Origin of the sequence: Pseudomonas kurunegalensis, assembly GCF_030291635.1 — a bacterium.
Classification (GTDB): Bacteria; Pseudomonadota; Gammaproteobacteria; order Pseudomonadales; family Pseudomonadaceae; genus Aquipseudomonas; species Aquipseudomonas monteilii.
Window position 1 is genome coordinate 575,001 of sequence record NZ_CP127871.1, and the last position, 56,617, is coordinate 631,617.

59 protein-coding genes, 4 tRNA genes and 2 rRNA genes (2 of these 65 only partly in view) are annotated in these 56,617 nt (G+C 58.7%); 63 read left to right on the forward strand and 2 right to left on the reverse strand.

All coding sequences use genetic code 11. The features are described 5' to 3' along the window. From QQ992_RS02465 to bfr, 52 genes are all read left to right on the forward strand, one after another. Positions 1–1,769, forward strand: a 23S ribosomal RNA gene (locus tag QQ992_RS02465) (it extends 1,123 nt beyond the left edge of the window). Positions 1,770–1,900: 131 nt separating this feature from the next. Further along, positions 1,901–2,016: ribosomal RNA gene (gene rrf / locus QQ992_RS02470) — 5S ribosomal RNA — on the forward strand. A 282-nt stretch (positions 2,017–2,298) separates the two neighbouring features. Continuing rightward, entirely contained in the window at positions 2,299–3,258 is a 960-nt protein-coding gene (gene birA, locus QQ992_RS02475) for a bifunctional biotin--[acetyl-CoA-carboxylase] ligase/biotin operon repressor BirA (RefSeq protein ID WP_286112139.1), read from the forward strand. Beyond that, positions 3,248–3,997: a pantothenate kinase gene (locus QQ992_RS02480; protein WP_274081807.1), complete on the forward strand. Its 750-nt coding sequence runs from the start codon at positions 3,248–3,250 to the stop codon at positions 3,995–3,997. The genes birA and QQ992_RS02480 overlap by 11 nt, the downstream gene beginning before the upstream one ends. 7 nt (positions 3,998–4,004) lie before the next feature. Further along, a complete protein-coding gene (locus tag QQ992_RS02485) occupies positions 4,005–4,430 on the forward strand; it encodes a hypothetical protein (RefSeq protein WP_286112140.1) in 426 nt (141 codons plus the stop codon). A 153-nt stretch (positions 4,431–4,583) separates the two neighbouring features. Beyond that, positions 4,584–4,667 (forward strand) — tRNA-Tyr (locus QQ992_RS02490). A gap of 24 nt (positions 4,668–4,691) precedes the next feature. Next, positions 4,692–4,765 (forward strand) — tRNA-Gly (locus QQ992_RS02495). Positions 4,766–4,794: 29 nt separating this feature from the next. Next, positions 4,795–4,870: transfer RNA gene (locus tag QQ992_RS02500), tRNA-Thr, on the forward strand. A gap of 78 nt (positions 4,871–4,948) precedes the next feature. Then, complete coding sequence (tuf, locus tag QQ992_RS02505; RefSeq protein ID WP_010951775.1) at positions 4,949–6,142, forward strand: elongation factor Tu; 1,194 nt, start codon at positions 4,949–4,951, stop codon at positions 6,140–6,142. A 54-nt stretch (positions 6,143–6,196) separates the two neighbouring features. Beyond that, positions 6,197–6,272 (forward strand) — tRNA-Trp (locus QQ992_RS02510). A gap of 44 nt (positions 6,273–6,316) precedes the next feature. Beyond that, the gene (secE, locus tag QQ992_RS02515; protein ID WP_003255502.1) at positions 6,317–6,685 is read left to right on the forward strand and encodes a preprotein translocase subunit SecE; all 369 of its coding nucleotides are present in this window, start codon (positions 6,317–6,319) and stop codon (positions 6,683–6,685) included. Between the two features lie 9 nt (positions 6,686–6,694). Next, the gene (gene nusG, locus QQ992_RS02520; RefSeq protein WP_003255501.1) at positions 6,695–7,228 is read left to right on the forward strand and encodes a transcription termination/antitermination protein NusG; all 534 of its coding nucleotides are present in this window, start codon (positions 6,695–6,697) and stop codon (positions 7,226–7,228) included. Between the two features lie 119 nt (positions 7,229–7,347). Next, complete coding sequence (rplK, locus tag QQ992_RS02525) at positions 7,348–7,779, forward strand: 50S ribosomal protein L11 (RefSeq protein WP_003255500.1); 432 nt, start codon at positions 7,348–7,350, stop codon at positions 7,777–7,779. Beyond that, positions 7,779–8,474: a 50S ribosomal protein L1 gene (gene rplA / locus QQ992_RS02530; RefSeq protein WP_060501592.1), complete on the forward strand. Its 696-nt coding sequence runs from the start codon at positions 7,779–7,781 to the stop codon at positions 8,472–8,474. The genes rplK and rplA overlap by 1 nt, the downstream gene beginning before the upstream one ends. 197 nt (positions 8,475–8,671) lie before the next feature. After that, positions 8,672–9,172, forward strand: coding sequence for a 50S ribosomal protein L10 (rplJ, locus tag QQ992_RS02535; RefSeq protein ID WP_286112141.1), 501 nt, complete (start codon positions 8,672–8,674; stop codon positions 9,170–9,172). 77 nt (positions 9,173–9,249) lie between these two features. Next, positions 9,250–9,615, forward strand: coding sequence for a 50S ribosomal protein L7/L12 (gene rplL, locus QQ992_RS02540; RefSeq protein WP_003255496.1), 366 nt, complete (start codon positions 9,250–9,252; stop codon positions 9,613–9,615). A gap of 220 nt (positions 9,616–9,835) precedes the next feature. Further along, on the forward strand, positions 9,836–13,909 hold the full coding sequence (rpoB, locus tag QQ992_RS02545; protein WP_016715871.1) for a DNA-directed RNA polymerase subunit beta: 4,074 nt from the start codon (positions 9,836–9,838) through the stop codon (positions 13,907–13,909). A 64-nt stretch (positions 13,910–13,973) separates the two neighbouring features. After that, positions 13,974–18,173 carry a DNA-directed RNA polymerase subunit beta' gene (gene rpoC, locus QQ992_RS02550; protein ID WP_016715870.1) on the forward strand — a complete coding sequence of 1,400 codons (4,200 nt, stop codon included), beginning with the start codon at positions 13,974–13,976 and terminating at the stop codon, positions 18,171–18,173. Positions 18,174–18,384: 211 nt separating this feature from the next. Next, the gene (gene rpsL, locus QQ992_RS02555) at positions 18,385–18,756 is read left to right on the forward strand and encodes a 30S ribosomal protein S12 (RefSeq protein ID WP_003255492.1); all 372 of its coding nucleotides are present in this window, start codon (positions 18,385–18,387) and stop codon (positions 18,754–18,756) included. Positions 18,757–18,862: 106 nt separating this feature from the next. Then, positions 18,863–19,333 carry a 30S ribosomal protein S7 gene (rpsG, locus tag QQ992_RS02560; protein WP_003246741.1) on the forward strand — a complete coding sequence of 157 codons (471 nt, stop codon included), beginning with the start codon at positions 18,863–18,865 and terminating at the stop codon, positions 19,331–19,333. A 30-nt stretch (positions 19,334–19,363) separates the two neighbouring features. Continuing rightward, on the forward strand, positions 19,364–21,511 hold the full coding sequence (gene fusA / locus QQ992_RS02565; RefSeq protein WP_105948215.1) for an elongation factor G: 2,148 nt from the start codon (positions 19,364–19,366) through the stop codon (positions 21,509–21,511). Positions 21,512–21,538: 27 nt separating this feature from the next. Further along, the gene (gene tuf / locus QQ992_RS02570; protein ID WP_013970626.1) at positions 21,539–22,732 is read left to right on the forward strand and encodes an elongation factor Tu; all 1,194 of its coding nucleotides are present in this window, start codon (positions 21,539–21,541) and stop codon (positions 22,730–22,732) included. A 142-nt stretch (positions 22,733–22,874) separates the two neighbouring features. Then, complete coding sequence (rpsJ, locus tag QQ992_RS02575) at positions 22,875–23,186, forward strand: 30S ribosomal protein S10 (RefSeq protein WP_003186070.1); 312 nt, start codon at positions 22,875–22,877, stop codon at positions 23,184–23,186. 80 nt (positions 23,187–23,266) lie between these two features. Further along, the gene (gene rplC, locus QQ992_RS02580; protein ID WP_003257089.1) at positions 23,267–23,902 is read left to right on the forward strand and encodes a 50S ribosomal protein L3; all 636 of its coding nucleotides are present in this window, start codon (positions 23,267–23,269) and stop codon (positions 23,900–23,902) included. A 12-nt stretch (positions 23,903–23,914) separates the two neighbouring features. Beyond that, positions 23,915–24,517: a 50S ribosomal protein L4 gene (gene rplD / locus QQ992_RS02585; protein WP_003255485.1), complete on the forward strand. Its 603-nt coding sequence runs from the start codon at positions 23,915–23,917 to the stop codon at positions 24,515–24,517. Next, positions 24,514–24,813 carry a 50S ribosomal protein L23 gene (gene rplW / locus QQ992_RS02590; protein ID WP_003255484.1) on the forward strand — a complete coding sequence of 100 codons (300 nt, stop codon included), beginning with the start codon at positions 24,514–24,516 and terminating at the stop codon, positions 24,811–24,813. The genes rplD and rplW overlap by 4 nt, the downstream gene beginning before the upstream one ends. Before the next feature lie 14 nt (positions 24,814–24,827). After that, positions 24,828–25,652, forward strand: a complete 825-nt coding sequence (rplB, locus tag QQ992_RS02595; RefSeq protein WP_003255483.1) for a 50S ribosomal protein L2 — start codon at positions 24,828–24,830, stop codon at positions 25,650–25,652. Positions 25,653–25,668: 16 nt separating this feature from the next. Next, on the forward strand, positions 25,669–25,944 hold the full coding sequence (rpsS, locus tag QQ992_RS02600; RefSeq protein WP_003255482.1) for a 30S ribosomal protein S19: 276 nt from the start codon (positions 25,669–25,671) through the stop codon (positions 25,942–25,944). A gap of 11 nt (positions 25,945–25,955) precedes the next feature. Then, complete coding sequence (gene rplV, locus QQ992_RS02605; protein ID WP_003103908.1) at positions 25,956–26,288, forward strand: 50S ribosomal protein L22; 333 nt, start codon at positions 25,956–25,958, stop codon at positions 26,286–26,288. A gap of 13 nt (positions 26,289–26,301) precedes the next feature. Next, positions 26,302–26,988 (forward strand): 30S ribosomal protein S3, encoded by a 687-nt coding sequence (rpsC, locus tag QQ992_RS02610; RefSeq protein WP_003255481.1) that lies wholly within the window; start codon positions 26,302–26,304, stop codon positions 26,986–26,988. Positions 26,989–27,000: 12 nt separating this feature from the next. Continuing rightward, positions 27,001–27,414, forward strand: a complete 414-nt coding sequence (gene rplP / locus QQ992_RS02615) for a 50S ribosomal protein L16 (RefSeq protein ID WP_003255479.1) — start codon at positions 27,001–27,003, stop codon at positions 27,412–27,414. Beyond that, the gene (gene rpmC / locus QQ992_RS02620; protein ID WP_002555481.1) at positions 27,414–27,605 is read left to right on the forward strand and encodes a 50S ribosomal protein L29; all 192 of its coding nucleotides are present in this window, start codon (positions 27,414–27,416) and stop codon (positions 27,603–27,605) included. The genes rplP and rpmC overlap by 1 nt, the downstream gene beginning before the upstream one ends. A 2-nt stretch (positions 27,606–27,607) precedes the next feature. Further along, positions 27,608–27,874, forward strand: a complete 267-nt coding sequence (gene rpsQ / locus QQ992_RS02625; protein WP_003255478.1) for a 30S ribosomal protein S17 — start codon at positions 27,608–27,610, stop codon at positions 27,872–27,874. A 23-nt stretch (positions 27,875–27,897) separates the two neighbouring features. Beyond that, positions 27,898–28,266: a 50S ribosomal protein L14 gene (rplN, locus tag QQ992_RS02630; protein WP_008089810.1), complete on the forward strand. Its 369-nt coding sequence runs from the start codon at positions 27,898–27,900 to the stop codon at positions 28,264–28,266. Between the two features lie 11 nt (positions 28,267–28,277). Beyond that, a complete protein-coding gene (gene rplX, locus QQ992_RS02635) occupies positions 28,278–28,592 on the forward strand; it encodes a 50S ribosomal protein L24 (protein WP_016715319.1) in 315 nt (104 codons plus the stop codon). A gap of 20 nt (positions 28,593–28,612) precedes the next feature. Further along, positions 28,613–29,152 carry a 50S ribosomal protein L5 gene (rplE, locus tag QQ992_RS02640; RefSeq protein ID WP_003255474.1) on the forward strand — a complete coding sequence of 180 codons (540 nt, stop codon included), beginning with the start codon at positions 28,613–28,615 and terminating at the stop codon, positions 29,150–29,152. Between the two features lie 13 nt (positions 29,153–29,165). Beyond that, complete coding sequence (rpsN, locus tag QQ992_RS02645) at positions 29,166–29,471, forward strand: 30S ribosomal protein S14 (RefSeq protein WP_009681970.1); 306 nt, start codon at positions 29,166–29,168, stop codon at positions 29,469–29,471. 209 nt (positions 29,472–29,680) lie between these two features. Beyond that, positions 29,681–30,073 (forward strand): 30S ribosomal protein S8, encoded by a 393-nt coding sequence (gene rpsH, locus QQ992_RS02650; protein WP_009681971.1) that lies wholly within the window; start codon positions 29,681–29,683, stop codon positions 30,071–30,073. 12 nt (positions 30,074–30,085) lie between these two features. Beyond that, a complete protein-coding gene (gene rplF / locus QQ992_RS02655) occupies positions 30,086–30,619 on the forward strand; it encodes a 50S ribosomal protein L6 (protein WP_009681972.1) in 534 nt (177 codons plus the stop codon). A gap of 10 nt (positions 30,620–30,629) precedes the next feature. Beyond that, positions 30,630–30,980, forward strand: a complete 351-nt coding sequence (rplR, locus tag QQ992_RS02660; RefSeq protein WP_009681973.1) for a 50S ribosomal protein L18 — start codon at positions 30,630–30,632, stop codon at positions 30,978–30,980. Between the two features lie 3 nt (positions 30,981–30,983). Continuing rightward, a complete protein-coding gene (gene rpsE, locus QQ992_RS02665; protein WP_003255465.1) occupies positions 30,984–31,484 on the forward strand; it encodes a 30S ribosomal protein S5 in 501 nt (166 codons plus the stop codon). Between the two features lie 2 nt (positions 31,485–31,486). Continuing rightward, positions 31,487–31,663: a 50S ribosomal protein L30 gene (gene rpmD / locus QQ992_RS02670; protein WP_003255463.1), complete on the forward strand. Its 177-nt coding sequence runs from the start codon at positions 31,487–31,489 to the stop codon at positions 31,661–31,663. A 3-nt stretch (positions 31,664–31,666) separates the two neighbouring features. After that, positions 31,667–32,101, forward strand: coding sequence for a 50S ribosomal protein L15 (gene rplO / locus QQ992_RS02675; RefSeq protein ID WP_003255461.1), 435 nt, complete (start codon positions 31,667–31,669; stop codon positions 32,099–32,101). Further along, a complete protein-coding gene (gene secY, locus QQ992_RS02680; RefSeq protein ID WP_003257108.1) occupies positions 32,102–33,433 on the forward strand; it encodes a preprotein translocase subunit SecY in 1,332 nt (443 codons plus the stop codon). 28 nt (positions 33,434–33,461) lie between these two features. Beyond that, positions 33,462–33,578 carry a 50S ribosomal protein L36 gene (gene rpmJ, locus QQ992_RS02685; RefSeq protein ID WP_002555468.1) on the forward strand — a complete coding sequence of 39 codons (117 nt, stop codon included), beginning with the start codon at positions 33,462–33,464 and terminating at the stop codon, positions 33,576–33,578. A 131-nt stretch (positions 33,579–33,709) separates the two neighbouring features. Continuing rightward, positions 33,710–34,066 (forward strand): 30S ribosomal protein S13, encoded by a 357-nt coding sequence (gene rpsM / locus QQ992_RS02690; protein ID WP_003255457.1) that lies wholly within the window; start codon positions 33,710–33,712, stop codon positions 34,064–34,066. 18 nt (positions 34,067–34,084) lie between these two features. After that, a complete protein-coding gene (gene rpsK, locus QQ992_RS02695) occupies positions 34,085–34,474 on the forward strand; it encodes a 30S ribosomal protein S11 (protein ID WP_003255454.1) in 390 nt (129 codons plus the stop codon). Between the two features lie 15 nt (positions 34,475–34,489). Next, positions 34,490–35,110 (forward strand): 30S ribosomal protein S4, encoded by a 621-nt coding sequence (gene rpsD, locus QQ992_RS02700; protein ID WP_009681977.1) that lies wholly within the window; start codon positions 34,490–34,492, stop codon positions 35,108–35,110. Positions 35,111–35,132: 22 nt separating this feature from the next. After that, complete coding sequence (locus tag QQ992_RS02705; protein ID WP_003255452.1) at positions 35,133–36,134, forward strand: DNA-directed RNA polymerase subunit alpha; 1,002 nt, start codon at positions 35,133–35,135, stop codon at positions 36,132–36,134. Between the two features lie 42 nt (positions 36,135–36,176). Further along, positions 36,177–36,563: a 50S ribosomal protein L17 gene (gene rplQ / locus QQ992_RS02710; protein WP_003255451.1), complete on the forward strand. Its 387-nt coding sequence runs from the start codon at positions 36,177–36,179 to the stop codon at positions 36,561–36,563. A 172-nt stretch (positions 36,564–36,735) separates the two neighbouring features. Beyond that, positions 36,736–38,175: a catalase gene (locus QQ992_RS02715; RefSeq protein ID WP_286112142.1), complete on the forward strand. Its 1,440-nt coding sequence runs from the start codon at positions 36,736–36,738 to the stop codon at positions 38,173–38,175. Positions 38,176–38,338: 163 nt separating this feature from the next. Next, positions 38,339–38,803, forward strand: coding sequence for a bacterioferritin (gene bfr / locus QQ992_RS02720; RefSeq protein ID WP_016715322.1), 465 nt, complete (start codon positions 38,339–38,341; stop codon positions 38,801–38,803). 72 nt (positions 38,804–38,875) lie between these two features. Here bfr and uvrA read toward each other — a convergent pair whose 3' ends face one another. Then, positions 38,876–41,710, reverse strand: a complete 2,835-nt coding sequence (gene uvrA / locus QQ992_RS02725; protein ID WP_286112143.1) for an excinuclease ABC subunit UvrA — start codon at positions 41,708–41,710, stop codon at positions 38,876–38,878. 129 nt (positions 41,711–41,839) lie between these two features. Between uvrA and QQ992_RS02730 the strand changes: the two genes are divergently transcribed. From QQ992_RS02730 to QQ992_RS02740, 3 genes are all read left to right on the forward strand, one after another. Then, complete coding sequence (locus QQ992_RS02730) at positions 41,840–43,234, forward strand: MFS transporter (protein ID WP_119368662.1); 1,395 nt, start codon at positions 41,840–41,842, stop codon at positions 43,232–43,234. Between the two features lie 9 nt (positions 43,235–43,243). After that, entirely contained in the window at positions 43,244–43,789 is a 546-nt protein-coding gene (locus QQ992_RS02735; protein WP_025754600.1) for a single-stranded DNA-binding protein, read from the forward strand. A gap of 210 nt (positions 43,790–43,999) precedes the next feature. Further along, positions 44,000–44,455, forward strand: coding sequence for a hypothetical protein (locus tag QQ992_RS02740; protein WP_286112144.1), 456 nt, complete (start codon positions 44,000–44,002; stop codon positions 44,453–44,455). Positions 44,456–44,675: 220 nt separating this feature from the next. Here the strand turns inward: QQ992_RS02740 and QQ992_RS02745 are convergent, their stop codons facing one another. Continuing rightward, positions 44,676–46,058: an aminotransferase-like domain-containing protein gene (locus QQ992_RS02745; RefSeq protein WP_286112145.1), complete on the reverse strand. Its 1,383-nt coding sequence runs from the start codon at positions 46,056–46,058 to the stop codon at positions 44,676–44,678. A 199-nt stretch (positions 46,059–46,257) separates the two neighbouring features. Between QQ992_RS02745 and QQ992_RS02750 the strand changes: the two genes are divergently transcribed. The 8 genes from QQ992_RS02750 to selB form a co-directional block, all read left to right on the forward strand. Next, on the forward strand, positions 46,258–47,043 hold the full coding sequence (locus tag QQ992_RS02750) for a sulfite exporter TauE/SafE family protein (protein ID WP_286112146.1): 786 nt from the start codon (positions 46,258–46,260) through the stop codon (positions 47,041–47,043). 21 nt (positions 47,044–47,064) lie between these two features. Further along, entirely contained in the window at positions 47,065–47,826 is a 762-nt protein-coding gene (locus QQ992_RS02755; protein ID WP_286112147.1) for an SDR family NAD(P)-dependent oxidoreductase, read from the forward strand. A 147-nt stretch (positions 47,827–47,973) separates the two neighbouring features. Next, positions 47,974–51,042, forward strand: coding sequence for a formate dehydrogenase-N subunit alpha (gene fdnG, locus QQ992_RS02760; protein WP_286112148.1), 3,069 nt, complete (start codon positions 47,974–47,976; stop codon positions 51,040–51,042). Next, positions 51,042–51,992, forward strand: a complete 951-nt coding sequence (gene fdxH, locus QQ992_RS02765; protein ID WP_286112149.1) for a formate dehydrogenase subunit beta — start codon at positions 51,042–51,044, stop codon at positions 51,990–51,992. Before fdnG ends, fdxH begins: the two co-directional genes overlap by 1 nt. Then, positions 51,989–52,645 (forward strand): formate dehydrogenase subunit gamma, encoded by a 657-nt coding sequence (locus QQ992_RS02770; protein WP_286112150.1) that lies wholly within the window; start codon positions 51,989–51,991, stop codon positions 52,643–52,645. Before fdxH ends, QQ992_RS02770 begins: the two co-directional genes overlap by 4 nt. A 4-nt stretch (positions 52,646–52,649) precedes the next feature. Continuing rightward, positions 52,650–53,570 carry a formate dehydrogenase accessory protein FdhE gene (fdhE, locus tag QQ992_RS02775; RefSeq protein ID WP_286112151.1) on the forward strand — a complete coding sequence of 307 codons (921 nt, stop codon included), beginning with the start codon at positions 52,650–52,652 and terminating at the stop codon, positions 53,568–53,570. Between the two features lie 159 nt (positions 53,571–53,729). After that, positions 53,730–55,157 (forward strand): L-seryl-tRNA(Sec) selenium transferase, encoded by a 1,428-nt coding sequence (gene selA / locus QQ992_RS02780; RefSeq protein WP_286112152.1) that lies wholly within the window; start codon positions 53,730–53,732, stop codon positions 55,155–55,157. After that, positions 55,154–56,617, forward strand: the 5' portion of a protein-coding gene (selB, locus tag QQ992_RS02785) for a selenocysteine-specific translation elongation factor (protein WP_286112153.1). Its footprint extends 459 nt past the window's final position; the window shows 1,464 of its 1,923 coding nt (coding positions 1–1,464); its start codon is at positions 55,154–55,156; its stop codon lies beyond the right edge, outside the window. The genes selA and selB overlap by 4 nt, the downstream gene beginning before the upstream one ends.

Sequence of the window (56,617 nt, forward strand, 5' to 3'; positions counted from 1 at the left end):
ACGGGGCTCAAACCATGCACCGAAGCTACGGGTATCATCTTATGATGATGCGGTAGAGGAGCGTTCTGTAAGCCTGTGAAGGTGAGTTGAGAAGCTTGCTGGAGGTATCAGAAGTGCGAATGCTGACATGAGTAACGACAATGCGAGTGAAAAACTCGCACGCCGAAAGACCAAGGTTTCCTGCGCAACGTTAATCGACGCAGGGTTAGTCGGTCCCTAAGGCGAGGCTGAAAAGCGTAGTCGATGGAAAACAGGTTAATATTCCTGTACTTCCAGTTATTGCGATGGAGGGACGGAGAAGGTTAGGCCAGCCTGGCGTTGGTTGTCCAGGTTTAAGGTGGTAGGCTGAAATCTTAGGCAAATCCGGGATTTCAAGGCCGAGAGCTGATGACGAGTTGCCTTTAGGCGACGAAGTGGTTGATACCATGCTTCCAAGAAAAGCTCCTAAGCTTCAGATAACTGGGAACCGTACCCCAAACCGACACAGGTGGTTAGGTAGAGAATACCAAGGCGCTTGAGAGAACTCGGGTGAAGGAACTAGGCAAAATGGCACCGTAACTTCGGGAGAAGGTGCGCCGGCGAGGGTGAAGGACTTGCTCCGTAAGCCCATGCCGGTCGAAGATACCAGGCCGCTGCGACTGTTTATTAAAAACACAGCACTCTGCAAACACGAAAGTGGACGTATAGGGTGTGACGCCTGCCCGGTGCCGGAAGGTTAATTGATGGGGTTAGCGCAAGCGAAGCTCTTGATCGAAGCCCCGGTAAACGGCGGCCGTAACTATAACGGTCCTAAGGTAGCGAAATTCCTTGTCGGGTAAGTTCCGACCTGCACGAATGGCGTAACGATGGCGGCGCTGTCTCCACCCGAGACTCAGTGAAATTGAAATCGCTGTGAAGATGCAGTGTATCCGCGGCTAGACGGAAAGACCCCGTGAACCTTTACTATAGCTTTGCACTGGACTTTGAATTTGCTTGTGTAGGATAGGTGGGAGGCTTTGAAGTGGGGACGCCAGTTCTCATGGAGCCATCCTTGAAATACCACCCTGGCAACTTTGAGGTTCTAACTCAGGTCCGTTATCCGGATCGAGGACAGTGTATGGTGGGTAGTTTGACTGGGGCGGTCTCCTCCCAAAGAGTAACGGAGGAGTACGAAGGTGCGCTCAGACCGGTCGGAAATCGGTCGTAGAGTATAAAGGCAAAAGCGCGCTTGACTGCGAGACAAACACGTCGAGCAGGTACGAAAGTAGGTCTTAGTGATCCGGTGGTTCTGTATGGAAGGGCCATCGCTCAACGGATAAAAGGTACTCCGGGGATAACAGGCTGATACCGCCCAAGAGTTCATATCGACGGCGGTGTTTGGCACCTCGATGTCGGCTCATCACATCCTGGGGCTGAAGCCGGTCCCAAGGGTATGGCTGTTCGCCATTTAAAGTGGTACGCGAGCTGGGTTTAGAACGTCGTGAGACAGTTCGGTCCCTATCTGCCGTGGACGTTTGAGATTTGAGAGGGGCTGCTCCTAGTACGAGAGGACCGGAGTGGACGAACCTCTGGTGTTCCGGTTGTCACGCCAGTGGCATTGCCGGGTAGCTATGTTCGGAAGAGATAACCGCTGAAAGCATCTAAGCGGGAAACTTGCCTCAAGATGAGATCTCACTGGGATCTTGAATCCCCTAAAGGGCCGTCGAAGACTACGACGTTGATAGGTTGGGTGTGTAAGCGCTGTGAGGCGTTGAGCTAACCAATACTAATTGCCCGTGAGGCTTGACCATATAACACCCAAGCAATTTGCGCGTAAGCCGAATTGTGGTGGTGAAGATGATACGAACCGAAAGTTCGCACCACAAATTCACATATCCGAATTCGCTAGAGCATCCATCTGGATCTTCTGGCAACAGAATTTCTTGACGACCATAGAGCATTGGAACCACCTGATCCCATCCCGAACTCAGCAGTGAAACGATGCATCGCCGATGGTAGTGTGGGGTTTCCCCATGTGAGAGTAGGTCATCGTCAAGATTCATTTCGCAAAACCCCTATCTGCACATGCAGGTAGGGGTTTTGTCTTTGTGGCCCGAAAAAGCCAAGCTCACGCAAGTCTCGGCCTTGCCCAGATCCCTGTAGGAGCGGCTTTAGCCGCGAACACCGGCAAAGCCGGTGCCATCCTCCGCGTCGCTTGCTTCGCGGCTAAAGCCGAACCCCACAGGGATCGCGACACAAGGCCGCACTTACAGGCCCTTTTCCTATGCAAGCCAACAGCCCATGGCTATCATGCCTGCCTTATTCCAAGTCGAGACTGGCATGCTGAAGTTGTTGAATCTCCTCAAGGATGGCCGGTTCCATTCCGGTGAAGCCCTGGGGGCAGCCCTCGGGGTGAGTCGCAGTGCCGTTTGGAAGCAGCTGCAGCACCTGGAGAGTGAACTGAACCTCACCATTCACAAGGTTCGTGGGCGCGGCTATCAGCTGGCGGCACCGCTCGCCTTGCTCGAATCACAGGCAATCGCCGGTTATGCCGAAGGCGAGCAGTGGCCAGTGTTCATCCACGAATCGATTGATTCGACCAATGCAGAAGGTCTGCGGCTTGCCGGCCAAGGGCAGGTAGCTCCGTTTATCGTACTGGCCGAGCGGCAGAGTGCCGGCCGCGGCCGGCGTGGCCGTCAATGGATCAGCCCATTCGCCGAGAACCTCTATTACAGCCTTGTATTGCGAGTGGATGGCGGCATGCGTCAGCTCGAAGGTTTGAGCCTGGTGGTGGGATTGGCCGTAATGCGCACCCTGCAGGCGTTCGGCGTAAAAGAGGTAGGACTCAAATGGCCCAACGATGTGCTGGTTCGCGGGCAGAAGATTACCGGCATTCTCCTGGAGCTGGTGGGCGACCCTGCTGATGTCTGCCATGTGGTGCTGGGTATCGGTATCAATGTGAACATGCAGGTGAACGATAAGGTCGACCAGCAGTGGACCTCGATGCGGCGTGAGGTGGGTGCGACAATTGATCGCAATCACTTGGTGGCATCGCTCAGTCAGCAGCTGCAGCATGAATTGGCACGGCATCGTCGCTACGGATTTGCAGCATTCCTGGAAGAATGGGAGCAGGCGCACCTTTGGCAGGGGCGCAATGTTTCGCTGGTTGCTGGCAGCACGCATATTGATGGTGTGGTTCTCGGCGTCGATGGGCAGGGTGGCTTGCGCCTTGAGGTGGACGGAGTGGAAAAGAGCTTCAGTGGTGGTGAGCTCAGTTTGAGGTTGCGTGATGATTCTTGAGCTCGATTGCGGTAACAGCTTCATCAAGTGGCGGGTAATCCATGCCGCTGATGCAGTCATTGAAGGTGGCGGGATCGTCGACTCCGATCAGGCGTTGCTCGCTGAAGTGGCTGCGTTGGCTTCGGTGCGTCTTACGGGCTGTCGCATTGTCAGTGTGCGCAGCGAGGAAGAAACCGATGCGCTGTGTTCATTGATTGCCCAGGCGTTTACCGTTCAGGCGCGTGTTGCGCATCCGGCGCAGGAAATGGCCGGCGTGCGCAATGGCTATGACGATTATCAGCGTCTGGGTATGGATCGTTGGCTGGCTGCGCTGGGTGCATTTCACCTGGCAAAGGGCGCGTGTCTGGTCATTGACCTGGGCACTGCTGCAAAAGCGGACTTCGTTGCAGCGGATGGTGAGCATCTGGGTGGTTACATCTGCCCGGGCATGCCTTTGATGCGTAGCCAGCTGCGCACCCATACCCGGCGTATCCGCTATGACGATGCCTCTGCCGAGCGCGCATTGACCAGTTTGTCGCCCGGGCGCTCAACCGTCGAAGCGGTCGAGCGCGGTTGTGTGTTGATGCTCCAGGGTTTTGCGCGCACCCAGCTTGATCAGGCGCGTGCGCTGTGGGGGGACACGTTCACGGTATTTCTCACTGGGGGTGATGCGCCACTGGTAAGGGAGGCTGTGCCCCAGGCGCGTGTTGTGCCAGACCTGGTTTTCGTTGGCCTGGCCATGGCCTGCCCATTGGATTGAGGTGCCTATGCGTTGGTTGTTTCTGCTGTTACTGGTGCTCAACCTCTTCTATTACGTGTGGCACCAGCAGGAAGCCCCGCTGAAGGTCAAGGAAGTCGCCCCGCTGTCTCTGTACAAGGGGAATCAGCAAGAAATCCGTCTGCTGCGTGAAACCGGCGTGTCGGCGCCGCCCAAGCGTCGTGATGAATGCTTGGTAGTGGGTGGGGTAATGGGGCAGGGGCAGCTGGATGCGCTGCGTCAGCGCCTCTTGAGCCTGGATATTGCGACGTTGCCAGTGCTGGGGCAGCTGCCGGGGGCAGATGGGCGCTGGCTCAAGGTTGCACCGGAAAGCGAGCGTTTGCTGGACCAAACGGTGCTCTCAGCTCTTTCCAATGATTTCAAAGACTTAAAACATAAAATTATTTTCTGCCAGGGTATTGCAACTGGCGAATAGCTTGATAGAATGGCGCCCGCTTCACAGGGAACACCACTCAGGTGGTAGAACTGGAAGCGGTGTCAAAGCAGCTAAGTTTCAGATTTGATTGAAAAAATTTGAAAAAAACGCTTGACACTAGGACGGCAGACAAATAGAATGCCGGCCACATCTGGAGGGATTCCCGAGCGGTCAAAGGGGACGGACTGTAAATCCGTTGCGAGAGCTTCGAAGGTTCGAATCCTTCTCCCTCCACCAGTTTTAGCGAGAGCCGCAAGCTCCGCGGGTATAGTTTAGTGGTAGAACCTCAGCCTTCCAAGCTGATGATGCGGGTTCGATTCCCGCTACCCGCTCCAAGTTTGCCGGATTTTGCGCAAAGTGTTTCGCTCTTGTAGCTCAGTTGGTAGAGCACACCCTTGGTAAGGGTGAGGTCAGCGGTTCAAATCCGCTCAAGAGCTCCATATAAACAAGGCAGATATGAAAATATCTGCCTTTGTTTTATCAGCGCAAGACTATTTCTTCTGCGGAGGATTGTATCGATGGCTAAGGAAAAGTTTGATCGTTCCCTTCCCCACGTTAACGTCGGCACTATCGGCCACGTTGACCACGGTAAGACCACTCTGACCGCAGCTCTGACTCGCGTCTGCTCCGAAGTTTTCGGTTCGGCAGTCGTTGAGTTCGACAAGATCGACTCGGCTCCGGAAGAAAAAGCGCGCGGTATCACCATCAACACCGCTCACGTCGAGTACAACTCGAACATTCGTCACTACGCTCACGTTGACTGCCCAGGTCACGCTGACTACGTGAAGAACATGATCACCGGTGCTGCCCAGATGGACGGCGCGATCCTGGTTTGCTCGGCCGCCGATGGTCCGATGCCACAAACCCGTGAGCACATCCTGCTGTCCCGTCAGGTAGGCGTTCCGTACATCGTGGTCTTCCTGAACAAGGCTGACCTGGTAGACGACGCTGAGCTGCTGGAACTGGTCGAGATGGAAGTTCGCGACCTGCTGTCCACCTACGACTTCCCAGGTGACGACACTCCGATCATCATCGGTTCCGCTCGTATGGCCCTGGAAGGCAAAGACGACAACGAAATGGGTACTACCGCTGTCAAGAAGCTGGTAGAGACTCTGGATGCCTACATCCCTGAGCCAGTTCGTGCCATCGACCAGCCGTTCCTGATGCCGATCGAAGACGTATTCTCGATCTCGGGTCGTGGTACCGTTGTTACCGGTCGTATCGAGCGTGGTATCGTTCGCGTTCAGGACCCACTGGAAATCGTTGGTCTGCGTGACACCACCACCACCACCTGCACCGGTGTTGAGATGTTCCGCAAGCTGCTGGACGAAGGTCGTGCTGGCGAGAACTGCGGCGTTCTGCTGCGTGGCACCAAGCGTGACGACGTTGAGCGTGGTCAGGTTCTGGTCAAGCCAGGTTCGGTCAAGCCGCACACCAAGTTCACCGCAGAAGTTTACGTTCTGTCGAAGGAAGAAGGCGGTCGTCACACTCCGTTCTTCAAAGGCTACCGTCCTCAGTTCTACTTCCGTACCACTGACGTGACCGGTAACTGCGAACTGCCGGAAGGCGTTGAAATGGTAATGCCAGGTGACAACATTCAGATGACTGTTACCCTGATCAAGACCATCGCAATGGAAGACGGTCTGCGCTTCGCTATCCGTGAAGGCGGTCGTACCGTCGGCGCCGGTGTCGTAGCAAAAATTATTGAATAAGTAGTTGATTTACTTGATCAGGCCGGTATAATGGCCGGCCTGATACAGCGTTACAGGTCAGTAGCTCAATTGGCAGAGCGACGGTCTCCAAAACCGTAGGTTGGGGGTTCGATTCCCTCCTGACCTGCCATTTCACTTCGGTGTGATGGCTTTCTTCTCACAGGATCCTCCTCGATGACTCCCAAAACTGAAGCCCAAGAATCGCGTTTTGATCTGTTCAAGTGGCTGGCTGTAGTGGCTTTGGTGGTTGTTGGTGTTGTGGGTAATCAATATTACTCCGCCTCTCCAATCCTGTATCGCGTTCTCGTACTTCTCGTCCTGGCTGCTGTCGCGGGCTTTGTAGCTCTGCAGACTGCGAAGGGCAAGTCGTTCTTTGCGCTGGCGAAGGAAGCTCGTACCGAGATTCGTAAAGTCGTGTGGCCGACCCGCCAGGAAACCACCCAGACCACGCTGATTGTCGTGGCTGTCGTGCTGGTTATGGCACTGCTGCTGTGGGGGCTCGATTCCCTGCTCGGCTGGGCGGTCTCCTTGATCGTTGGCTAAAGGTGTCCCGTGGCTAAGCGTTGGTATGTTGTGCATGCTTACTCGGGTTACGAGAAGCATGTAATGCGCTCCCTGATCGAGCGCGTCAAGCTGGCTGGCATGGAAGACGGTTTCGGCGAGATCCTGGTTCCGACCGAAGAAGTCGTCGAAATGCGCAACGGCCAGAAGCGCAAGAGTGAGCGTAAATTCTTCCCTGGCTATGTATTGGTCCAGATGGAGATGAACGAAGGGACTTGGCACTTGGTCAAGGATACCCCTCGTGTGATGGGCTTTATTGGTGGCACTGCAGACAAGCCTGCGCCGATCACCGATAAAGAAGCTGAGGCTATCCTGCGTCGCGTTGCCGACGGTAGCGACAAGCCGAAGCCGAAGACGCTGTTCGAGCCAGGTGAAGTGGTTCGAGTCATTGACGGTCCGTTCGCTGACTTCAATGGTAGTGTCGAAGAGGTTAACTACGAGAAGAGCCGTCTGCAGGTTGCAGTGCTCATTTTCGGTCGCTCTACCCCGGTAGAGCTCGAGTTCAGCCAGGTCGAAAAGGTCTAGGCGGACGAAGCATCCCATACCCCGCAGCCCTGTGTGCTGCGGGGTTTTGTCGTCACTGGGATAAAACGCAAGTCATCCGGGGAGCCAACAGGCGTTCGTACCCGATTTTGGAGTAGCTCATGGCTAAGAAGATTCAGGCTTACATCAAGCTGCAAGTTAAGGCCGGCCAGGCCAACCCAAGCCCACCCGTTGGTCCAGCACTGGGTCAACACGGTGTGAACATCATGGAATTCTGCAAGGCCTTCAACGCCCGTACCCAGGGTCAAGAAGCCGGCCTGCCGACTCCTGTGATCATCACTGTTTACAGCGACCGTAGCTTCACTTTCGAGACCAAGAGCACCCCTGCCTCGGTTCTGCTGAAGAAAGCTGCTGGCCTGACCAGTGGTTCGGCTCGCCCGAACACCGTTAAAGTCGGTACCGTGACCCGTGCTCAGCTGGAAGACATCGCGAAAGCCAAACAGGCTGACCTGACTGCCGCTGACCTGGACGCTGCTGTACGCACCATCGCTGGCTCTGCCCGCAGCATGGGCCTGAACGTGGAGGGTGTGTAATGGCTAAGCTGACCAAACGCCAAAAGGCAATCGCCGAGAAAATCGAAGCAGGCAAGGCCTACAACTTCGAAGAAGCGGCAACTCTGCTGGCCTCGCTGCCTGCTGCCAAGTTCGTAGAGTCCTACGACATCGCCGTTAACCTCGGTGTTGACCCGCGTAAATCCGACCAGGTCGTACGTAGCGCTACTGTGCTGCCACACGGCACTGGCAAGACCGTTCGCGTTGCTGTCTTCACCCAGGGTCCAGCTGCTGAAGCTGCTCTGGCTGCCGGCGCTGACCGCGTAGGTATGGACGACCTGGCTGCCGAAATGAAAGGCGGCGACCTGAACTATGACGTCGTCATCGCATCGCCTGATGCCATGCGCGTTGTAGGTCAGCTGGGTCAGGTTCTGGGTCCTCGCGGCCTGATGCCTAACCCGAAAGTCGGTACCGTAACTCCAGACGTAGCCACTGCCGTGAAAAACGCCAAGGCTGGTCAGGTTCGCTACCGTACCGACAAAAACGGTATCATCCACACCTCCGTTGGCAAGATCGGCTTTGAAGCTGGCAAGCTGAAGGAAAACGTTGAAGCCCTGATCGCTGACCTGAAGCGTATCAAGCCAGCTTCTTCGAAAGGTATCTACGTCAAGCGCGTTACCCTGAGCACCACCATGGGCCCAGGTCTGGTCATCGATCAGAGCTCGCTGAACGTGTAAGAACATGGTGGCGTGACCTGTCACGCCACCAGCAAAAATTGGGGTCCCTGCCTGGCGGGGGCTATCCAAGACCGTAGGCGGCGCAAGCCTTAAAACACCAGCCCACGCAGATGGTGCTCCCGATTCGTTACCGAATCAGACACCAAAACGACATCCGGCTTCGGCCAGATGAAACGGTAAAAACCAGGAGTAAACCCGTGGCAATTAAACTCGAAGACAAGAAGGCCATCGTCGCTGAAGTCAACGAGGCTGCCAAAGTCGCTCTGTCCGCTGTCGTGGCTGATGCCCGTGGTGTGACTGTAAGCGCAATGACCGGACTCCGTAAAGAGGCCCGCGAAGCTGGCGTCTACGTACGTGTTGTACGTAACACCCTGCTGAAGCGCGCTGTTGAAGGCACCGAATTTTCGATCCTCAACGACGCGTTCAAAGGCCCGACCCTGATTGCTTTCTCCAACGAACACCCGGGCGCTGCTGCTCGTCTGTTCAAAGAGTTCGCCAAGGGTCAGGACAAGTTCGAGATCAAGGCAGCTGCGTTTGACGGCAATTTCATTGCAGCGAACCAGATCGACGTGTTGGCTACCCTGCCGACCCGCGACGAAGCTATCGCAAAACTGATGAGCGTGATCCAAGGCGCCACCAGCAAGCTGGCTCGTACTCTGGCAGCCATTCGCGACCAGAAAGAAGCTACCGCCGTCTAAGGCGCGCGAACTCTTTCAAAATCATACGTTTAATTTGATGGCTGCGTAGGCTGTCACCCCAATACAGGATTTAAGTCATGTCTCTGACTAACGAACAAATCATCGAAGCAATCGGCCAGAAAACCGTTCTGGAAGTTGTTGAGCTGATCAAAGCAATGGAAGAAACCTTCGGCGTTACCGCTGCTGTTGCCGCTGCTGGCCCAGCTGCTGCTGCTGCCGTTGTTGAAGAGCAGACCGAGTTCAACGTTGTTCTGGTTGAAGCCGGCGACAAGAAAGTGAACGTGATCAAAGCCGTTCGCGAACTGACCGGTCTGGGCCTGAAAGAAGCCAAAGAGAAAGTCGATGGCGCTCCTCAGGTTGTAGCTGAAGGCGTTTCGAAAGAAGCCGCTGAAGACGCTAAGAAGAAGCTGGAAGAAGCAGGCGCTAAAGTCGAGCTGAAGTAATCTCGACCTTGCGATGCCAGCCTGAGCGTTAAGCGAAGGGCTGATGGCTGGTGGCTTACGCCACCGGCCTTTTTCCGTTATTGGTGGTCGGTTAGGCCGGCCCCGATAACAAGCTGCAAGACACCCATGTGGGTGGCGCAAACCAAGGGGTTTGCACGATTTTCTGGCTGCTCCCGCCGGGAGAAGCCAAACAAGCAGGTGACCAAGCTGGGGAACGCTGATGGCTTACTCATACACTGAGAAAAAACGTATCCGCAAGGACTTTAGCAAGTTGCCGGACGTCATGGATGTGCCTTACCTCCTGGCCATCCAGCTGGATTCGTATCGCGAATTCCTGCAAGCGGGAGCATCCAAGGATCAGTTCCGCGACGTCGGCCTGCACGCGGCCTTCAAATCGGTATTCCCGATCATCAGCTACTCCGGCAATGCTGCCCTGGAGTACGTAGGCTATCGCCTGGGCGAACCGGCCTTCGATGTGAAGGAATGTGTCCTGCGTGGCGTGACCTTCGCGGTCCCACTGCGGGTCAAGGTGCGCCTGATCATCTTCGACAAGGAATCGTCGAACAAAGCGATCAAGGACATCAAAGAGCAAGAAGTCTACATGGGTGAAATCCCCCTGATGACTGAGAACGGTACCTTCGTTATCAACGGTACCGAGCGTGTGATCGTTTCCCAGCTGCACCGTTCGCCTGGTGTGTTCTTCGACCACGACCGTGGCAAGACCCACAGCTCCGGCAAGCTGCTGTACTCCGCTCGCATCATCCCTTACCGCGGCTCCTGGCTGGACTTCGAGTTCGACCCGAAGGACTGCGTGTTCGTGCGTATCGACCGCCGCCGCAAACTGCCGGCTTCGGTGCTGCTGCGCGCCCTGGGCTACAGCACTGAAGAAGTGCTGAACACCTTCTACACCACCAACGTGTTCCACATTTCCGGCGAAAAACTCAGCCTGGAACTGGTGCCTCAACGTCTGCGTGGTGAAGTTGCAGTCATGGACATCCATGACGAAACCGGCAAAGTCATCGTCGAGCAAGGCCGCCGTATTACCGCGCGCCACATCAACCAGCTCGAAAAAGCCGGCGTCAAGCAGCTGGACGTTCCAATGGAATACGTCCTGGGCCGCACTACCGCCAAGGCCATTGTGCATCCGGCTACCGGCGAGATCCTGGCCGAATGCAACACCGAGATGACCACCGAACTGCTGATCAAGGTCGCCAAGGCACAGGTTGTCCGTATCGAGACCCTGTACACCAACGACATCGATTGCGGTCCGTTCATCTCCGACACCCTGAAGATCGACACCACCAGCAACCAGCTGGAAGCTCTGGTCGAGATCTACCGCATGATGCGTCCAGGCGAGCCGCCAACCAAGGATGCAGCCGAGACCCTGTTCAACAACCTGTTCTTCAGCGCCGAGCGTTACGACCTGTCCGCCGTTGGTCGCATGAAGTTCAACCGTCGTATCGGTCGTACCGAGATCGAAGGTTCGGGCGTGCTGAGCAAGGAAGACATCGTCGAGGTTCTGAAGACCCTGGTCGATATCCGTAACGGCAAAGGCATCGTCGACGACATCGACCACCTCGGTAACCGTCGCGTACGTTGCGTTGGTGAAATGGCCGAGAACCAGTTCCGCGTTGGCCTGGTGCGTGTAGAGCGCGCGGTCAAGGAACGCCTGTCGATGGCGGAAAGCGAAGGCCTGATGCCGCAAGACCTGATCAACGCCAAGCCGGTTGCGGCGGCGGTGAAAGAGTTCTTCGGTTCCAGCCAGCTGTCCCAGTTCATGGACCAGAACAACCCGCTCTCCGAGATCACCCACAAGCGCCGTGTCTCTGCACTCGGCCCTGGCGGTCTGACCCGTGAGCGTGCCGGCTTCGAAGTCCGAGACGTACACCCGACCCACTACGGCCGTGTGTGCCCGATCGAGACCCCTGAAGGTCCGAACATCGGTCTGATCAACTCCCTGGCAGCCTATGCCCGCACCAACCAGTACGGCTTCCTGGAAAGCCCGTACCGCGTGGTGAAGGAAGGCGTTGTCAGCGACGACATCGTGTTCCTGTCGGCCATCGAAGAAGCCGATCACGTCATCGCCCAGGCTTCGGCCGCGATGAACGAGAAGAAGCAACTGATCGATGAGCTGGTAGCGGTTCGTCACCTGAACGAATTCACCGTCAAGGCGCCGGAAGACGTCACCCTGATGGACGTTTCGCCGAAGCAGGTTGTTTCCGTTGCTGCGTCGCTGATTCCGTTCCTCGAGCACGACGACGCCAACCGTGCATTGATGGGTTCGAACATGCAGCGTCAGGCTGTACCAACCCTGCGTGCCGACAAGCCGCTGGTAGGTACTGGCATGGAGCGCAACGTTGCCCGTGACTCCGGTGTCTGCGTGGTTGCTCGCCGTGGTGGTGTGATCGACTCGGTCGACGCCAGCCGTATCGTTGTTCGCGTTGCCGACGACGAAGTGGAAACCGGCGAAGCAGGTGTGGATATCTACAACCTGACCAAGTACACCCGTTCGAACCAGAACACCTGCATCAACCAGCGTCCGCTGGTGAGCAAGGGCGACAAGGTTCAGCGTGGCGACATCATGGCCGACGGCCCGTCCACCGACATGGGTGAGCTGGCACTGGGTCAGAACATGCGCATCGCGTTCATGGCGTGGAACGGCTTCAACTTCGAAGACTCCATCTGCCTGTCCGAGCGTGTGGTTCAGGAAGACCGCTTCACCACCATCCACATCCAGGAACTGACCTGTGTGGCGCGTGACACCAAGCTTGGCCCAGAGGAAATCACTGCGGACATCCCGAACGTGGGTGAAGCTGCACTGAACAAACTGGACGAAGCCGGTATCGTCTACGTGGGTGCCGAAGTCGGCGCTGGTGACATCCTGGTTGGCAAGGTCACGCCAAAAGGCGAAACCCAGCTGACTCCGGAAGAAAAACTGCTGCGCGCAATCTTCGGTGAGAAGGCCAGCGACGTTAAGGACACCTCCCTGCGTGTGCCAACCGGCACCAAGGGTACCGTCATCGACGTACAGGTCTTCACCCGTGATGGCGTAGAGCGCGACAGCCGCGCCCTGGCCATCGAGAAGATGCAGCTGGACGAGATCCGCAAGGACCTCAACGAAGAGTTCCGCATCGTCGAAGGCGCAACCTTCGAGCGTCTGCGTTCTGCCCTGAACGGTCAGGTGGTCGACGGTGGCGCGGGCCTGAAGAAAGGCACCGTGATCACTGACGAAGTGCTGGACGGTCTGGAGCACGGCCAGTGGTTCAAACTGCGCATGGCTGAAGATGCACTGAACGAGCAGCTGGAAAAGGCTCAGCAGTACATCGTCGACCGTCGCCGTCTGCTGGACGACAAGTTCGAAGACAAGAAGCGCAAGCTGCAGCAGGGCGATGACCTGGCACCGGGCGTACTGAAGATCGTCAAGGTCTACCTGGCAATCCGCCGTCGCATCCAGCCGGGTGACAAGATGGCCGGTCGTCACGGTAACAAGGGTGTTGTCTCGGTCATCATGCCGGTCGAAGACATGCCGCACGATGCCAACGGTACTCCGGTCGACGTCGTACTGAACCCGCTGGGCGTACCTTCGCGTATGAACGTTGGTCAGATCCTCGAAACCCACCTGGGCCTGGCGGCCAAGGGGCTGGGCGAGAAGATCGACCGCATGCTCGAAGAGCAGCGCAAAGCAGCTGAACTGCGCGTGTTCCTGACCGAGGTCTACAACGAGATCGGTGGTCGTCAGGAAAACCTCGAAGAGTTCACCGACGCAGAGATCCTGGCTCTGGCCCACAACCTGAAGAAAGGCGTGCCGATGGCTACCCCGGTCTTCGACGGTGCCAAAGAGCGTGAGATCAAGGCCATGCTGAAACTGGCTGACCTGCCAGAAAGCGGCCAGATGGTGCTGTTCGATGGCCGTACCGGCAACAAGTTCGAGCGTCCTGTGACCGTTGGTTACATGTACATGCTCAAGCTGAACCACTTGGTGGACGACAAGATGCACGCGCGTTCCACTGGTTCCTACAGCCTGGTTACCCAGCAGCCGCTGGGTGGTAAGGCGCAGTTCGGTGGTCAGCGTTTCGGGGAGATGGAAGTGTGGGCGCTGGAAGCATACGGCGCGGCATACACCCTGCAAGAAATGCTCACAGTGAAGTCGGACGACGTGAACGGCCGTACCAAGATGTACAAAAACATCGTGGATGGCGATCACCGTATGGAGCCGGGCATGCCCGAGTCCTTCAACGTGTTGATCAAAGAGATCCGTTCGCTCGGTATCGATATCGATCTGGAAACCGAATAACACGTGACGCGAAGGGGAGTGGGGCAGGTAATGCCCGCTCCCTGCTCCGCCAGGAGGAAAGGCCTTGAAAGACCTACTGAATTTGCTGAAAAACCAGGGTCAAGTCGAAGAGTTCGACGCCATCCGCATCGGTCTGGCGTCGCCTGAAATGATCCGTTCGTGGTCGTTCGGTGAAGTTAAGAAGCCGGAAACCATCAACTACCGTACGTTCAAGCCTGAGCGTGACGGCCTGTTCTGCGCCAAGATCTTTGGCCCAGTCAAGGACTACGAGTGCCTGTGCGGCAAGTACAAGCGCCTCAAGCACCGCGGCGTAATCTGCGAGAAGTGCGGCGTTGAAGTTGCCCTGGCCAAGGTTCGTCGTGAGCGCATGGCGCACATCGAACTGGCCTCGCCAGTTGCCCACATCTGGTTCCTGAAGTCGCTGCCGTCCCGTATCGGCCTGCTGATGGACATGACCCTGCGTGACATCGAGCGCGTGCTCTACTTCGAGAGCTATGTCGTTATCGACCCGGGCATGACCACCCTGGAAAAGGGCCAGCTGCTGAACGACGAGCAGTACTTCGAAGCGCTGGAAGAGTTCGGTGACGACTTCGATGCCCGCATGGGTGCCGAGGCTGTCCGCGAGCTGCTGCACGCTATCGACCTGGAGCACGAGATCGGTCGCCTGCGCGAAGAGATTCCGCAGACCAACTCGGAAACCAAGATCAAGAAGCTGTCCAAGCGCCTGAAGCTGATGGAAGCTTTCCAGGGCTCGGGCAACCTGCCTGAGTGGATGGTCCTGACCGTCCTGCCAGTGCTGCCGCCGGACCTGCGTCCGCTGGTTCCGCTGGATGGTGGCCGCTTCGCGACCTCCGACCTGAACGACCTGTATCGTCGGGTGATCAACCGTAACAACCGTCTGAAGCGCCTGCTGGATCTGTCGGCGCCGGACATCATCGTGCGCAACGAAAAGCGCATGCTGCAGGAAGCGGTCGACGCCCTGCTGGACAACGGCCGTCGCGGTCGCGCCATCACTGGCTCGAACAAGCGTCCGCTGAAGTCCCTGGCCGACATGATCAAAGGTAAGCAAGGTCGCTTCCGTCAGAACTTGCTCGGTAAGCGTGTGGACTACTCCGGCCGTTCGGTAATTACCGTAGGCCCGACCCTGCGCCTGCACCAGTGCGGTCTGCCGAAGAAGATGGCCCTCGAGCTGTTCAAGCCGTTCATTTTCGGCAAGCTGGAAATGCGTGGTCTGGCGACCACCATCAAGGCCGCCAAGAAGATGGTCGAGCGCGAGCTGCCAGAGGTGTGGGACGTTCTCGCCGAAGTGATTCGCGAACACCCCGTACTGCTCAACCGTGCACCTACCCTGCACCGTCTGGGTATCCAGGCCTTTGAACCGGTTCTGATCGAAGGTAAGGCGATTCAGCTGCACCCGCTGGTCTGTGCTGCGTACAACGCCGACTTCGACGGTGACCAGATGGCCGTTCACGTGCCGCTGACGCTGGAAGCCCAGCTCGAAGCGCGCGCGCTGATGATGTCGACCAACAACATCCTTTCGCCAGCCAACGGTGAGCCAATCATCGTTCCGTCGCAGGACGTTGTACTGGGTCTGTACTACATGACCCGTGAAGCCATCAACGCCAAGGGCGAAGGTCGCGTGTTTGCCGACCTGCAGGAAGTCGACCGCGTATTCCGCGCCGGCGAAGCTGCCCTGCACGCGAAAATCAAGGTTCGTATCAACGAAACCGTGAAAGAGCGTGATGGTTCGGTGGTCAAGAACACCCGCATCGTCGACACCACCGTCGGCCGTGCGCTGCTGTTCCAGGTTGTACCGGCAGGTCTGCCGTACGACGTGGTCAACCAGCCGATGAAGAAAAAGGCGATCTCCAAGCTGATCAACCAGTGCTACCGCGTGGTTGGTCTGAAAGAGACCGTTATCTTCGCTGACCAACTGATGTACACCGGTTTCGCTTACTCGACCATTTCCGGCGTTTCCATCGGTGTTAACGACTTCGTTATCCCGGACGAGAAAGCCCGCATCATCGGTAACGCTACCGACGAAGTGAAGGAAATCGAGAGCCAGTACGCCTCCGGCCTGGTAACCCAGGGCGAGAAGTACAACAAGGTCATCGACTTGTGGTCGAAGGCGAACGACGAAGTGTCCAAGGCGATGATGGCCAACCTCTCGAAAGAGAAGGTCATCGACCGCGAAGGCAAAGAAGTCGAGCAAGAGTCCTTCAACTCGATGTACATGATGGCTGACTCGGGTGCGCGGGGTTCCGCAGCCCAGATCCGTCAGCTGGCCGGTATGCGTGGTCTGATGGCCAAGCCGGACGGCTCCATCATCGAGACGCCGATCACTGCGAACTTCCGTGAAGGTCTGAGCGTACTTCAGTACTTCATCTCGACTCACGGTGCTCGTAAGGGTCTGGCGGATACCGCCTTGAAGACTGCGAACTCCGGTTACCTGACTCGCCGTCTGGTAGACGTTGCCCAGGATCTGGTCGTTACCGAGATCGACTGCGGCACCGACCAAGGCCTGCTGATGACTCCGCACATCGAAGGCGGCGACGTTGTAGAGCCACTGGGTGAGCGTGTACTGGGTCGTGTCATCGCCCGTGACGTGTTCAAGCCTGGCACCGAGGACGTTATCGTTCCGGCCGGTACCCTGGTTGACGAGCAGTGGGTCGAGTTCATCGAGCTGAACAGCATCGACGAAGTGATCGTGCGTTCGCCGATCAACTGCGAAACCCGCTATGGCATCTGCGCCAAGTGCTACGGTCGCGACCTGGCTCGCGGTCACCAGGTGAACATCGGTGAAGCTGTCGGCGTTATCGCTGCACAGTCGATCGGTGAGCCGGGTACCCAGCTGACCATGCGTACGTTCCACATCGGTGGTGCTGCAAGCCGCACTTCGGCTGCCGACAGCGTCCAGGTGAAGAACGGCGGTATGGTGCGTCTGCACAACCTGAAGCAGGTTGAGCGTGCCGACGGTAACCTGGTTGCCGTATCGCGTTCGGGCGAGCTGGCCATTGCCGACGAATTCGGTCGTGAGCGTGAGCGCTACAAGCTGCCTTACGGTGCGGTGATTTCGGTCAAGGAAGGTGAGAAGGTCGAAGCTGGCGCCATCGTCGCCAAGTGGGACCCGCACACCCACCCGATCGTTACCGAGCTGAAAGGTACCGTGACCTTCGTGGGCATGGAAGAAAACATCACCATCAAGCGTCAGACCGACGAGCTGACCGGTCTGACCAACATTGAAGTACTGGACGTCAAGGATCGCCCTGCCGCAGGCAAGGAAATCCGTCCGGCAATCAAGATGGTCGATGCTGCTGGCAAGGACCTGTACCTGCCAGGTACCGACGTACCTGCCCAGTACTTCCTGCCGGCCAACGCCCTCGTTGGTGTGGCTGACGGTGCCCAGATCGGCGTTGGTGACGTTATCGCGCGTATCCCGCAAGAAACGTCGAAAACCCGTGACATCACCGGTGGTCTGCCACGCGTTGCCGACCTGTTCGAAGCGCGTCGCCCGAAAGAAGCCTCGATTCTGGCTGAAGTCAGCGGCACCATCGCATTCGGTAAAGAGACCAAGGGCAAGCGTCGCCTGGTCATCACTCCGACCGACGGTAGCGATCCGTACGAAGAGCTGATTCCGAAGTGGCGCCACCTGAACGTCTTCGAAGGTGAGCAGGTAAACCGTGGTGAAGTTATTTCCGACGGCCCGAGCGATCCGCACGACATCCTGCGTCTGCTGGGTGTGAGCGCGCTGGCGAAGTACATCGTCAACGAGATCCAGGACGTTTACCGTCTGCAAGGCGTGAAGATCAACGACAAGCACATCGAGACCATCCTGCGTCAGATGCTGCGCAAGGTCGAGATCTCCGAGTCGGGCGATTCCAGCTTCATCAAGGGCGACCAGATGGAACTGACCCAGGTACTGGTAGAGAACGAGCGTCTCGCCGGCGAGGACAAGTTCATCTCCAAGTTCACCCGCGTGCTGCTGGGTATCACCAAGGCGTCGCTGTCGACCGAGTCGTTCATCTCCGCGGCTTCCTTCCAGGAAACCACCCGCGTACTGACCGAAGCGGCGGTAACCGGCAAGCGCGACTACCTGCGCGGCCTGAAAGAGAACGTGGTCGTGGGTCGTCTGATCCCGGCCGGTACTGGTCTGGCGTACCACAGCGAGCGCAAGCGTCGCCGTGATGCCGACAAGCCGCTGCGTGTGAGCGCCAGTGAGGTGGAAGCCGCACTGACCGAAGCGCTGAACTCCAGCGGTAACTAAGTACAGGGCAGGGCCCCGGCAAGCCTCGAATGACCATCGGTGACATGAAATGTTGCCGATGATCGGGCGAGGAGGGCCGGGGCCTCGTCTTGACTGGGTGCAAGATCCTCTTTAGACTTTTGTACCCTTAAATTTGGTGAGGCTCCGTCTCGCCAATTTTTGGCTTTCTTGCAAGACAATAGAGTCGCAAGACAATCAGTGGAGCTAGTAGATGGCAACTATCAACCAGCTGGTACGTCAGCCGCGTAAGCGTTCGGTCGAGAAGTCCGACGTTCCTGCGCTGCAGAACTGCCCGCAACGTCGTGGCGTGTGCACCCGTGTGTACACCACCACGCCGAAAAAACCTAACTCGGCACTGCGTAAAGTATGCCGTGTGCGTCTGACCAACGGTTTCGAGGTTTCCTCGTACATCGGTGGTGAAGGCCACAACCTGCAAGAGCACAGCGTCGTCCTGATCCGTGGCGGCCGTGTAAAAGACTTGCCAGGTGTTCGTTACCACACCGTTCGCGGCTCTCTGGATACTTCGGGCGTTAAAGGCCGTAACCAGGGTCGTTCGAAATACGGTACCAAGCGTCCGAAGTAATCGGCCGTTTGCAGACATCCATTTTTTTGAGTCGATAAGAGTAAGGTCGGGCAGGGGTCGAAGACCCACGTCCCGGGCTAACCTGAAGACCGTTTGAGGGCTTATCATGCCAAGACGTCGTGTAGCAGCAAAACGTGAGATTCTGGACGATCCTAAATACGGATCCCAAATCCTCGCCAAGTTCATGAACCACGTGATGGAAAGCGGCAAGAAGGCCGTAGCCGAGCGCATCGTTTACGGTGCCCTGGATACCGTCAAAGCACGCAAGAACAGCGACCCCCTGGAAATCTTCGAGAAAGCTCTCGACGCCATCGCTCCGCTGGTCGAAGTTAAGTCCCGTCGTGTCGGCGGTGCCACTTACCAGGTTCCGGTTGAAGTTCGTCCATCCCGTCGTAACGCTCTGGCAATGCGCTGGCTCGTAGACTACGCCCGCAAGCGCGGCGAGAAGTCGATGGCTCTGCGCCTGGCCGGCGAACTGCTGGATGCTGCCGAAGGCAAGGGTGCTGCAGTCAAGAAGCGTGAAGACGTTCACCGTATGGCTGAAGCCAACAAAGCGTTCTCGCACTACCGCTTCTAATTCAAGCATCAATCATTTTGCGAGGGCTTTATGGCTCGTACTACAGCAATTAACCGCTACCGTAACATTGGTATCTGTGCCCACGTTGACGCGGGCAAGACCACCACTACCGAGCGGATCCTGTTCTACACTGGTCTGAGCCACAAGATGGGCGAGGTGCATGACGGCGCCGCGACCACCGACTGGATGGTGCAGGAGCAGGAGCGCGGTATCACCATTACCTCCGCTGCCGTTACCACCTTCTGGAAAGGTTCCCGTGGTCAGTACGACAACTACCGCGTAAACGTCATCGATACCCCCGGCCACGTTGACTTCACCATTGAAGTAGAGCGTTCGCTGCGTGTACTCGACGGCGCGGTCGTTGTGTTCTGCGGTACCTCCGGCGTTGAGCCGCAGTCCGAAACCGTATGGCGTCAGGCCAACAAGTACGGCGTTCCACGTGTTGTTTACGTGAACAAGATGGACCGTGCCGGTGCCAACTTCCTGCGCGTTATCGGCCAGATCAAGAACCGCCTGGGTCACACCCCGGTTCCGGTCCAGCTGGCTATCGGTGCAGAAGATGACTTCCAGGGTCAGGTTGACCTGATCAAGATGAAAGCCATCTACTGGAACGATGACGACAAGGGTACCACCTACCGCGAGGAAGAGATTCCTGCTGAGCTGGTGGACCTGGCCAACGAATGGCGCAACAACATGGTCGAGGCTGCTGCCGAGGCCAACGAAGAGCTGATGAACAAGTACCTTGAAGAAGGTGACCTGTCCGTCGAAGACATCAAGGCTGGTCTGCGCGCCCGTACCCTGGCGAGCGAGATCGTTCCTGCTGTCTGCGGTTCCTCGTTCAAGAACAAGGGTGTTCCCCTGGTTCTCGACGCCGTTATCGACTTCCTGCCTGCTCCGACCGAAATCCCGGCGATCAAGGGTATCCACCCTGACCTGATCGACACGCCGAAGGAAGAAGTCACCCCAGAGCAGTATGACGAGCGTCCTGCTGACGACGACGCGCCGTTCTCGGCCCTGGCGTTCAAGATTGCCACCGACCCGTTCGTGGGTACTCTGACCTTCGTCCGCGTCTACTCGGGCTTCCTGACCTCCGGTGACTCCGTCATCAACTCGGTCAAGGGCAAGAAAGAGCGCGTTGGTCGTATGGTGCAGATGCACGCCAACCAGCGTGAAGAAATCAAGGAAGTACGTGCAGGCGACATCGCTGCTCTGATCGGCATGAAGGACGTCACCACCGGTGATACCCTGTGCAACGCCGACAAGCCGATCATCCTCGAGCGTATGGACTTCCCTGAGCCGGTGATTTCGCTCTCCGTAGAGCCGAAGACCAAGGCTGACCAGGAGAAGATGGGTATCGCACTGGGCAAGCTGGCCCAGGAAGACCCGTCGTTCCGCGTCAAGACCGACGAAGAAACCGGCCAGACCATCATCTCCGGTATGGGTGAGCTGCACCTGGACATCCTCGTTGACCGCATGAAGCGCGAGTTCAACGTCGAGTGCAACGTCGGCAAGCCGCAGGTTTCGTACCGCGAGAAGATCACCAAGTCCGGCGTCGAGATCGAAGGCAAATTCGTTCGTCAGTCGGGTGGTCGTGGTCAGTTCGGTCACTGCTGGATCCGCTTCTCGGAGCCAGAGCAGGACGACAAAGGCAACATCACCGAAGGTCTGGTGTTCACCAACGAAGTCGTTGGTGGCGTGATTCCTAAGGAATTCATCGCTCCGATCCAGAAAGGTATCGAAGAGCAGATGAAGAACGGCGTTGTCGCCGGCTATCCGCTGATCGGCCTGAAGGCTACTGTATTCGACGGTTCGTACCACGACGTCGACTCCAACGAAATGGCGTTCAAAATCGCTGCTTCGATGGCAACCAAGCAGCTGGCCACCAAGGGCGGCGGCGTGGTTCTCGAGCCGATCATGAAGGTCGAAGTTGTAACCCCGGAAGACTACCTGGGTGACGTGATGGGTGACCTGAGCCGTCGTCGCGGGATGATCCAGGGTAATGAAGACTCGGTGTCCGGCAAGGTAATCACTGCTGAGGTGCCGCTCGGAGAAATGTTCGGTTACGCAACCGACGTTCGTTCCATGTCTCAGGGTCGCGCAAGCTACTCCATGGAATTCTCCAAATACGCCGAAGCTCCGTCGAACATCGTCGAAGCACTCGTTAAAAAACAAGGCTAATCCCCTTTAGGCAAGAGGTTCACTGTCGTGGCTAAAGAAAAATTTGATCGTTCCCTTCCCCACGTTAACGTCGGCACTATCGGCCACGTTGACCACGGTAAGACCACTCTGACCGCAGCTCTGACTCGCGTCTGCTCCGAAGTTTTCGGTTCGGCAGTCGTTGAGTTCGACAAGATCGACTCGGCTCCGGAAGAAAAAGCGCGCGGTATCACCATCAACACCGCTCACGTCGAGTACAACTCGAACATTCGTCACTACGCTCACGTTGACTGCCCAGGTCACGCTGACTACGTGAAGAACATGATCACCGGTGCTGCCCAGATGGACGGCGCGATCCTGGTTTGCTCGGCCGCCGATGGTCCGATGCCGCAAACCCGTGAGCACATCCTGCTGTCCCGTCAGGTAGGCGTTCCGTACATCGTGGTCTTCCTGAACAAGGCTGACCTGGTAGACGACGCTGAGCTGCTGGAACTGGTCGAGATGGAAGTTCGCGACCTGCTGTCCACCTACGACTTCCCAGGTGACGACACTCCGATCATCATCGGTTCCGCTCGTATGGCCCTGGAAGGCAAAGACGACAACGAAATGGGTACTACCGCTGTCAAGAAGCTGGTAGAAACTCTGGATGCCTACATCCCTGAGCCAGTTCGTGCCGTTGATCAGCCGTTCCTGATGCCGATCGAAGACGTATTCTCGATCTCGGGTCGTGGTACCGTTGTTACCGGTCGTATCGAGCGTGGTATCGTTCGCGTTCAGGACCCACTGGAAATCGTTGGTCTGCGTGACACCACCACCACCACCTGCACCGGTGTTGAGATGTTCCGCAAGCTGCTGGACGAAGGCCGTGCTGGCGAGAACTGCGGCGTTCTGCTGCGTGGCACCAAGCGTGACGACGTTGAGCGTGGTCAGGTTCTGGTCAAGCCAGGTTCGGTCAAGCCGCACACCAAGTTCACCGCAGAAGTTTACGTTCTGTCGAAGGAAGAAGGCGGCCGTCACACTCCGTTCTTCAAAGGCTACCGTCCTCAGTTCTACTTCCGTACCACTGACGTGACCGGTAACTGCGAACTGCCGGAAGGCGTTGAAATGGTAATGCCAGGTGACAACATTCAGATGACTGTTACCCTGATCAAGACCATCGCAATGGAAGACGGTCTGCGCTTCGCTATCCGTGAAGGCGGTCGTACCGTCGGCGCCGGCGTCGTAGCCAAAATCATCGAGTAATCACTCGACCGATTGAAAAAAACCCCCGCTCAGCGGGGGTTTTTTTTATTGGGTTGACACTAAATGGGGGCGTCTATAGAATCACGCCTCCTTTTAGCGGGCGTAGTGCGTCCGTTGGGAACAGCCTGGAGTCTGAAATCCAATGCAAAATCAGCAAATCCGTATCAGGTTGAAGGCTTTCGACCATCGCCTGATCGACCAATCCACCCAGGAAATCGTGGAAACCGCGAAACGTACTGGTGCACAAGTGCGTGGTCCAATTCCACTGCCTACCCGCAAAGAGCGTTTCACCGTTCTGGTCTCCCCGCACGTCAACAAAGACGCGCGTGATCAGTACGAGATTCGCACTCATAAGCGTGTTCTGGACATCGTCCAGCCAACGGATAAAACCGTTGACGCGCTGATGAAGCTTGATCTGGCGGCAGGTGTGGAAGTACAGATCAGCCTCGGCTAAGACTTCGGTCTAGTCGTGTAACGCTCTGAAATGGGCGGCCATAGCGGGTGAAAGCCCCGTACACTCATGAGGTTTACAACATGACTATTGGTGTAATCGGTCGCAAGTGCGGTATGACCCGCATTTTCACCGAAGAAGGTGTCTCCATTCCGGTCACGGTCATTGAGATCGAGCCGAATCGTGTCACCCAGTTCAAAACTGAAGAAACCGATGGCTACCGTGCAGTGCAAGTCACTGTCGGCGAGCGTCGTGCTTCGCGTGTGACTGCCGCTCAGGCAGGTCACTTCGCCAAGGCTAACGTTGCCGCTGGTCGCGGTGTCTGGGAGTTCCGTCTTGAAGAAGGCGATTTCCAGGCTGGCGATCTGATCAAAGCTGAACTCTTCACTGCAGGCCAGCTGGTAGACGTTACTGGTCAGTCCAAAGGTAAAGGCTTCGCCGGTACCATCAAGCGCTGGAACTTCCGTGGTCAGGACAACACCCACGGTAACTCCGTGTCGCACCGTGTTCCTGGTTCCATCGGCCAGTGCCAGACTCCTGGTCGTGTGTTCAAGGGCAAGAAAATGTCCGGTCACATGGGCGCCGAGCGCGTGACTGTTCAGTCCCTGGAAGTAGTTCGCGTAGACGCTGAACGCAACCTGCTGCTGGTCAAGGGTGCCGTTCCTGGCGCTACTGGCGGCGACGTGGTTGTACGTCCAGCTGTCAAGGCTCGCGGTTAAGGGGAAACTGACATGCAACTCAATGTAAATGACGCTCAGGCGATCGAAGTTTCCGAACTGACTTTCGGTGGCGAATTCAACGAGACGCTGGTACACCAAGCAGTCGTGGCCTACATGGCCGGCGGCCGTCAGGGCACCAAGCAGCAAAAGACCCGTTCCGACGTGGCTGGTGGCGGTAAGCGCCCATGGCGTCAGAAGGGTACTGGCCGTGCTCGTGCTGGTACCACTCGTGGTCCGATCTGGCGTGGCGGTGGTGTAACCTTCGCAGCTCGCCCTCAAGATCACTCGCAGAAGCTCAACAAGAAGATGTACCGCGCAGCCCTGCGCTCCATCCTCGCTGAGCTGGTGCGTAGCGACCGTCTGGTCGTGGTTCAGGACTTCGCTGTCGAAGCACCGAAAACCAAAGATCTGCTGAACAAGCTGAACGGCATGGGTCTGAGCGATGTATTGATCGTTTCCGACGCTGTTGATCAGAACCTGTACCTGGCTGCTCGCAACCTGCCGCACGTCGATGTACGTGACGTACAAGGTTCCGACCCGGTCAGTCTGATCGCATACGAGAAAGTGTTGATCACTGTCTCGGCCGTGAAGAAATTCGAGGAGCTGCTGGGATGAACCAGGAACGCGTATTCAAAGTCCTCCTTGGCCCGCACGTTTCCGAGAAGGCTACCGTTCTGGCTGAGAAAAAAGGCCAGTTCGTATTCAAGGTTGCTACCGATGCAACCAAGCTGGAAATCAAGAAAGCTGTCGAAGGCCTGTTCAACGTAAAAGTTGAAAACGTGTCGACTGTTAACGTTCTGGGTAAAACCAAGCGTACCGCACGTGGTCTGGGCAAGCGTAATGACTGGAAGAAGGCGATCGTCTCCCTTCAGCCAGGCCAAGATCTCGATTTCAGCAGCAGTGCTGAGTAAGGAAGGGGTGCATCATGGCAATCGTTAAATGCAAACCGACTTCCCCTGGCCGCCGTTTCGTGGTCAAGGTGGTCAACAAGGAGCTGCACAAAGGCGCTCCTCACGCACCGCTGATCGAGAAAAAATCGAAGTCTGGTGGTCGTAACAACAATGGCCGCATTACCACTCGTCACGTTGGTGGTGGTCATAAGCAGCATTACCGTCTGGTCGACTTCCGTCGCAACGACAAAGATGGCATCCCAGCCACTGTCGAGCGTATCGAATACGACCCGAACCGTACTGCTCACATCGCCCTGCTGTGCTACGCAGACGGTGAGCGTCGCTACATCATCGCCCCTAAAGGCGTGAGCGCTGGCGACCAGCTGATCGCAGGTGCCCTGGCCCCAATCAAGGCCGGTAACTCCCTGCAGCTGCGCAACATTCCAGTGGGTTCCACCATTCACGGCATCGAACTGAAGCCGGGTAAAGGTGCTCAGATCGCTCGTTCCGCTGGTGCTTCGGCTCAGCTGATCGCTCGCGAAGGTGTCTACGTGACCCTGCGTCTGCGCTCTGGTGAAATGCGTAAAGTCCTGGCTGAGTGCCGTGCGACCCTGGGCGAAGTCTCGAACTCCGAGCACAGCCTGCGTTCGCTGGGTAAAGCTGGTGCCAAACGCTGGCGCGGCGTTCGCCCAACCGTTCGTGGTGTTGCCATGAACCCGGTTGACCACCCACACGGTGGTGGTGAAGGTCGTACCTCCGGTGGTCGTCATCCGGTATCGCCATGGGGCTTCCCAACCAAGGGTGCTAAAACCCGTGGTAATAAGCGTACCGACAACATGATCGTCCGTCGTCGCAAGTAACTAGAGGGATACGACAGTGCCACGTTCTCTGAAAAAAGGTCCTTTTATCGATCTTCACCTGCTGAAGAAGGTCGAAGTGGCGGTGGAGAAGAACGATCGCAAGCCAGTTAAAACCTGGTCGCGCCGTTCGATGATCCTGCCACAAATGGTCGGTCTGACCATCGCGGTACACAACGGTCGTCAACATGTCCCAGTTCTCGTGAACGAAGACATGGTCGGCCACAAACTGGGCGAGTTCGCCGGTACCCGCACCTACCGCGGGCACGTGGCTGACAAGAAAGCCAAGCGTTAAGGGGTAAGGAAATGGAAGTAGCCGCTAAGTTGTCGGGCGCTCGCATCTCCGCCCAGAAAGCCCGCTTGGTCGCCGACCAGATCCGCGGGAAGAAGGTGGGCGAAGCGCTCAACCTGTTGGCCTTCAGCAGCAAAAAAGCCGCTGAAATCATGAAGAAAGTCCTCGAGTCGGCCGTAGCCAACGCCGAACACAACGAAGGCGCAGACGTTGATGACCTGAAGGTCTCCACCGTCTTCGTCAACGAAGGGCGTTCGCTGAAGCGCATCATGCCACGTGCCAAAGGCCGTGCTGATCGCATCGTCAAGCGGTCTTGCCATATCACTGTCAAGGTTGCGGACAAGTAACGGAGTCGATCAGATGGGTCAGAAAGTACATCCCACTGGCATTCGCCTGGGAATCGTCAAGGAGCACACCTCCGTCTGGTACGCAGACGGTGCTACTTACGCAGATTACCTGTTGAAGGATCTGAAAACGCGTGAGTACCTCCAAGACAAACTAAAAAGCGCGTCCGTAAGCCGTATCGATATTCATCGCCCGGCTCAAACTGCACGCATCACCATCCACACCGCTCGTCCAGGTATCGTTATCGGGAAGAAAGGTGAAGATGTCGAGAAGCTGCGTCAGGACCTGACCAAGCAGATGGGTGTGCCTGTGCACATCAACATCGAAGAGATCCGCAAGCCGGAACTCGACGCTATGCTGGTTGCGCAGAGCGTAGCTCAGCAGCTGGAACGCCGCGTAATGTTCCGTCGCGCCATGAAGCGCGCCGTACAGAACGCCATGCGTATTGGTGCCAAGGGCATCAAGATCCAGGTGAGCGGTCGTCTCGGCGGTGCTGAGATTGCTCGTACCGAGTGGTATCGCGAAGGTCGTGTGCCGCTGCACACCCTGCGTGCCGATATCGACTACAACACCTACGAAGCTCACACCACTTACGGTGTGATCGGTGTGAAGGTTTGGATCTTCAAAGGCGAAGTTATTGGTGGTCGCCAAGAAGAACTGAAACCACAAGCACCAGCGCCTCGTAAAAAAGCTGCTAAGTAAGGGGTACGCCAAATGTTGCAACCAAAGCGTACAAAATTCCGCAAGCAGATGACTGGCCACAACCGTGGTCTGGCACTGCGCGGTAGCAAAGTCAGCTTCGGCGAGTTCGCCCTGAAAGCTGTTGCTCGCGGTCGCCTCACCGCTCGCCAGATCGAGTCCGCACGTCGTGCGCTGACCCGTCACGTTAAACGTGGCGGTAAGATCTGGATCCGTGTGTTCCCGGACAAGCCGATCTCCAAGAAACCTCTCGAGGTTCGTATGGGTAAAGGTAAGGGTTCCGTGGAGTACTGGGTTGCCCAGATCCAGCCAGGTAAAGTCCTGTACGAGATCGAGGGTGTTTCTGAAGAGCTGGCGCGCGAAGCATTCGCCCTGGCTGCTGCAAAGCTGCCTCTCGCCACCTCCTTTGTTAAGCGGACGGTGATGTGATGAAAGCGAATGAACTTCGTGAAAAATCGGCACAGCAACTGAACGAGCAACTGCTCGGCTTGCTGCGCGACCAGTTCAATCTGCGTATGCAGAAAGCAACTGGCCAGTTGGGGCAGTCGCACCTGCTCTCGCAAGTTAAGCGTGACATCGCTCGCGTGAAAACTGTGCTCAACCAGCAGGCAGGTAAGTGATCATGGCTGAAGCTGAAAAAACCGTCCGTACGCTGACTGGCCGTGTCGTCAGCGACAAAATGGACAAGACCATCACCGTTCTGATCGAGCGTCGCGTAAAGCACCCGATCTACGGTAAATACGTTAAGCGTTCGACTAAGCTGCACGCGCACGACGAAGCCAACCAGTGCAAGATCGGCGACAAGGTTTCCATCCGTGAAACCCGTCCGCTGGCCAAGACCAAGTCCTGGGCACTGGTTGAAGTCCTCGAACGCGCTGTTGAAGTCTAAGGGCTAGGGGTCGGAGAAATTTTATGATTCAGACTCAATCCATGCTCGATGTGGCCGATAACAGCGGCGCTCGTCGCGTCATGTGCATCAAGGTGCTCGGCGGTTCGCACCGCCGTTACGCCGGCATCGGTGACATCATCAAGGTTACCGTCAAGGAAGCAATTCCGCGCGGTAAGGTCAAAAAAGGCCAAGTGATGACTGCTGTTGTCGTGCGCACCCGTCACGGTGTTCGTCGCGCTGACGGTTCCATCATTCGTTTCGACGGCAACGCTGCTGTTCTGCTGAACACCAAGCAAGAGCCGATCGGCACTCGCATCTTCGGGCCAGTGACCCGTGAACTTCGTACTGAGAAGTTCATGAAGATCGTCTCGCTCGCCCCTGAAGTGCTGTAAGGAGATCCGACATGCAAAAGATTCGTCGTGACGACGAGATCATCGTGATCGCCGGCAAAGACAAAGGTAAGCGCGGTAAGGTGCTGAAGGTTCTGGCTGACGACCGTCTGGTCGTTGGTGGTGTGAACCTGGTCAAGCGTCATACCAAGCCTAACCCGATGGCGGGCGTACAGGGCGGTATCGTCGAGAAAGAAGCGCCTCTGCACGCTTCCAACGTTGCCATCTTCAACGGCGAAACCAACAAGGCTGACCGCGTTGGTTTCAAAGTAGAAGACGGTAAAAAAATTCGTGTCTTCAAGTCGACCCAAAAAGCGGTTGATGCTTGAACACTGCTAGGTAGAAGACCATGGCACGACTGAAAGAGATTTACCGGAACGAAATCGCTCCTAAGCTTAAGGAAGAACTTAAGCTGTCGAACGTGATGGAAGTTCCGCGCGTTACCAAAATCACCCTGAACATGGGTCTGGGCGAAGCGATCGGCGACAAGAAAGTCATCGAGCACGCTGTTGCCGACCTGGAAAAGATCACCGGTCAAAAGCCGGTTGTGACTTTCGCTCGCAAATCCATCGCTGGCTTCAAAGTCCGCGAAGGCTGGCCGATCGGCGTCAAGGTGACCCTGCGTAGCGACAAGATGTACGAATTCCTGGACCGCCTGCTGGCGATCTCCCTGCCTCGGGTTCGCGACTTCCGCGGCCTGAATGCCAAGTCCTTCGATGGCCGTGGCAACTACAGCATGGGCGTGAAAGAGCAGATCATCTTCCCGGAAATCGACTACGACAAGATCGATGCTCTGCGCGGTTTGGACATCACCCTGACCACCACTGCTCGTTCGGACGACGAAGGCCGCGCTCTGCTGCGTGCTTTCAAGTTCCCGTTCCGCAACTGATTGGAGTAGGAAAATGGCCAAGAAGAGCATGAAAAACCGCGAGCTGAAGCGTCAGCTCACGGTAGCCAAGTTCGCTAAGAAGCGTGCTGAGCTGAAAGCGACCATCGTCAACGTTAACGCCTCTCCAGAAGAGCGTTTCGCTGCCGTTGTCGCTCTGCAGAAGCAGCCACGTGATGCTAGCGCCTCGCGCCTGCGCAACCGTTGCCGCCTGACCGGTCGTCCTCACGGTGTATACCGTAAGTTCGGCCTGGGCCGTAACATGCTGCGTCAAGCTGCAATGCGCGGCGACGTACCAGGTCTGGTCAAGGCCTCCTGGTAATCGCTGCTGGCTGGATCCCGGCGCAAGGGGAGCAATCTTCCGACCGCCGGTGACCTTGCCAACAAACAAGCCCCTATATGGGGCTTGTTTCGTTTCTGCCTTGTGTCTAGAATGACCGGCTCACCTGAGCCTGGGTTTTTTACCCTGCCTGCTTGGGTGGTTGTGATAGCCGCAAGGCTAATAATTCTTGTATCAGGAGCATCTAGCCCATGAGTATGCAGGACCCGTTAGCGGACATGCTAACTCGCATCCGTAATGCCCAGATGGCTGAAAAGTCCGTCGTAAGCATGCCTTCCTCCACCCTGAAGGTCGCGGTTGCCAAAGTTCTGAAAGACGAAGGTTACATCGCTGGCTACCAGGTTACTGGTGAGGCCAAGCCTTCCCTGTCGATCGAGCTGAAGTACTTCGAAGGCCGTCCGGTCATCGAGGAACTGAAGCGTTCCAGCCGTCCTGGCCTGCGCCAGTACAAGTCCGTCGCAGAACTGCCGAAAGTACGTGGCGGCCTGGGCGTGTCTATCGTCTCCACCAACAAAGGTGTGATGACTGATCGCGCTGCGCGCGCTGCCGGTGTCGGCGGCGAAGTTCTGTGCACAGTGTTCTAAGGGGAGATAGGCATGTCTCGCGTCGCTAAGAACCCCGTTAAGCTGCCAGCAGGCGTCGAAGTCAAATTCGCCGGCCAGCAGCTTTCGGTGAAGGGTGCCAAAGGCACTCTCGAACTGAACGTTCACTCGTCTGTTGAAGTTACCGAAGAGTCTGGCGAGCTGCGTTTCGTCGCTCGCAACGGTGACCAGCAAGCTCGCGCCATGGCCGGTACCACCCGCGCTCTGGTGAACAACATGGTCCAAGGCGTAAGCCAAGGCTTCGAGCGTAAGCTCCAGCTGGTCGGTGTTGGTTACAAGGCACAGGCTAAAGGCACCGTCCTGAACCTGGCTCTGGGCTTCTCGCACCCAGTGGACTACGAACTGCCAGCCGGTATCACCGCTGAAACCCCAAGCCAGACCGACATCCTGATCAAGGGTATCGACAAGCAGCTGGTGGGTCAGGTGGCCGCTGAAATCCGCGACTTCCGTCCGCCAGAGCCTTACAAAGGCAAGGGTGTGCGTTACGCGGACGAAGTAGTCCGTCGTAAAGAAGCCAAGAAGAAGTAGGGCCTAGCAAATGACCGACAAAAAAGTTATCCGACTGCGTCGCGCTCGCAAAGCACGTCTCAAGATGCACGAACTCGAAGTCGTGCGCCTGTGCGTGTTCCGCTCCTCGCAGCACATCTACGCCCAGGTCATTTCGGCCGACGGCAGCAAGGTTTTGGCAAGCGCCTCGACCTTGGACAAAGAACTGCGTGATGGCGCCACTGGCAACATCGACGCGGCCACTAAGGTTGGCAAGCTGGTAGCTGAGCGTGCGAAAGCCGCCGGTGTATCTCAAGTTGCCTTTGACCGTTCCGGCTTCAAGTACCATGGCCGCGTCAAAGCGCTGGCTGATGCTGCTCGTGAAGGCGGGCTGGAGTTCTAAGTTATGGCAAATAACGATCAAAAGCGCGACGAAGGCTACATCGAGAAGCTGGTTCAAGTTAACCGCGTTGCCAAAACCGTAAAAGGCGGCCGTATCTTCACCTTCACCGCGCTGACCGTGGTAGGTGATGGTAAAGGTCGTGTTGGCTTCGGCCGTGGCAAATCGCGCGAAGTACCAGCCGCGATCCAGAAAGCCATGGAAGCTGCTCGCCGCAACATGATCCAGGTTGACCTGAAGGGCACCACCCTGCAGTACGCCACCAAGGCTGCCCACGGCGCCTCGAAGGTTTACATGCAGCCTGCCTCGGAAGGTACCGGTATCATCGCCGGTGGCGCAATGCGTGCTGTCCTGGAAGTTGCTGGTGTTCAGAACGTTCTGGCCAAGTGCTACGGTTCGACCAACCCAGTGAACGTGGTTTACGCCACCTTCAAGGGTCTGAAAGCCATGCAATCTCCTGAATCCATTGCTGCCAAGCGCGGCAAGAGCGTCGAGGAGATCTTCTGATCATGGCAACCGTAAAAGTAACGCTGATCAAGAGCGTCTCGGGCCGTCTGCCTAACCACAAACTGTGCGTTAAAGGCCTGGGTCTGCGTCGCATCGGTCACACTGTAGAAGTCCAGGATACTCCCGAGAACCGCGGGATGATCAACAAGGCTTACTACATGCTGAAGGTCGAGGGTTAATCGATGAAACTCAATGATCTGAGTCCAGCGCCGGGTTCCCGTCGCGAGAAGCATCGTCCAGGTCGTGGTATCGGTAGCGGTCTGGGTAAGACCGGCGGCCGTGGCCACAAAGGTCAGACTTCCCGTTCGGGTGGTTCGATCGCTCCTGGCTTCGAAGGCGGTCAACAGCCGCTGCACCGTCGTCTGCCGAAGTTCGGCTTCGTTTCCCTGAAAGCCATGGACCGCGCCGAAGTGCGTCTGTCCGAGCTGGCCAAAGTGGAAGGCGACGTGATCTCCGTGCAATCCCTGAAGGATGCCAACGTGATCAACCAGCACATTCAGCGTGTGAAAATCATGCTGTCTGGCGAAGTTACTCGCGCAGTCACCATCAAGGGCATCGCAGCCACCAAGGGTGCGCGTGCGGCTATCGAAGCAGCTGGCGGCAAATTCGAGGAATAAATGGCTAAGCAAGGTGCTCTCTCTTCGCTCGGTAAGGGCGGGATGTCGGAACTCTGGGCTCGTCTGCGCTTTCTGTTCATGGCGATCATCGTCTATCGGATAGGTGCGCATATCCCGGTTCCCGGCATCAATCCGGACCGTCTGGCGGATCTGTTTCGGCAGAATGAGGGGACCATTCTTAGCTTGTTCAACATGTTTTCCGGTGGCGCGCTTGAGCGCATGAGCATCTTTGCACTGGGGATCATGCCGTACATCTCGGCATCGATCATCATGCAGCTGATGACGGCGGTCAGCCCGCAACTGGAGCAGTTGAAGAAGGAAGGTGAAGCTGGCCGTCGCAAGATCAGCCAGTACACCCGCTACGGCACCGTTATCCTGGCACTGGTTCAAGCCATTGGCATGTCCATTGGCCTGGCCAACCAGGGCGTGGCGTTTTCTGTAGGCCTGGGCTTCCATGTCGTTGCCGTCTCCACCTTCGTGGCGGGCGCGATGTTCATGATGTGGCTGGGCGAACAGATCACCGAGCGCGGTGTGGGCAACGGTATCTCGATGTTGATCTTCGCAGGTATCGTTGCCGGTCTTCCGAGAGCAATCGGGCAGTCTTTCGAGTCTGCACGCACAGGCGATATCAACATTTTCGCCCTGGTCGCTATCGGTTTGCTGGCAGTAGCGATTATCGGTTTCGTGGTGTTCATTGAGCGTGGTCAGCGTCGTATCGCCGTTCACTACGCCAAGCGTCAGCAGGGCCGCAAGGTCTTCGCTGCGCAGACCAGCCACTTGCCGTTGAAAGTGAACATGGCGGGGGTTATCCCGGCCATTTTCGCGAGCAGCATTTTGCTGTTCCCGGCTTCGCTGGGTGCCTGGTTCGGTCAGTCCGAAGGTATGGGCTGGCTGCAGGACATCTCGCAGTCGATCGCTCCTGGTCAGCCGTTGAACATTTTGCTGTTTAGTGCAGGGATCATTTTCTTCTGCTTCTTCTACACAGCGTTGATGTTCAACCCGAAAGACGTAGCGGAAAACCTGAAGAAGTCCGGTGCCTTTATTCCGGGTATCCGTCCTGGTGAGCAGTCGGCACGCTACATTGATGGCGTTCTGACTCGTCTGACCATGTTCGGTGCTCTTTACATGATGGCCGTCTGCCTTCTGCCCCAGTTCCTGGTGGTGGCAGCAAATGTGCCGTTCTACCTTGGCGGGACCTCGTTGCTGATTGTGGTAGTGGTTGTGATGGACTTCATGTCCCAAGTACAATCGCACCTCGTTTCGCACCAGTACGAATCCCTGATGAAGAAAGCCAACCTGAAAGGCTACGGTGGCAGCGGTCTGCTGCGCTGATACGCCCCTAAGGTTCGAGGAGTCGGTAATGAAAGTTCGTGCATCGGTGAAAAAGCTGTGCCGTAACTGCAAGATCATCCGTCGCGAAGGCGTCGTACGAGTGATCTGCAGCGCGGAACCGCGTCACAAACAGCGCCAAGGCTGAGTGTGATCTGCGCTTCAAACCCAGCAGCTAGTGTGCTGCTGGGTTGATTATTCGTTTCTACAGCGATATTATCTCGCGCCCTATTTCTTGGCTTCCGGGGCGTAGGTAGCTGTCAATTGGAGTCCCACTGAATGGCCCGTATTGCAGGCGTCAACATTCCAGATAACAAGCATACTGTTATCTCGCTGACCTACATCTATGGTGTCGGTCGCACAACTGCACAGAAGATCTGTGCAGACGCTGGTGTAAATCCAGCCGCTAAGATCAAGGATCTGAGCGACGAGCAAATCGAAACCCTGCGTGGCGAAGTCGCGAAGTTCACCACCGAAGGTGACCTGCGTCGTGACATCAACATGAAGATCAAGCGCTTGATGGACCTGGGTTGCTACCGCGGCCTGCGTCATCGTAAAGGTCTGCCGGTTCGCGGTCAGCGCACCAAGACCAACGCACGCACCCGTAAGGGCCCGCGTAAGCCGATCCGCAAGTAATCGCCCAGGAATATAGACATGGCAAAACCTGCTGCTCGTCCTCGTAAGAAAGTCAAAAAGACAGTGGTTGATGGCATCGCCCACATCCATGCCTCTTTCAACAACACCATCGTGACCATCACCGACCGTCAGGGCAATGCTTTGTCCTGGGCGACCTCCGGTGGTTCGGGTTTCCGTGGTTCGCGCAAATCCACCCCGTTCGCAGCTCAGATCGCTGCTGAGCGTGCTGGTCAAGCTGCGCTGGAATACGGTCTGAAGAACCTCGACGTTAACGTCAAGGGTCCAGGTCCAGGTCGTGAGTCCGCCGTTCGTGCATTGAACAGCTGCGGCTACAAGATCGCCAGCATCACCGACGTGACGCCAATCCCGCACAACGGGTGCCGTCCGCCGAAGAAGCGTCGCGTGTAATCAGGAGACAGAAGAATGGCACGTTACATTGGTCCAAAATGCAAACTGTCTCGTCGTGAAGGCACTGACCTGTTCCTGAAGAGCGGCGTTCGCGCTCTGGAATCGAAGTGCAACATCGAAGCAGCCCCAGGTATCCACGGCCAGCGCCGTGGCCGTCAGTCTGACTACGGCACCCAGCTGCGTGAGAAACAAAAAGTCCGTCGTATCTACGGTGTTCTGGAGCGTCAGTTCCGCGGTTACTACCAAGCTGCTGCCTCGAAAAAAGGCGCAACCGGTGAGAACCTGCTGCAACTGCTCGAGTGCCGTCTGGATAACGTCGTTTACCGTATGGGCTTCGGCTCGACTCGTTCCGAGTCGCGTCAGCTGGTTTCGCACAAAGCGATCAGCGTCAACGGTAAGACTGTAAACATTCCATCCTACCAAGTTCGTCCGGGTGACGTGGTCGCGGTTCGCGAGAAATCGCTGAGCCAGCTGCGCATTGTTCAAGCCCTTGAACTGTGCGCCCAGCGTGGCCGCGTTGAGTGGGTTGACGTGGATGCTGCTAAAAAGTCGGGCGTTTTCAAGAACGTTCCTGCTCGCAGCGACCTGTCTGCCGACATCAACGAGAACCTGATTGTCGAGCTCTACTCCAAGTAAGGGCTAGAAAATAGGTGCATCCATGCAGATTTCGGTAAATGAGTTCCTGACTCCCCGCCACATTGATGTGCAGGTAGTCAGTCCGACCCGCGCCAAGATCACGCTCGAGCCTCTCGAGCGTGGTTTCGGCCATACCCTGGGCAACGCGCTGCGCCGCATCCTGTTGTCCTCCATGCCTGGCTGTGCAGTAGTCGAGGCCGAGATCGATGGCGTACTCCACGAGTACTCCGCGATCGAAGGTGTTCAGGAAGACGTCATTGAAATCCTGTTGAACCTGAAAGGCCTGGCTATCAAACTGCACGGTCGTGACGAAGTTACGCTGACCTTGTCGAAAAAGGGTTCGGGGGTGGTTACCGCTGCCGATATTCAGCTGGATCACGATGTCGAGATCGTCAACCCCGATCACGTAATCGCGAACCTGGCGTCGAACGGCGCCCTGAACATGAAGCTCACTGTAGCTCGTGGTCGTGGTTACGAGCCGGCCGACTCCCGTCAAACCGACGAAGACGAAAGCCGTAGCATTGGCCGTCTGCAGTTGGACGCTTCGTTCAGCCCGGTGCGTCGTATCGCCTATGTGGTCGAAAACGCCCGTGTTGAGCAGCGTACCAACCTGGACAAACTGGTCATTGATCTGGAAACCAACGGCACCCTGGACCCTGAAGAGGCAATCCGCCGCGCTGCGACCATCCTGCAACAGCAGTTGGCCGCGTTCGTCGACCTCAAAGGTGACAGCGAGCCTGTCGTAGTCGAGCAGGAAGACGAGATCGATCCGATCCTGCTGCGTCCGGTTGACGACCTGGAACTGACTGTACGTTCGGCCAACTGCCTCAAGGCGGAGAACATCTACTACATCGGCGACCTGATTCAGCGTACCGAAGTAGAGCTGTTGAAGACTCCTAACCTGGGCAAGAAGTCCCTGACTGAAATCAAGGACGTCCTGGCCTCTCGTGGTCTGTCTCTCGGCATGCGCCTCGACAACTGGCCGCCTGCAAGTCTTAAGAAAGACGACAAGGCGACCGCCTGATCGTCGTAATCACCGAACGTAGTGTTTGGTAAGGAATGAATCATGCGTCATCGTAAAAGTGGACGTCACCTGAGCCGTACCAGCTCTCACCGCAAGGCTATGTTCCAGAACATGGCAGTGTCGCTGATCGAGCACGAGCTGATCAAAACCACCCTGCCGAAAGCCAAGGAACTGCGCCGCGTTGCCGAGCCGCTGATCACCCTGGCCAAGGAAGACAGCGTTGCTAACCGTCGTCTGGCCTTCGACCGTACCCGTTCGAAGTCCGCTGTTGGCAAACTGTTCAACGACCTGGGCAAGCGTTACGCCACCCGTCAGGGCGGCTACCTGCGCATCCTGAAGTGCGGTTTCCGCGCTGGCGACAACGCGCCTATGGCGTACGTCGAGCTGGTTGATCGTCCGGTCGGCGGTGCTGTAGAAGCTGCTGAGTAAGACGTTCTGTCTGCTACAAAGAACCGGGCCTAGTGCCCGGTTTTTTGTTTCTGTTGGTATTGTTAATTTCTATTGATGTAAGTCAGTTAATGAATTTGTCCCTGTAACCTTGCTCGTCAATACTCTCTCCATAGCCGATTAGCCGGCGCTTCAAGACCGATAAGGAGAGCCCATGAGCAAGATTCTCACCACCGCCAGCGGTGCACCTGTAGCCGACAACCAGAACTCCCGCTCCGCCGGCCCACGCGGCCCGCTGCTGCTCGACGACTTCCACCTGATCGAGAAGCTCGCCCATTTCAACCGTGAGAACATTCCAGAGCGTCGTGTGCATGCCAAGGGCTCGGGTGCTTATGGCACCTTTACCGTCACCCGCGATATCACTGATTACACCAGCGCCAAGCTGTTCGAACAGATAGGCAAGCAGACCGAGACTTTCCTGCGCTTCTCTACCGTCGGTGGCGAGCGTGGCTCAGCAGACACTGAGCGTGACCCACGCGGCTTCGCGGTCAAGTTTTACACCGAAGAGGGCAACTGGGACATCGTGGGTAACAACACGCCAGTGTTCTTCATTCGGGATCCGCTCAAGTTCCCGGACTTTATCCACACCCAGAAACGTCACCCGCAGTCCAACCTGAAGAACGCCCAGATGATGTGGGATTTCTGGTCGCACTCGCCCGAGGCGCTGCACCAGGTCACCATCCTGTTCTCCGACCGTGGCATTCCGGACGGCTACCGCCACATGCACGGCTTTGGCAGCCACACCTACAGCCTGATCAATGCCCAGGGCGAGCGCACCTGGGTCAAATGGCACTTCAAGACCCAGCAAGGCATCAAGAACCTCGCCCCTGCAGATGCCGCACGCTTGGCAGGTACTGACCCGGACTACGCACAGCGCGACCTTTTCGAAGCTATTGAGCGTGGCGATTACCCACGCTGGACTGTCTGCATCCAGGTGATGAGCGAAGCCGAGGCCGCGAGCCGCGACGAGAACCCGTTCGACGTGACCAAGACCTGGTCGCAGAAGGACTACCCGTTGATCGAAGTGGGCGTGCTCGAGCTTAACCGTAACCCGCTCAACTACTTCGCCGAAGTCGAGCAGGCTGCCTTCGGGCCAAGCAACATGGTGCCGGGCGTCGGCCTGTCGCCGGACCGCATGCTGCAGGGCCGTGTATTCGCCTACGCGGACGCACACCGCTACCGTGTGGGTACTAACCACCAACAGTTGCCGGTGAACGCGCCACGCTGCCCGGTCAACAGCTACCAGCGCGACGGCTCCATGGCCACTGGCAGCTATGGCAGTGCACCGAACTACGAACCCAACAGCTACGCCGCGGCACCGAAGCAGTCGCCACGTCACGCAGAGCCCGCATTGGCCCTGAATGGTTCGGCCGACCGTTACGATCACCGCGAGGACACTGACTACTACAGCCACGCCGGCGCGCTGTTCCGCCTGATGAGTGATGAGCAGAAGGCCCTGCTGATCAGCAACATCGCTGGAACTATGGCGGGTGTCAGCGAAGACGTCATCCAGCGCCAGTTGCAGTACTTCTTCAAGGCCGACCCGGCCTATGGAGAAGGGATCGCCAAGGCCCTGGGCCTCACTCTCGCCTAAGTCGAAGTGATAAGAAGAACCGCCCTCATTTGGGCGGTTTTTCAATGAATATCACTACTGTTTAACCGATTTTTTGCTTCTTATTGCGCGTTTTTCAGTGACCGCAGGCAAAAGCTGGTTCACACTATATGGCATAGACGTTTTCATATGGAGAAGCAGGGCGATGCAAGGCCACCCGGACGTAATCAACTACCTCGTCACGTTGCTGAAGGGCGAACTGGCGGCACGCGACCAGTACTTCATTCATTCGCGCATGTATGAAGACTGGGGCCTGACCAAGCTCTACGAGCGTATCAACCACGAGATGGAAGAAGAGACGCAGCACGCGGATGCCCTGATGCGTCGCATCCTGATGCTCGAAGGCACCCCTGACATGCGTGCAGACGACCTGGAAGTCGGCAGCACCGTGCCGGAAATGATCGAGGCCGACCTCAAGCTTGAGTACAAGGTGCGCGGTGCGCTGTGCAAAGGCATCGAGCTGTGCGAGCTGCACAAGGACTACATCAGCCGTGACATCCTGCGTGCGCAGTTGGCGGATACCGAAGAAGATCACACCTACTGGCTGGAGAAGCAGCAGGGGCTGATCAAGGCCATTGGCCTGGAGAACTACCTGCAGTCGCAGATGTAAGTTATCCACAGTCTCAAGAAAAAGCCCCTGACACCAATGGTGCCAGGGGCTTTTTCATTCCATCGGCAACACTCAGGCTCGATCCCGCTCCAGCAACGGTTTCAGGTAGTGCCCGGTATACGACTGTTTCATCTCGCTCAGCTCTTCCGGCGTACCGCAGGCAATGATCTGCCCACCTTTGGACCCACCTTCCGGCCCTAGGTCCACCAGCCAGTCAGCGGTCTTGATCACATCCAGGTTGTGCTCGATCACCACCACGGTGTTGCCGTGGTCGCGCAGGCGATGCAGCACGTCCAGCAACTGCTGGATATCGGCAAAGTGCAGGCCCGTGGTGGGCTCATCCAGGATATACAGGGTTTTGCCGGTATCGCGCTTGGACAACTCGCGGGACAGCTTCACCCGCTGTGCCTCGCCGCCAGACAAGGTGGTCGCCGACTGGCCCAGCTTGATGTACGACAGGCCCACATCCATCAACGTTTGCAGCTTGCGCGCCAACGCTGGCACCGCATCGAAGAACTCGCGGGCATCCTCGATGGTCATCTCCAGCACCTCGTGGATGTTCTTGCCCTTGTACTTGATCTCCAGCGTTTCACGGTTGTAGCGCTTGCTCTTGCACACGTCGCACGGCACGTAGATGTCTGGGAGGAAGTGCATCTCGACCTTGATCAGGCCATCGCCTTGGCAGGCCTCGCAACGGCCACCCTTGACGTTGAACGAGAAACGCCCCGGGCCATAGCCGCGTGAGCGTGACTCCGGCACCCCGGAGAACAGCTCGCGGATAGGGGTGAAAATACCGGTATACGTTGCCGGGTTCGAGCGCGGGGTGCGGCCGATCGGGCTCTGGTCGATATCCACCACCTTGTCCAGGTGCTGCAGGCCATCCATGCTGCTGTGCGGTGCGGCTTCCAGGCTGCTTGCGCCATTGAGGGCCGTAGCGGCCAAGGGGAACAGGGTGTTGTTGATCAGCGTCGATTTGCCCGAGCCGGATACCCCGGTCACGCAGGTCAGCAGGCCGATGGGGACTTCCAGGTCGACGTTCTGCAGGTTGTTGCCACGCGCCCCCTTGAGCTTGAGTTGCAGCTTCTTGTTGCGCGGTGTGCGCTTGGCTGGCACGACGATTTTCTTGCGCCCGGACAAGTACTTGCCGGTTAACGAGTCAGGGTGGTCCATGACCTCCTGCGGCGAGCCCTCGGCGACGATTTGGCCACCATGCACACCGGCCCCTGGGCCGATATCGACCACGTAGTCGGCCAAGCGAATGGCGTCCTCGTCGTGCTCCACCACGATGACCGTGTTGCCCAAATCGCGCAGGTGGTTGAGGGTGGCCAGCAGGCGGTCGTTGTCGCGCTGATGAAGGCCGATGGACGGTTCATCGAGGATGTACATCACCCCGACCAGGCCGGCGCCAATCTGGCTGGCCAGGCGGATACGCTGCGCTTCACCACCGGACAGGGTGTCGGCGCTACGGTCGAGGGTGAGGTAGTCGAGGCCGACGTTGACCAGGAACTGCAAGCGCTCGCAGATTTCCTTGAGAATCTTGGCGGCAATCTCGCCACGGCGGCCAGTCAGGGTCAGTTCGCCGAAGTAGTTGCTGGCTTCGCCGATCGGCAGGTTGGTGACCGCCGGCAGCGTTTTTTCGCCCACCCACACATGGCGTGCTTCGCGGCGCAGGCGAGTGCCGCGGCAATCCGGGCAGGGCTGGGTGCCGAGGAACTTGGCCAGCTCTTCGCGCACAGTGGCCGACTCGGTCTCGCGGTAGCGACGTTCCAGGTTCGGCACGATGCCTTCGAACGGGTGCGAGCGCTTGACGATATCGCCACGGTCGTTCAAGTACTTGAAGTCGATGCTTTGCTTGCCACTGCCCAGCAGGATCACCTTCTGGTGTTCTGCCGAGAGCTCGCCGAAGGGTTCTTCCAGGCTGAAGCCATAATGTGCGGCCAACGAGCCGAGCATCTGGAAGTAGTACACGTTGCGTCGGTCCCAGCCACGGATCGCGCCTTCGGCCAAGGTGAGTTCGGTATTGACCAGGCGCTTGGTGTCGAAGAACTGCTTCACCCCCAAGCCATCGCAGGTCGGGCAGGCGCCAGCCGGGTTGTTGAAGGAAAACAGCTTGGGCTCCAACTCGCTGATGGCGTGGCCGCACACCGGGCAGGCGAAGCGGGCGGAGAAGATCATCTCTTCGCCTGGCTCGTCGTCCATCGGTGCTACCAGAGCGATCCCGTCGGCCAGCTTCAGTGCGGTCTCGAACGACTCAGCGAGGCGTTGCTGCAGGTCGGCGCGCACCTTGAAGCGGTCTACCACCACATCGATGCTGTGCTTTTTCTGTTTGTCCAGTTTGGGCAGTTCGTCCAGCTCGTAGAGCTTGCCGTTGACCCGGGCGCGTACGAACCCCTGGGCGCGCAGCTCGTCAAACACGGCGAGGTGCTCACCCTTGCGTTCGCGCACCACCGGCGCCAGCAGCATCAGCTTGCTGCCTTCCGGGCGCTCCAGCACCAGGTCGACCATCTGGCTGATCGTTTGCGCCTCCAGCGGGATATCGTGGTCCGGGCAGCGTGGCGTACCCACGCGGGCATACAACAGGCGCAGGTAGTCGTAGATTTCAGTGATGGTGCCGACCGTGGAGCGTGGGTTGTGCGAGGTCGACTTCTGCTCGATGGAAATGGCCGGTGAGAGGCCTTCGATGGTATCGACGTCGGGCTTTTCCATCATCGACAGGAACTGCCGGGCGTAGGCCGACAGCGATTCCACGTAGCGGCGCTGGCCTTCGGCGTAGAGGGTGTCGAACGCCAGGGACGACTTGCCGGAACCGGACAGGCCGGTGATCACGATCAGCTTGTCCCGGGGCAGGGTCAGGTCGATGTTCTTCAGGTTGTGGGTACGTGCCCCACGAATCAGGATCTTGTCCACTGCGGCCTCGCTTGGCGGGCATAAACAAGGAAGTATACGGCGCGCCAGTATGACGCGGCAAAGCGTCGCGTAGATGCCGTCACGCTGTCGGACTGGTAGAATCGCCGCCGGTTCACACGAGGTTAATCCATGCACGACACCCACAACGAGCGCATGAGTGGCGGCGAAACCCGCGCCGCTGGCGGCCTTGCCCTGGTCTTTGCCTTTCGTATGCTGGGCATGTTCATGGTCTTGCCGGTACTGGCCACCTACGGCATGGATCTGGCCGGTGCCACCCCTGCGCTGATCGGCCTGGCCATTGGCGCCTATGGCCTGACCCAGGCGGTATTGCAGATCCCGTTCGGGATGATTTCCGACCGCATCGGCCGCCGGCCGGTGATTTACCTGGGGCTGGTGATTTTCGCCCTGGGCAGTGTGCTGGCGGCCCAGGCCGATTCCATCTGGGGCGTGATCGCCGGGCGTGTTTTGCAGGGCGCCGGTGCGATTTCTGCCGCCGTCATGGCGCTGCTGTCCGACCTCACCCGCGAGCAACACCGGACCAAGGCCATGGCCATGATTGGCATGAGCATCGGCCTGTCGTTTGCCGTCGCCATGGTCGTCGGCCCCTTGCTGACAAGTGCCTTTGGCTTGTCAGGATTGTTCCTGACCACGGCGGGGCTCGCTCTGGTCGGCATCCTGCTGATTGCCTTTGTCGTGCCCAACACGCATAGCATCCTGCAGCACCGCGAATCGGGCGTGGCGCGCCAGGCACTCGGCCCAACCCTGCGTCATCCGGACCTTCTGCGCCTGGACGTAAGCATCTTCGTCCTCCATGCCATTCTCATGGCCAGCTTCGTCGCGCTGCCACTGGCCTTCGTCGAGCGCGGTGGGCTGCCCAAGGAGCAGCACTGGTGGGTGTACCTGACCGCGCTGTTCATCTCATTTTTTGCAATGGTCCCGTTCATCATCTACGGCGAAAAAAAGCGCAAGATGAAACGTGTGTTGGCCGGTGCGGTCAGTGTCCTGCTGCTGACAGAGATATACTTCTGGGAGTGGGCTGACGGTTTGCGCGGACTGGTGATTGGCACCGTGGTATTCTTTACCGCATTCAACCTGCTGGAGGCTTCGCTGCCTTCGCTGGTCAGCAAGGTATCGCCTGCCGGTGGCAAGGGGACGGCAATGGGGGTTTATTCCACCAGCCAGTTCCTTGGCGCTGCCTTGGGAGGAATCCTCGGTGGCTGGTTGTTCCAGCACGGTGGGCTGGACACGGTGTTCCTCGGTTGCGCGGTGCTGTGTGCCATCTGGCTGGTCGTCGCCTTGCGCATGAACGAGCCGCCTTATGTGACCAGCCTGCGCATGCCGCTGACGCCTGAGGCAGTCCGGGAAGCCGGCCTGACCGAGCGCCTGATGGCCGTGCCGGGTGTGACCGACGCTGTGGTGGTGGCTGAAGAAGCCGCTATCTATATCAAACTGGATACGAAAATTTTGGACCGTGCGACCCTCGAGCGACTGGTGAACCCAGCCTCTTCGGCGTGCGAAGCCTAGGAGAACGTTATGGCCCGTGGGGTTAACAAAGTCATTCTGGTCGGCACCTGTGGCCAGGATCCCGAAGTCCGCTACCTGCCCAACGGTAACGCCGTGACCAACCTGAGCCTGGCTACCAGCGAGCAGTGGACCGACAAGCAGTCGGGCCAGAAGGTAGAGCGTACCGAGTGGCACCGTGTGTCGCTGTTCGGCAAGGTTGCCGAAATCGCCGGCGAGTACCTGCGCAAAGGTTCGCAGTGCTACATCGAAGGCAAACTGCAGACCCGTGAGTGGGAAAAAGACGGTATCAAGCGCTACACCACCGAGATCATCGTCGACATCAACGGCACCATGCAGCTGTTGGGCGGTCGTCCGCAGGGCCAGCAGGGCGGTGACCCGTACAACCAGGGTGGCGGCAACTACAACCAAGGTGGTCAGCAGCAACAGTACAACCAGGCCCCGCCGCGCCAGCAGGCCCAGCGCCCGCAACAGGCCCCTCAGCGCCCGGCGCCGCAGCAGCCAGCGCCACAGCCGGCGGCTGACTTTGACAGCTTTGATGACGATATTCCGTTCTGATTCGAACGTTAAGGCATCACGCCAGACCAACAACCCGGAGCAGTCGCTCCGGTTTTTTTTTGCCCGCGGAAATTGAGAAATATGAAGTTACGGGAGGGGCCTCTAAATATCAGATTGTCTGTGTTGTTGTAGGCGGTTTCTGAATTTCCTCTTGCGTCAACTATCTGCTGTCGCGATTGCTTAGCATCTATGTTTTCAAAGGAGTGGATCATGCAATCAGAGAGTGAAGGGTTTGATCGAATTGAATTTCAGCTGAATTCTTTATCAGGTGACTATCGGATCCCGGGGTTCAGCGAAGGCTACGCGGTATACCTCAAGGGTTGCGAAAAGGGGGCCGGTTACACTGGAGGCTTGCTGCTCCTGTTAGGTTTCGCCATTGCTGCGCTGGCCTTTGCAGCGCTGGTTTTCGGCCCGTCGACGGTCTCCTACTACCGTTCTACCGGCCCTTCCTGGTTTCAGTATGTTCAGATGTACGCAGGGCCGATAATTACCGCTGGCGGAGCGCTATTTACCTTGGGTGGCTATCTGTATTCAAGGAAGGCAATGGGGCGAGAGGCGTTCCTGGTGACGATCTACAAACTTATCGCGCCGGATGGGCAAGTTGTTACTGGAACAGTTCAAATCCGGTATCTGGGAGGCGATAATTTCAATATAGCAATCAACTGACGGGCAGTTGGGACACAGGGTCGAAAAACATTTCCCTCGCTTGCTCCCATCCCGCCGGCATGGCCTTCAAGGTGCGCAGAATCAGTAGGAGCAGCCTTGCGCTGCAAAAGGGCTGTTGCAGCCGAAGATCATCGCCAGGCCCACTGGCCTGTTTGCAGCACAAGGCTGCTCCTACATAGATAATGTGGTGCTCACAAGGGCAGTACCGTAGCCCACTTGCTCAGTAGAACAACCGCGGCTCCGGCGAATCCAGCAGGCTTGCCAATTTGGTCAGGGCAAAGCCCAGCTCCTGGCTGCTGGGTGCCATCAGCGCGATGCGCACGCCGCAGGTGGCGTGGCTGCGTTCTGGCAAAAACTGGCTGCCGCTGACCACCGTAACGCCGTTGTTACGCGCCAGGTTGGCGAACTCGTCGCTGGTCCACGGCTCTGGCAACTCCAGCCAGATATGAAAGCTGTGGGGCTGAGTACGGATGTTGTATCGGCCAAGAATCTCCCGGGCCATGTGCTGGCGCGCGGCCGCCTCGTCCTGCTGGACCCGTACCAACTGGTCGGCCATGCCGCTGTTGATCAGGTTACTGGCCAATTGCGCCATCAGTGGCGAAGGCATCCACACGCTGCTGCGTACCATCGACGATAACCGTGACAGGGTTTGCGGCGGAGCGTACAGGTAGCCGATGCGCAGCGCCGGCAACACGCTCTTGGACAGGCTGGTGAGGTACACCGAGCGTTCAGGCGCATACGCGGCCAGTGGCTTGTAATCCGGGGCGGGTTCGAGAAAACCGTAGATGTCGTCATCGACGATGAACAGGTCGAACTCGCGGGCGATCTCGGCGATGGCCTGGCGCCGTGCGTGGGGCATGATCGAGTTGGTCGGGTTCTGGTGCGTGGTGACGCATACCAGCAGGGAAGGGCGGTGCTCCAGGCAGGCCGCGCGCAATGCATCAGGCGTAATGCCGTGCTCGTCCATGGCCACGCCATGCAGGCGGCGGCCCATGCTGTGGGCGAGGGAGATGATGCCCGGGTAGCACAGCGACTCGCACAGCACCACATCGTCGCTCTTCGACAGGCTGCTAATGGCCACCAGCAGCCCATGCTGCGCGCCAGAGGTCAGTACAACCTGTTGCCAGCGAGCATCTGGCAGCCAGCGCTGAATCCAGGCCGCACCGGCTTGCTTGTGTGAGGTGTGGCCACCCTCGGTCACGTAGTCGAGTACTTGCGCCAAGTCCGAAGAAGCGGCCAGTTCGCTGATAGCCGTGCCTAGCCACTCGCTCATGTGAGCGTCGTTGGGTTTGATGATCGAGAGATCGATCTGGCTGCTTTCGCCAGCAACGGGCGCGGGCGCCGACGGGATAGGCAATGGCTGTCGCTGCTGTTTCACAAATGTGCCACGCCCGACTTCGCCAACCACCAGGCCACGCTTGGCTGCCTCGTCGTAGGCCCTGCCGACGGTGCCGGGCGTCACATTCAGTGCCTCGGCGAGGTCCTTGAGGGTGGGTAAGCGATCACCTGCTGCAAGCCGACCACTTTCGATGTCCTGTTCAAGGGCATTAGCGATCATCAGGTAAACCGGCTGGGTTTGATCGCCGTAATGAGGGACCCACATGGAAAACGCACCAGATTCTGCAAGAGCGCGCAGCCTAGCATGAAAGCTCAGATGCAGGTAATGATAGAAATCGTGAGAATTGAGTCGAATAAATTGTTTATTGCATCGATTCAATTTTCGTAATTACAATCATCGCATCAGTCAGGGCAGGCTCACTCACGTCGGCCTTGGCAAAACACGCCATTGGATGGGCTTTGCTATGGAAATTCTGGGTGCTTACTGGGCGGAACACTGGCTGCTGGCAGTCCTCATGCTCGGCGCGATCGCCTTCGTTGCAGGCTTCGTCGACAGTATTGCCGGTGGTGGCGGTCTGTTTCTGGTACCGGGTTTTTTGCTGGTGGGCATGCCACCGCAGGTCGCACTGGGCCAGGAAAAACTGGTCAGCACCCTTGGCACGCTGGCGGCCATTCGCAACTTCCTGGCCAACAGCAAGATGGTCTGGCAGGTGGCGTTGGTCGGGGTGCCGTTCTCACTGCTGGGTGCCTACCTGGGGGCGCACCTGATCGTGTCGATCTCGCCAGAGACTGTAGGCAAGATCATCCTGGCGCTGATCCCGTTCGGCATCCTCATCTTCCTCACCCCCAAGGACCGCCCGGTAGAGGAGCGAGAGCTGTCTTCGCGCATGCTCTACACCGTGGTGCCGTTGACTTGCCTGGCCATCGGCTTCTATGACGGCTTCTTCGGCCCCGGTACCGGCAGCATGTTCATCATCGCCTTCCATTACCTGCTGCGCATGGACCTGGTCTCCAGCTCGGCCAACTCCAAAACCTTCAACTTCGCTTCCAACATCGGCGCCTTGGTCGCCTTCGTCGTGGCCGGGAAGGTCGTCTACCTGCTGGCATTGCCGCTGGTGGCCTGCAACATCCTGGGTAACCACCTGGGCAGTGCCCTGGCGCTGCGCAAAGGCAACGAAGTGGTACGCAAGGCGCTGGTGTTCTCGATGCTTTGCCTGTTCACCAGCCTGGGCGTGAAGTACCTGGCCTGACCTACTGATAGGAGAAAACTGATGAAAACCGCATTCGTAACTGGCGCCTCCTCGGGTTTTGGCCGTGCCATCTGCTGCACGCTGATCGGCAAAGGCTACCGCGTGATCGGTGGCGCCCGGCGCATGGACAAACTGAAAGCGCTGGAGGCCGAGTTGGGCGTCAATTTCATTCCGCTGGCGCTGGATGTCACCGACCCGGTGTCGCTGGAAACGGCGGTCGAGCAGATTCGTGATGCATCGCTGCAGATCGACCTGCTGGTCAACAACGCCGGGCTGGCGTTGGGCGTGGACCGAGCCCAGGCCAGCAGCGCCGAAAACTGGCAGCGGATGATCGACACCAACATTACCGGCCTGGCCATGGTTACCCACAAGATTCTGCCGCAAATGGTGGAAGCCGACGGCGGGATGATCATCAACATTGGCTCTATCGCCGGCACTTACCCCTACCCGGGCGGCAATGTTTATGGCGCCAGCAAGGCCTTCGTCCGCCAGTTCAGCCTCAACTTGCGTGCCGACCTGGCGGGCACCCGAGTACGCGTGAGCAACATCGAGCCGGGGCTGTGCTCGGGCACTGACTTCTCGGTGGTACGTCTGAATGGCGACCTGGACGCGGTGCAGGCGTTGTATCGGGATGTCGAGGCCATCCTGCCGGAGGATATCGCGGCTACGGTAGCCTGGATTGCCGAGCAGCCGGCGCATGTGAACATCAATACCGTCGAGATCATGCCGGTGGCGCAGAGCAGTGCGGCCCTTAATGTGGTGCGCAACCTGCCGCGTGCCTGACCCGGGCCTTACCACTGACTCAGGTCATCGCACGTTCCCGATTCTTGACTAGTCTTAACCATTGGCGGCCATGTGTTGGCCGCCACCGTGACTACCAAGAGGCGCCGGCCATGTTCCGCGCGTCCACCACCTGATCAGGAGTGCACGATGGACCTGAACCGTCGGCAATTCTTCAAGGTCGCCGCCGTCGGCCTTGGAGGCTCGAGCCTGGCGGCGTTGGGCATGGCCCCGACGCCGGCCTTCGCCGAGCAGGTGCGTCACTTCAAGCTGGCGCACACCAAAGAAGCCCGTAACACCTGCCCCTACTGCTCGGTCGGCTGCGGCCTGATCCTGTACAGCCAGGGCGATGCGGGTAAAAACGTCAAACAGAACATCATCCATATCGAAGGTGACGCCGACCATCCGGTCAACCGTGGCACCCTCTGCCCTAAAGGCGCCGGCCTGCTGGACTTTATCCACAGCCCGAGCCGCTTGCAGTACCCCGAGGTACGCAAGCCGGGTAGCAAAGAATGGACGCGGGTCAGCTGGGATGAGGCGCTCGACCGCGTCGCCGGCCTGATGAAACAGGACCGAGACGCCAATTTCATCGAGAAGAACGCCCAGGGGCAAACCGTAAACCGCTGGCTCACCACCGGTTTTCTGGCTGCCTCCGCCGCCTCCAGCGAGGCAGGCTACCTGACCCACAAGGTCGTCCGCGCTACAGGCATGCTGGGGTTCGATAACCAGGCACGTGTCTGACATGGCCCGACGGTGGCAAGTCTTGCCCCGACGTACGGCCGTGGCGCCATGACCAACCACTGGTCCGATATCGCTAACGCGAATCTGGTCCTGGTGATGGGTGGCAACGCAGCAGAAGCGCATCCGTGCGGCTTCAAATGGGTGACCGAGGCCAAGGCGCACAACAAGGCGCGGCTGATCGTGGTCGACCCGCGTTTTACCCGTACCGCTTCGGTGGCGGACTACTACGCGCCGATCCGTACCGGTACCGATATCGCCTTCATGGGCGGGCTGATCAACTACCTGCTGAGCAACGACAAGATCCAGCACGAGTACGTGCGTAACTACACCGACGTGTCGTTCATCGTCAAAGAGACCTATGGCTTCGAGGACGGGCTGTTCAGCGGCTACGACGAGGCCAAGCGTGTGTATGCCGACAAATCCGGCTGGGGTTACGAGCTGGGTGAGGACGGTTATGCGAAGGTCGATCCGACCCTGCAGCACCCGCGCTGCGTGTTCCAGCTGATGAAACAGCATTACAGCCGCTACACCCCGGAACTGGCGAGCATGACCTGTGGCATGCCACAGGACGCCATGATGAAAGTCTGGGAAGAGATCGCCACCTGCTCGGCACCGGGCAAGACCATGACGATTCTCTACGCGCTCGGCTGGACGCAGCACTCGATCGGTGCGCAGATCATCCGCAGTGCGGCCATGGTCCAGCTGCTGCTGGGCAACGTCGGCATGCCCGGTGGTGGGGTCAACGCCCTGCGCGGGCACTCCAATATCCAGGGCCTGACCGACCTCGGCCTGCTGTCCAACTCGCTGCCGGGCTACCTGACCCTGGCCGGTGACGCCGAGCAGGACTACGCCACCTACATCGACAAGCGCGCGTCCAAGCCGCTACGCCCAGGGCAGCTGTCGTACTGGCAGAACTACGGCAAGTTCCACGTCAGCCTGATGAAGGCCTGGTACGGCGCCAACGCCACGGCGGAAAACAACTGGGGCTATGACTGGCTGCCCAAGCTCGATGTCCCGGCCTACGACGTGCTGCGCATGTTCGAGATGATGGGTCAGGGCAAGGTCAACGGTTACATGTGCCAAGGCTTCAACCCGATTGCTGCGCTACCGGACAAGAACCGCGTCACTGCAGCGCTGGGCAAGCTCAAGTGGCTGGTGATCATGGACCCGCTGGCCACCGAGACCTCGGAGTTCTGGCGTAACGCCGGGCCGTTCAACGACGTCGACACCGCCAATATCCAGACCGAAGTGATCCGCCTGCCCACCACCTGCTTCGCCGAGGAGGACGGTTCGCTGGTCAATAGCAGCCGCTGGTTGCAGTGGCACTGGAAGGGCGCCGACGGCCCGGGCGAGACGCGTACCGACGTGCAGATCATGAGCGAGCTGTTCCTGCGCCTGCGCCAACGCTACCAGGCCGAGGGCGGCGCCTACCCTGATGCGATGATGAACATCAGTTGGCCGTACAAGATCCCTGATGAGCCATCACCAGAGGAGCTGGCCAAAGAGATGAACGGCTGGGCGGTCACCGACCTCACCGACGCCACCGGCGCCACGCTCAAGGCTGGCCAGCAACTGTCAGGCTTCGGCCAGATGAAGGACGACGGCAGCACGGCGTCTGGCTGCTGGATCTTCGCCGGCTGCTGGACCGAGCAGGGCAACCAGATGGCCCGCCGCGACAACAGCGACCCGTATGGCATGCACCAGGTGCAGAACTGGGCCTGGGCCTGGCCGGCCAACCGTCGCATCCTCTACAACCGTGCCTCCAGCGACCCGCAAGGCAAGCCGTGGGACCCGGAGAAGAAACGCCTGGTATGGTGGAACGGCAAGGCCTGGACCGGTACCGACGTGCCGGACTTCAAGGTCGACTCGCCACCGGAAGCGGGGATGAACCCGTTCATCATGAACCCCGAAGGCGTGGCGCGTTTCTTCGCCATCGACAAGATGGCCGAAGGCCCGTTCCCCGAGCACTACGAGCCGTTCGAAACGCCGATCGGTATCAACCCGCTGCACCCGCAGAACAAGAAGGTGGTCAGCAACCCGGCTGGCCGCATCTTCGACTCGGTGTGGGACACGCTTGGCACGCACGACGAGTTTCCCTACGCGGCGACCACCTATCGGCTGACCGAGCACTTCCACTTCTGGAGCAAGCATTGCCGGCTCAACGCCATTGCCCAGCCCGAGCAGTTCGTCGAAATCGGCGAGGTGCTGGCCAACGAGAAAGGCATCAAGGCCGGCGACCGGGTACGGGTGTCGAGCAAGCGCGGGCATATCGATGCGGTGGCAGTGGTGACCAAGCGGATTCGCCCGCTCCAGGTCAACAACCAGACCGTGCACCAGATCGGCATTCCCTTGCACTGGGGTTTCACCGGCGCGACCCGGCATGGCTACCTGACCAACACCCTGGTGCCATTCCTCGGTGACGGCAACACCCAGACGCCAGAGTCCAAGTCGTTCCTCGTCAAAGTGGAGAAACTCTGATGGCCAGCCAAGACATCATCGCCCGCTCGGCCACCACCACCGTACCGCCTTCGGTACGCCAGCAGCAGGAAGTCGCCAAGCTGATCGACACCACCAAGTGCATCGGCTGCAAGGCCTGCCAGGTGGCGTGCTCGGAATGGAACGAACTGCGTGACGAGGTCGGCCACAACCACGGCACCTACGACAACCCTCAGGACCTCACGGCCGAAACCTGGACCCTGATGCGCTTCACCGAGCACGAGCGCGACGACGGCAACCTGGAGTGGCTGATCCGCAAGGATGGCTGCATGCACTGTGCCGACCCGGGTTGCCTGAAGGCTTGCCCGAGCCCGGGGGCGATCATCAAGCACGCCAACGGCATCGTCGATTTCAACCAGGACCACTGCATCGGCTGCGGGTACTGCATCACCGGCTGCCCGTTCAACATCCCGCGTATCTCGCAGAAGGACCACAAGGCGTACAAATGTACCCTGTGTTCCGACCGCGTGACCGTGGGCCTGGAGCCAGCCTGCGTGAAAACCTGCCCAACCGGGGCGATCGTATTCGGCAGCAAGGACGAGATGAAAGTGCATGCCGCCGAGCGCATTGTCGACCTGAAGTCGCGGGGTTACGACAAGGCCGGGTTGTATGACCCGGATGGCGTCGGCGGCACCCACGTGATGTACGTGCTGCACCATGCCGACACGCCGAAGCTGTACGCCGGCCTGCCGGACCAGCCGGTGATCAGCCCTTTGGTGGGGCTGTGGAAGGGCTTCACCAAGCCGCTGGCGTTGCTGGCCATGGGCGCGGCGGTGTTGGCCGGGTTCTTCCATTATGTGCGGGTTGGCCCACAGCGGGTCGAGGAGGACGAGCACCCCACGCCGGCGGATGACAACGTGCATCAGGTGGATCCTGCGGTCCATGTCTACGACCCGACCAAGCCCGGTGGGCAAGGGGAGCAGCGGCCATGAACGACAACAAACCCATCCTGCGCTACAACGCCAATGAGCGGACAAACCACTGGATTGTGGCAATTCTGTTCATCCTGGCGGGGCTGTCGGGGCTGGCGCTGTTTCATCCGGCGCTGTTCTGGCTCAGCCACCTGTTTGGTGGCGGGCCGTGGACGCGCATCCTGCACCCCTTCATCGGGGTGGCGATGTTCGTGTTCTTCCTCGGCCTGGTGTTCCGTTTCTGGCGCGCCAACTTCATCACCGCCAACGACCGCCTGTGGCTGCGTCGCATCGATCGGGTGATGGTCAATCGTGAGGATGGCGTGCCCCCTATCGGCAAGTACAACGCCGGACAAAAGCTGCTGTTCTGGACCTTGCTGGCGTGCATGCTGGTGCTGCTGGTGAGTGGGGTGGTGATCTGGCGTGCGTATTTCAGCCATTGGTTCGGCATCGATGCCATTCGCCTGTCTGCGCTGCTGCACGCGTTGGCGGCGTTCGTGCTGATCCTCAGCATCATCGTGCACATCTATGCCGGCGTCTGGATCAAGGGCTCGATCGGCGCCATGCTGCATGGCTGGGTCAGCCGCGCGTGGGCACGCAAGCACCATGAGTTGTGGTACCGCGAAGTGACCGGCGACAAAACGCCGGGCAATCACGGACGAAAAGAAGGATGAACGCTTGAGCACGATACTCGAACCCGGGCAGATCGAAGCGTCGGCGGTGATGCCGCCGTTTCTGCACCTGCCGCCCGCCAACCTGTTCGAACTGCGCGCTGCGCGTTTGGATCAGCTGGCCGAGGGCAATGCCCTTGGCGACTACCTGAGGCTGGTGGCGCGGTTGTGCCGTGTCCAGCAGCAGCTTGTGGATAACCCGCCCGCTGGCGTGCCGGTGGCCGAGGAACGTCAGCGCCTGTGCATAAGTCATGGTTTGCCGCCGCTGGCGGCGGACAGCCTGGTGCGCGAAGGGCCTTGGCTGGTTTGGTTACAGGCCCTCCTTGAGCACTTCAACGGCGAAACCCGTGGCCCGCTGGGTGAGGCCTTGCAGGTGCTGCGTGGCAGTGATGACAACCAGCGCAAAGGCTGGGGCATCGCTTTGCTGGCAGGGCAGTATGACGCGGTGCCAGCGGCATTGGTGCCGTTCCTCGGGGCTGCGTTGCAGGCGGCCTGGTCCAGTTGGCTGCTGGTATTGCCAACGCCGGAGCTGAAACCTGCCGGCAGCCTGGCCCAGTGCCCGGCTTGCGGTTCGCCGGCAATGGCCGGGGTGGTGCGCAACCGTGGCAAGCACAATGGCCTGCGCTATCTGGTCTGTTCGTTGTGTGCCTGTGAATGGCATGTGGTGCGGGTGAAGTGCGTGTATTGCGAGTCGAGCAAGGACTTGCGCTATATCAGCCTTGAGGATGATCGCCATGCGCCGGGCAAGGCGCCATTGCGTGCCGAGTGTTGCCCGGGCTGCGAAAGCTACCTGAAGCAGAACTATCTGGAGAACGATGCGGCGGCCGAGCCTTTGGCCGACGACCTGGCCAGCCTGGCGCTGGATATGCGCCTGGACGAGGAGGGCTTTCATCGCCTGGCGCCCAACCTGATGCTGGCGCCCGGTTAGTGGGTGAGTGTCTACACTGAAATACCGAGTTGCCTTCTTCGCGGGCACGCCCGCTCCCACAAGGACTGCGCAAGCCTCAAATACAGCGCGGACCCTGTGGGAGCGGGCGTGCCCGCGAAGAGGCCAGTACAGACACCGGATAACCCAAGGTAGTACCGCATGTCTTCAAGCCTAGCCAGCGACACCCCACGCCTCCCATCCATCGACACCCTCCTGCGCCACCCGGCCTGCCTCCCGCTGATCGACCGCCACGGCCGCGATGCAGCCCTGGCTACCTTGCGCCAACTGCTCGACGACCTGCGTGACCCTGCTCGCAACGGCCAGCTCAGTGCAGCCGAACTGGCCACCGAAGTGCTGCTGGGCCGCACCGGTGAGCGCCTTGCCGCTCAACAGCGCAGCCAGGTCCGCCGTGTGTTCAACCTCACTGGCACCGTGTTGCACACCAATCTGGGCCGCGCCCTGCTGCCGGAAGAAGCCATCGAGGCCATGCAGACTGCCGCCCGCTATCCGCTCAACCTGGAGTTCGACCTGGCCACCGGCAAACGTGGCGACCGCGATGACCTGATCGAAGGCCTGATCCGCGAACTGACCGGCGCCGAAGCCGTCACCGTAGTCAACAACAACGCCGCCGCCGTGCTGCTGGCGCTCAACAGCCTGGGCGCACGCAAGGAAGGCATCATCTCCCGGGGTGAGCTGATCGAGATTGGCGGCGCCTTCCGCATTCCCGACATCATGGCCCGGGCCGGCGTGAAGCTGCACGAGATCGGTACCACCAACCGCACCCACGCCCGCGACTATGAGGCCGCCATCGGCCCGCGCACGGGCCTGCTGATGCGCGTGCATTGCAGCAATTACAGTATCCAGGGCTTCACCACCCAGGTGCCCACTGCCGAGCTGGCGCGGATCGCCCACCAACATGAACTGCCGCTACTCGAAGACCTCGGCAGCGGCAGCCTGCTCGACCTTACCCGCTGGGGCCTGCCCGCCGAACCGACGGTGCGCCAGGCCCTGGCTGATGGCGCCGATATCGTCACCTTTAGCGGCGACAAACTGCTGGGCGGGCCTCAGGCAGGGATCATCGTTGGCCGCAAGGACCTGATCGCCAGGATCAAGAAAAACCCGCTCAAGCGAGCCTTGCGCGTCGACAAGATCACCCTCGCAGCCCTTGAAGCGGTGCTGGCACTGTACCGCAACCCCGACCGCCTGGCCGAACGCCTGCCCAGCCTGCGCCTGCTGACCCGCAGCCAGGCCGAGATCCAGGCTCAGGCCGAGCGCCTGTCGCCTGAACTCAAGGCCCGCCTCGGCGAGCAATGGGCCGTCAGCGTAGAACCTGCGCTGGGCATGATTGGCAGTGGCAGCCAGCCGGTGGCGCGCCTGCCCAGTGCCGCGCTGTGCCTGCGCCCGCAAGTGTCGAAGAAGCTGCGCGGGCGCAGCTTGCATGTACTGGAGCGGGCCCTGCGTGATCTGCCTGTGCCGGTGCTGGGCCGCATCGATGACGATGCCTTGTGGCTGGACCTGCGCCAACTGGATGACGAAGCCCAGTGGCTGGCCCAGTTGCCCGCCCTGCAACTGGGGCCAGTGCAGTGATCGTTGGTACCGCCGGGCACATCGACCATGGCAAGACCGCACTGCTGCAGGCGCTGACTGGCCAGGCCGGCGACCAGCGGCAGGAAGAGCGCGCCCGCGGCATGACCATCGACCTTGGCTACCGCTATGCGGCACTGAGCGAAGGCGCGCCGCTGACGGGCTTCATCGATGTGCCAGGCCACGAGCGTTTTATCCACAACATGCTGGCCGGTGCCCATGGCATTGACCTGGTGCTATTGGTGGTGGCTGCTGACGACGGGGTCATGCCGCAGACGCGCGAGCACCTGGCGATCATCGAGCTGCTGGGCATTCCCCAGGCCCTGGTGGCGATCAGCAAATGCGACCGGGTCGAGCCGGCCCGGCTGGCCGATGTGCAGGTGCAAGTCAGTGAACTGCTGGCGCCAGGGCCGTATGCCGGTGCGCGGCAGTTCCCATTGTCGAGCATCAGCGGGGAAGGCGTGGACGCGCTGCGTCAAGCCCTGCTGGAGGCTGAGGCCAACGTACGGGCACGCGCTGTGCGCGGTGGTTTTCGTCTGGCCGTCGACCGCGCTTTCGCGGTTAGCGGCGCTGGCGTGGTGGTCACCGGCACGGCGCTGGCCGGGCGGGTCAGTGCCGGCGATACCTTGTTGCTGGGCAAGGCCGGCAAAGCGGTGCGCGTGCGTGGCCTGCATGCACAGAACCAGGCCTCGTTGGTGGCAGAGGCGGGCCAGCGGGTGGCGCTGAACATCGCTGCCGAGCGACTGGCATTGGAGCAGATACACCGGGGTGACTGGCTGGTGCCTGAGTGGCTGCATGCGCCTGGCGTACGGGTGGATATCGAGCTGAACCTGTTACCGGGAGAGACACGTACGTTCGAACATTTCAGCGCCGTGCACGTACACCTGGGGACTCAGGATGTGACGGCCCGAGTCGCCTTGCTTGAAGGCGAAAGCCTGGCGGCCGGCCAGCGCATGTTTGCCCAGTTGTTACTCAATGCGCCGCTGCAGGCGGTGCATGGCGACCGTTTGGTGCTGCGCGACCAGCGTGCCCAGCGCACCTTGGGCGGTGGCAAGGTGCTGGACCCGTTCGCGCCAAGCCGCCAACGCCGCAGTGATGAGCGCCTGCGCCAGTTGCAGGTGCTGCGCGATACCGAAGAACTGGAGCAGGCGCTGCCGGCGCTGCTTGCCAGTGCACCGGGCGGTATCGACCCCCAGCGGCTTGAGCGGCAGTTCAATCGCCTGCGAGAAACCTGGCAGTTGCCGGAAGAAGTTTTGGTGGTGGCCACGCGGCAGGGCCAACTGCTGTTCGCCACTGCCAAGTGGCAAGCGTTGAAGCAGCAGGTGATGGAGCAGTTGGCACGGTTCCACGAACAAGACCCCGACCAGCTCGGCCCGGACCGTGATCGCCTGCGCCGTTTTGCGGCCTTGCCCCTGGAGCGGCCTGCATTTGTCAGCTTGCTGGATGAACTGCTCGATGACGGC

Coding starts and splice junctions, on each gene's coding strand:
- birA (WP_286112139.1), top strand. CDS start 2,299: ATGCTGAAGTTGTTGAATCTCCTCAAGGATGGCCGGTTCCATTCCGGT.
- QQ992_RS02480 (WP_274081807.1), top strand. CDS start 3,248: ATGATTCTTGAGCTCGATTGCGGTAACAGCTTCATCAAGTGGCGGGTA.
- QQ992_RS02485 (WP_286112140.1), top strand. CDS start 4,005: ATGCGTTGGTTGTTTCTGCTGTTACTGGTGCTCAACCTCTTCTATTAC.
- tuf (WP_010951775.1), top strand. CDS start 4,949: ATGGCTAAGGAAAAGTTTGATCGTTCCCTTCCCCACGTTAACGTCGGC.
- secE (WP_003255502.1), top strand. CDS start 6,317: ATGACTCCCAAAACTGAAGCCCAAGAATCGCGTTTTGATCTGTTCAAG.
- rplK (WP_003255500.1), top strand. CDS start 7,348: ATGGCTAAGAAGATTCAGGCTTACATCAAGCTGCAAGTTAAGGCCGGC.
- rplA (WP_060501592.1), top strand. CDS start 7,779: ATGGCTAAGCTGACCAAACGCCAAAAGGCAATCGCCGAGAAAATCGAA.
- rplL (WP_003255496.1), top strand. CDS start 9,250: ATGTCTCTGACTAACGAACAAATCATCGAAGCAATCGGCCAGAAAACC.
- rpoB (WP_016715871.1), top strand. CDS start 9,836: ATGGCTTACTCATACACTGAGAAAAAACGTATCCGCAAGGACTTTAGC.
- rpsL (WP_003255492.1), top strand. CDS start 18,385: ATGGCAACTATCAACCAGCTGGTACGTCAGCCGCGTAAGCGTTCGGTC.
- rpsG (WP_003246741.1), top strand. CDS start 18,863: ATGCCAAGACGTCGTGTAGCAGCAAAACGTGAGATTCTGGACGATCCT.
- fusA (WP_105948215.1), top strand. CDS start 19,364: ATGGCTCGTACTACAGCAATTAACCGCTACCGTAACATTGGTATCTGT.
- rpsJ (WP_003186070.1), top strand. CDS start 22,875: ATGCAAAATCAGCAAATCCGTATCAGGTTGAAGGCTTTCGACCATCGC.
- rplC (WP_003257089.1), top strand. CDS start 23,267: ATGACTATTGGTGTAATCGGTCGCAAGTGCGGTATGACCCGCATTTTC.
- rplD (WP_003255485.1), top strand. CDS start 23,915: ATGCAACTCAATGTAAATGACGCTCAGGCGATCGAAGTTTCCGAACTG.
- rplW (WP_003255484.1), top strand. CDS start 24,514: ATGAACCAGGAACGCGTATTCAAAGTCCTCCTTGGCCCGCACGTTTCC.
- rplB (WP_003255483.1), top strand. CDS start 24,828: ATGGCAATCGTTAAATGCAAACCGACTTCCCCTGGCCGCCGTTTCGTG.
- rplV (WP_003103908.1), top strand. CDS start 25,956: ATGGAAGTAGCCGCTAAGTTGTCGGGCGCTCGCATCTCCGCCCAGAAA.
- rpsC (WP_003255481.1), top strand. CDS start 26,302: ATGGGTCAGAAAGTACATCCCACTGGCATTCGCCTGGGAATCGTCAAG.
- rplP (WP_003255479.1), top strand. CDS start 27,001: ATGTTGCAACCAAAGCGTACAAAATTCCGCAAGCAGATGACTGGCCAC.
- rpmC (WP_002555481.1), top strand. CDS start 27,414: ATGAAAGCGAATGAACTTCGTGAAAAATCGGCACAGCAACTGAACGAG.
- rpsQ (WP_003255478.1), top strand. CDS start 27,608: ATGGCTGAAGCTGAAAAAACCGTCCGTACGCTGACTGGCCGTGTCGTC.
- rplN (WP_008089810.1), top strand. CDS start 27,898: ATGATTCAGACTCAATCCATGCTCGATGTGGCCGATAACAGCGGCGCT.
- rplX (WP_016715319.1), top strand. CDS start 28,278: ATGCAAAAGATTCGTCGTGACGACGAGATCATCGTGATCGCCGGCAAA.
- rplE (WP_003255474.1), top strand. CDS start 28,613: ATGGCACGACTGAAAGAGATTTACCGGAACGAAATCGCTCCTAAGCTT.
- rpsN (WP_009681970.1), top strand. CDS start 29,166: ATGGCCAAGAAGAGCATGAAAAACCGCGAGCTGAAGCGTCAGCTCACG.
- rpsH (WP_009681971.1), top strand. CDS start 29,681: ATGAGTATGCAGGACCCGTTAGCGGACATGCTAACTCGCATCCGTAAT.
- rplF (WP_009681972.1), top strand. CDS start 30,086: ATGTCTCGCGTCGCTAAGAACCCCGTTAAGCTGCCAGCAGGCGTCGAA.
- rplR (WP_009681973.1), top strand. CDS start 30,630: ATGACCGACAAAAAAGTTATCCGACTGCGTCGCGCTCGCAAAGCACGT.
- rpsE (WP_003255465.1), top strand. CDS start 30,984: ATGGCAAATAACGATCAAAAGCGCGACGAAGGCTACATCGAGAAGCTG.
- rpmD (WP_003255463.1), top strand. CDS start 31,487: ATGGCAACCGTAAAAGTAACGCTGATCAAGAGCGTCTCGGGCCGTCTG.
- rplO (WP_003255461.1), top strand. CDS start 31,667: ATGAAACTCAATGATCTGAGTCCAGCGCCGGGTTCCCGTCGCGAGAAG.
- secY (WP_003257108.1), top strand. CDS start 32,102: ATGGCTAAGCAAGGTGCTCTCTCTTCGCTCGGTAAGGGCGGGATGTCG.
- rpmJ (WP_002555468.1), top strand. CDS start 33,462: ATGAAAGTTCGTGCATCGGTGAAAAAGCTGTGCCGTAACTGCAAGATC.
- rpsM (WP_003255457.1), top strand. CDS start 33,710: ATGGCCCGTATTGCAGGCGTCAACATTCCAGATAACAAGCATACTGTT.
- rpsK (WP_003255454.1), top strand. CDS start 34,085: ATGGCAAAACCTGCTGCTCGTCCTCGTAAGAAAGTCAAAAAGACAGTG.
- rpsD (WP_009681977.1), top strand. CDS start 34,490: ATGGCACGTTACATTGGTCCAAAATGCAAACTGTCTCGTCGTGAAGGC.
- QQ992_RS02705 (WP_003255452.1), top strand. CDS start 35,133: ATGCAGATTTCGGTAAATGAGTTCCTGACTCCCCGCCACATTGATGTG.
- rplQ (WP_003255451.1), top strand. CDS start 36,177: ATGCGTCATCGTAAAAGTGGACGTCACCTGAGCCGTACCAGCTCTCAC.
- QQ992_RS02715 (WP_286112142.1), top strand. CDS start 36,736: ATGAGCAAGATTCTCACCACCGCCAGCGGTGCACCTGTAGCCGACAAC.
- bfr (WP_016715322.1), top strand. CDS start 38,339: ATGCAAGGCCACCCGGACGTAATCAACTACCTCGTCACGTTGCTGAAG.
- QQ992_RS02730 (WP_119368662.1), top strand. CDS start 41,840: ATGCACGACACCCACAACGAGCGCATGAGTGGCGGCGAAACCCGCGCC.
- QQ992_RS02735 (WP_025754600.1), top strand. CDS start 43,244: ATGGCCCGTGGGGTTAACAAAGTCATTCTGGTCGGCACCTGTGGCCAG.
- QQ992_RS02740 (WP_286112144.1), top strand. CDS start 44,000: ATGCAATCAGAGAGTGAAGGGTTTGATCGAATTGAATTTCAGCTGAAT.
- QQ992_RS02745 (WP_286112145.1), bottom strand. CDS start 46,058: ATGTGGGTCCCTCATTACGGCGATCAAACCCAGCCGGTTTACCTGATG.
- QQ992_RS02750 (WP_286112146.1), top strand. CDS start 46,258: ATGGAAATTCTGGGTGCTTACTGGGCGGAACACTGGCTGCTGGCAGTC.
- QQ992_RS02755 (WP_286112147.1), top strand. CDS start 47,065: ATGAAAACCGCATTCGTAACTGGCGCCTCCTCGGGTTTTGGCCGTGCC.
- fdxH (WP_286112149.1), top strand. CDS start 51,042: ATGGCCAGCCAAGACATCATCGCCCGCTCGGCCACCACCACCGTACCG.
- QQ992_RS02770 (WP_286112150.1), top strand. CDS start 51,989: ATGAACGACAACAAACCCATCCTGCGCTACAACGCCAATGAGCGGACA.
- selA (WP_286112152.1), top strand. CDS start 53,730: ATGTCTTCAAGCCTAGCCAGCGACACCCCACGCCTCCCATCCATCGAC.